The sequence below is a fragment of the Shewanella sp. SW1 genome, assembly GCF_025653545.1.
GTDB classification, from domain to species: domain Bacteria; phylum Pseudomonadota; class Gammaproteobacteria; order Enterobacterales; family Shewanellaceae; genus Shewanella; species Shewanella oncorhynchi.
The window spans coordinates 115,344-173,014 of sequence record NZ_JAKKSG010000002.1; the positions used below are offsets into that span (position 1 = coordinate 115,344).

Here is a 57,671-nt window from a genome sequence, read left to right on the forward strand (position 1 = left end):
ACTCGATAAAATTATTCAAAGCCAGAACTGGCCAAGTGAAATTGCCTATCGAGTCGATGCGAAACTGGCCAATTCTCTTGCGAACATTAATATCGACAAATCAGGCTTTTTCTATCCGCTGGCTGGCTGGGTTTGTCCCTACGAATATGCCGAAGCCGCACTACAAAAAGCGCAGCAGCTTTCTGAGGTCAAACTCCATTTGGAGACTGAGATCCTTGAAATTGAGTATCAAAGTGAAGGTTGGTATTTAATCACCGCGAAGCATCGCTTTGGCCCCTTTGCACAACTTGTGCTCGCCAATGGCGCAGCGCTCACGCAATTTGATGCCAGCAACAAATTACAAATTAGCCCTTTTCGCGGCCAAGTCAGCCATGTACCCGCTCAATTTCAATTGAGTCAACTCGCGACAGTGCTGTGCGCAAACGGTTATTTGACCCCGAGTCACGAAGGACTCCACTGCCTTGGCGCGAGTTACGTTAAAGAACCTAAGCATTTAGATTTTTGCCCGCTGGAGCAGCAAGAAAACCTCGCCAAAATGCACGAGAGTTATCCTAATCAGTCTTGGCTTGAAGATATCGACATGAGTGGCAACAATGCCCGTGTTGGCGTGCGTATGGTCACGCGGGATCATTTCCCTATGATGGGCTGCGCGCCCGATGTGCCAAAAATTATTAAGGATTATGCAGAGCATCAGCTCACGAAAGAAAGTCGCCGCTACTGGCAAACCACGCCAGCACCCGTGCATCAAGGGCTGTATATTCTTGGCGGGTTAGGCTCACGGGGGTTAAGTTCTGGGCCACTAGCCGCCGAATGTCTCGCGGCGCAGCTTTGCGGCGAACCAATACCGCTCGATAAAGCAACCCTGTGTAAACTCAACCCCAATCGTATGTGGCTGCGAAAGTTACTCAAGGGCAAAGCGCTCTAGGCAATCAATCGCTAGAAAAATAACGTTTTTGAGCGCTATAAAAAAGGGATTAAGCCATGACTTAATCCCTTTTTTAAATGTTTTTTGTAAACCACTTAAGCTGCAGTAACAACAATAGTGTTATCACTGCTGCTAGGTTCAAGGCTGCTAGACCCGACACTACTGGATTCAACATGTCGAGGTTTTCGCGGCGCTCTGGGCCCTTTCACCCGAGTACGATTGTTGTTATCACGACTCTGACGGATGAGCGCATCGCCGCTTAAGTTCGAAGGTAGACCAGATGCTAGGCTCGATGTCAGGCTTGCAGCCTCACGGTGGGATTTAGCCAATCTGTCGTATAGCAACACATTGACCGAAGCCGCAAGATTCATACACCCGACCGTAGGCACATACACTACGGCATCGGCTTTATCGATAATCTCTTGGCCAATGGTGCCATCTTCAGGACCAAACACATAAAAGGCTTTCGCGGGATGAACAAAATCCGGCAGTGGCGTTGCGCCCACCACCAAATCGACACAGATAAGCTGAGTGTCCGCCGGAATCGCGGCTAACAATGAAGTGACGCCCGTGAGCGGAATGCGCTCGCCAGCATCTTTAGTATCAACATGGTATTGCACTGCGCCTGAACGCGCGGCTAACTCGTAGCGCCTGCCAGTGTAAAATACGCCATCGACGCCATAACAACCCGATGCGCGCATAATGCCACCGACGTTAACGGGCGTTTTAGGATTCACTAAACCGATAAATACCGCGCTAGCATCGAGCGTTTGCTCACAGGCTAATTCAGCACTCGGCATTTCTACACTCGTTACTTCGGTATTAGTCACTTGCTCGTTGTCAGTCATAGGCATAACGCTAGGCAACATCCAATTCGCCTATAATCTTTGCCTGCAGCTGTGTCCATGCTTGTTCAACCAAGGCATAATCGGCATCATTTAATTCTTGGCGCGCGAGTACTAGACAGTCGGTCATTTTTAGCATTAACGCATCAAGATCCGTTTCACCCTGCGCTTCCAATTGGGACAACACTACGGCCACATGGCCCTGTAAATAGCCACAGGCAAACAAAGCATCGTCATCACCATGGCTAACAACGCTGGCGATCCACTGTTCTAATGCGTCTTCGTAATGCTCTAACATGGGTCTAACTCTCCATTAATACTAGATTGGCCGACACATCTGCTGCGACCAATAAATCTGGATTGGCCACCTGATACATGACGTAATCATGGTAGCCCGTCGTCACTTTATAATAGCCGCCAAGCTCGCTATCTAATTTAGGGTCGCCACTATCCACAATTAGTGGTCGTCCATCAAGTGCTTTTAGCTTAGTTTTTGTGGCAAGGATAATAATATTGTCTTTTCCGATGCGCCGAATGAGCTCGGGCGACAATTGTTGATTACCGCGCCCTAAGATATGGCCTTGACCGCCAATCAGAGTGATCACCAACCTAGTCGGCTTATCTTGGGTCAGTTCGAGTAATTTGTTCGCGGTTAAGTCACTGCCGACTAAACTTTTATTTTGAATAAGATCAACACCGAGCAGGGTATTATCGAGGCCTAACTCTTCCATCACAAAGGCAACCGTACTGCCAGAGCCCATGATGTACAGTTCATCTTCCATTTGATTGATCACATCGGCGGCGATATCGGCCAGCACGAGTTCATCGACTTCCTTACCGCCCATCTTCACCGCTTGCACATAACGCGGCTCGGCGGGCACTAAGAGCTCACCAAAGCGTTTAGCGCGCACTGTGCCTTGGCGAAAAGCCACTTCATCAATATCCATTACATCGGCGGACATCAAACTGACAAGTTCGCCATCGAGTAACATCTTGACCACCATGCCAGACGCATGGGGCGTAATGCCGTAAACGCCGGAATGAATTTTCACCCCAGCAGGCACACCGAGCACAGGGAGTTTGTCGTCGATAGTGGCTTGTTCAAATACGGAGTAAACATCGCGGGCCGTGCCATCGCCACCGGCAAAAAGGAGTAAATCCAGCGGTTCATCCAGCAGCGCACGCACAACGGCCTGCGTATCCAGTGCCTGAGTTTTATCCGGAGTTTGATACACCACTCGCGTGGTAAAACCGAGTGTTTTAGCGGCGTCTTCACCCATGATGCCTGAAGCAGTAATGACTTCAATGTCATCACTATAATCACGGATAACCTCGAGGGCCTGCATCATACGCAAGGCGGCTTTGGGTTCAGCGCCTAAGGCGAGCGCTTCTTCGGCAACGCCATCGCTGCCCTTAAGACCAACACTGCCACCTAAGCCAGCCAACGGATTGACAACTAACCCTAAACGAAACCGAATCACCTTTACCTCACTTAACACAATCTTTTGATTTTTATATTTTTTATCTTAATGGATATGACTAGGCCGTATGGGCTACAACACTCGGTTTATCCTTAGGGATAAAGAATACCGCCAGCATAGCGGCAAAGGCGCATACTGCGGCAAATACCCAAGACCAAACCGCCCCGCTACCATCGCCCCAAATAAAGCCACAAATCCAAGTACCGAGCGCGCCGCCAACCCCAAAACTTAAGCTGGCATACAGGGCTTGACCTTGGCTTCTGTGACTCGCATCGAAATGTTTATGCACAAATTGAATCGATGCGGCGTGGGTTAAACCAAAGGTAAAGGCATGTAATAATTGGCTAAAACCAAGCCACAACACGCTATCTACCCCAAAAGCAACCAATAACCAACGTAGACAAGTCATGCCGATGCTGACAATCAATAAGGTATTCACGCCATAGCGGCCGAGTAAACGCGGCGCGAACATAAACATCACGATCTCGGCCATTGCGCCAAGGGCGACAAATATGCCCGCCGAGGATTCGGAGTAACCCGCTTGCTTTAAATATAAAACGAAGAAGCCGTAGAAAGGTCCCGCGCTCATTTGCAGCAACATCGCCGAGACTAAGAACCAAATAATCGCCCGATTCCATTGCAATGGCGGCCGCACTTGGCTGGTGTCGCGCACTAAACGATTTGCTGGTAATGGCAACGCACTGGCTAACATGCCAATAAATAATGACAAACCAATATAAGGCAACACCTCAGTGCCCCACTGACCAATGGCAAAGCCCGCACCGACAACAAGACAAATATAACCGACACTACCCCAACTGCGAATTTGACCGTAGCGGCTGGCATTCTCGCCTAAGGTTTCTAAGGTGATCACTTCAAGCTGGGCGAGGATTGCATTCCAAAAGAAGGTATATAAGGCCAAACTCAGCGCCATATACACAAAACCACCATGGTAGAAGAAACTCAAATACGCCAGCGCGGCGGCTCCCGCGCCCATTTTGATCAGCTCGGCGCGCATCCCAGTACGGTCAGCCACTTTAGCCCACACATTCGGCGCAACGATGCGCGTCGCCATCAGGATGGCGAGTAAAAAGCCAATTTCTTGAGGATTAAAACCGCGATTTTCGAAGAAGACCCCAAGATAAGGGACCATAGTGCCGAGAATAGAAAAGAAGAAAAAATAGCAGGCACAAAGCCAGCGCAATTGCCGGCTTGTGCTAGAAGAAGTTGACATTAACGCATTCCATTTATCTCATGCTACTCATTGTATCGTTATCGCATACCAGCTATTTCATGCGACTTATCGCATACCAAGCACTGGCGTATGACTACGCACATCCTGATTTTGCGCTCTGTGTCTTAGCAAGTGATCCATCAACACAATGGCAAGCATAGCTTCGGCAATCGGTACCGCGCGGATCCCAACACAAGGATCGTGACGACCTTTAGTGACCACTTCAGCCATTTCACCTTGTGCCGTCATACTTTGACCTGGCACGCTGATGCTGGAGGTGGGTTTTAACGCAATATGGGCAATAATCGGCTGACCCGACGAAATCCCACCGAGCACACCGCCCGCATGGTTAGATTCAAAGCCTTGCGGCGACATTAAGTCACGCCCTTCGGAGCCCTTTTGCGTCACGACACCAAAACCATCACCAATCTCAACACCTTTGACGGCATTAATACCCATCAGCGCGTGGGCGATATCGGCATCGAGTCTATCAAATACTGGCTCACCTAAACCCACTGGCACACCTGTCGCGATAACGGAGATTTTCGCGCCAATCGAGTCACCGGATTTTTTCAGCTCACGCATGTATTCATCGAGCGCTTCAAGCTTGCTTGCATCGGGGAAGAAAAAGGCATTTTGCTCAATTTGGTCAAAATCAATGGTCTGCGCACAAATAGGTCCCAACTGCGACATATAACCGTAGATCTCGATACCGTGAACTTGCTTTAAATACTTTTTCGCCACAGCACCCGCCGCAACCCGCATCGCGGTTTCACGGGCTGATGAGCGGCCACCACCACGGTAGTCACGCATACCGTACTTTTGCTGGTAGGTATAATCGGCATGTCCTGGACGGAATAAATCTTTGATATTAGAGTAATCTTGACTGCGTTGATCGGTATTTTCAATCAAGAGTCCAATCGAGGTACCCGTGGTTTTACCTTCGAAAACGCCGGATAAAATCCGCACTTCATCGGGCTCACGACGGGCCGTGGTATATCGGGATGTCCCTGGGCGACGGCGGTCAAGATCATGCTGCATATCGGCTTCGGTTAATTCAAGCCCAGGAGGGCAACCATCAATAATGCAACCCAGTGCAACACCGTGACTCTCACCAAACGTCGTCACTACAAAATTTTGACCAATACTGTTTCCAGACATCCGCTTTGTACACCTTAGGTTATTTGTTCATCGCTCCGTGTCCAGCGACCACTGGACAATTTATTTTCCCGCTGCAAGCCTAACTGGCAGCGGGAAAAGTCTCAACCTAATTTGCTATCTTAGGCTATTGTGCGTCGCGATAAATACCAAATACCGACTGATTTTCAACCAGTTGATCGCGGGTCAATACGAATACGCCATCGCCACCATTTTCAAAGTTAATCCAAGTGAATGGCACTTCTGGAAACTGCTCAATCAAATGCACCATAGAATTACCGACTTCGACAACGAGTAAACCCGTTGGTGTTAGGTATTGCGCGGCATTGGCCAGTATACGTTTGGTTAAATCTAACCCGTCGCGACCTGAGGCTAAACCAATGGCAGGCTCATGATGATATTCATCAGGCATGTCGCCAATGTCTTCAGCATCCACATAAGGTGGGTTTGAAACAATCAAATCATACTGAGGCCCTTCTGGAATGGCCGAAAACAGATCCGATTGCATCGGGAATACTCTGTCCATCACACCTAAGGTTTCGATATTGATTTGCGCCACATCTAAGGCATCTTCGCTGATATCCAGCGCATCGACTTCGGCGTCTTCAAATTCATAGGCACAGGCAATCGCGATACAAGCGCTGCCAGTACATAAATCTAAAATACGTGTAACTGGCTTGTTATATAACCAAGGGCTAAAACGATTAGCGATCATTTCGGCAATCGGTGAACGTGGCACTAACACGCGCTCATCGACGTAAAATTCAAGCCCAGCAAAACGCGCTTTGTTGGTCAAGTAAGGCACAGGTAAGCGTTCTCTCACCCGACGAATGATCAACTCGACAATTTTATGCTTTTCACTGCTGGTCAAGTTACTTAAAATCACTTGCTGACCGATTTCTTCGGGTAAGTGTAAGGCATGGAAAACTAAGGCGATGGCTTCATCCCACGCATTATCAGTACCATGACCATAATACACATTGGCATCGTTAAAACGGCTCACGGCCCAACGTAACATATCGCCAATAGTACGTAATTCTGTCACAGCTTCATCTACAAAGATCTTATCCAAAACGTGCTCCCGCTAGTTTGTTCGCAAACATTGTAACTGAACTCTATTCAGAAACCATAGGATTCAATAGAATACCCGCCATGAATAAAGACGACGACAAAGAAGGCTTGGCGATGTTCTCAGCGCTTATTGATGGAATTAAACCCATCACGCAAAATAAGCGACACTTTCGCATGCCCTTAAAAACCAAACAGGAAATAGAACTGAAAGAGCAGCAACTGCATGCTAACAGTTATTTCTCAGATACTTATCAGCCACTACTGCCTGTACAAGGGCCGATGCGTTGGTTAGAAGAAGGTGTTGACAGTTTAGAGCTCAAGCGCCTCAGACGTGGGGATTACCAGCCAGATTTGCTGCTGGATTTGCACGGCTATCGCCAATCGGAAGCCAAACTTGAGTTAGCGGCACTGATCCAAGCCTGCGTTAAACAGCAAAGCCTGTGCTGCTGCATTATGCATGGTTACGGCAGTGGCATATTGAAACAACAAGTTCCCATGTGGTTAGTGCAGCATCCTATGGTGAAGGCTTTCCATCAGGCCCCTAAAGAATGGGGCGGCGATGCGGCGTTATTAGTGCTGATTGATATTGGTGAGCAACCGCATAGACGTTAGCTCGCTATCGGCTTAGGCTTTAACATTTACTATTTAGCTGAAAAAAAACGGCCCATTTAATGTGGGCCGTTTGTTTTGTAAATAGAGATATTAACCTAGATTAGCTAATACTATGGGGGGCGTGCTGCCATACAATCGACGCTTGCTCGGCATGTTTATCAATGAGCGTAATGCCTGACGTCGCGAATAATGGCGGCTCAACGCCAGCCACTAACTCACTGACTAAGTAGCCCAGTAACGGCATGTGAGCAATCACGAGTACTTTATCCGCTTTGTATAACTCAGCATAAGCAACAACCAAGGCGGCTACATTGGCGGGATCGCCAGAAGGCACAAGATCATCGGCGACTAGCCACTTACGCGGCTCAGGAAAATGCTGACTCAGTTCCTGCCACGTTTGCTGTGCTCGTAAGTAAGGACTAACTAAAACAAGATCGAAATCAGCCACACTGCGAGCTAGCCAGTTGCTCATCAACACAGTATGGTGCCTTCCAACATCGGTCAGTGTTCTGTCTCTATCAGACTGAGCATTAAATCCGGCGTCACCATGTCTCATCAAAAATAGCTGCATATTCTCTCGCGACTCAAACTTGTTTTTGTTTTATCCCAATTGTAGCCCTAAAATCCGTTTCAACAAACCTCACAAGACTTAATCTTTAGTCGATAAACACAAGAGATATTTGCTAAAAACCATTAAGACTATCAATATATAACAAGCTATCGTTACCGGAGTGTCTCTTTGCAAGCCTCTCAGTCCATATATAAAAGTCCAAATGATCACCGCCAGTATCGTTATCTTGTATTAGATAATGCGCTCAGGGTGTTATTGGTTGAAGATCAAGATGCTAGCCAAGCTGCCGCATCTATGGCTGTTGGCGTGGGTCATTTTGATGATCCCGCAGATAGACCCGGCATGGCGCACTTTTTAGAGCATATGCTCTTTCTAGGTACTGAGAAATTCCCAGACTCAGGCGAGTATCACGCCTTTATCAACCAACATGGCGGCAGCAATAACGCTTGGACGGGCACAGAGCACACTAACTTCTTTTTCACCATCAATGAAGAAGTGTTTGCCGACTCCTTAGACAGATTCAGCCAATTTTTTATCGCCCCCAAATTTGATTTAGATTTAGTCGATAGAGAACGCCAAGCTATTGAATCTGAATTTAGTTTAAAACTGAAAGATGATATCCGTCGAACCTATCAAGTACTCAAAGAGACAGTCAACCCACTGCATCCATTTTCGAAATTTTCCGTAGGTAACTTAGTCACCTTAGGCGGAGAACAGGCACAAGTACGTAGTGAATTACTCGATTTCTATCAAAGCCATTACAGCGCCAATTTAATGACCTTGTGCTTAGTCGCTCCGCTTTCCCTTGATGAATTACAAGATTTAGCCTGCCACTATTTTAGTGGGATCCGAAACTTGAACTTAGTGAAAAACTATCCTCAAGTACCACTATTTTCAGAAAAAGAACTGTTGAGGCAAATCGATATTGTGCCGCTTAAGGAGCAAAAACGCTTAAGCATCAGTTTTAATTTCCCAGGAATTGATCACTACTACAAACGTAAGCCTTTGACTTATATCAGCCATATTTTAGGCAATGAGAGTCATGGCAGTCTGTTGTCGTATCTAAAAGAACAAGGATTAGTGAACAACTTGTCTGCGGGCGGCGGTGTAAATGGCTATAACTTCAAGGATTACAGTATCGGTTTACAGTTAACCGATAAAGGGCTAGGCAATCTCGATGAAATTATCAGCTGCTGTTTTGAGTATATTGAACTTATCAAAACCCAAGGCTTAGATGAATGGCGTTATTTGGAGCGTGCAAACCTGCTCAAAATGGCGTTTCGTTATCAAGAACAAGTTAAATCACTCGATTTAGCCAGCCATCTCAGCATTAATATGCATCACTATGAGGTCGAAGACTTGGTCTTTGGCGATTATCGGATGGATGGGCTAGATATCCCTGAAACCATTGAGCTACTTGAGCTCATGGTGCCACAGAATATGCGTCTGCAGCTTATCGCCCAATCGGTTAAAACGGATCGTAAAGCTAACTGGTATCACACACCGTACAAAGTCCGCCCAATTGCGCCACAGTCCCTCGCTCGTTGGCAAGTGAACAATATTCGCCCTGAATTACAGCTACCGGCTGCAAATCCTTTTATTGTCGCCGACTCGATTGCCCGTCCGGATAAGAGCGATGTTGACGTGCCAGTGATAGTTGCAGAATCAACTGGATACCGCATTTGGCATAAGAAAGATGATGAGTTTAATGTGCCAAAGGGTCACATGTATTTATCGCTGGATTCAGAGCAGGCAAGTAAAACACCAAGGCATGCCGCCCTCACCCGCTTATATGTTGAAATGCTACTCGATTATCTCACCGAGCCAACCTATCAGGCTGAAGTTGCAGGCTTAAGCTATAACATTTATCCGCATCAAGGCGGAATTACACTGCATTTATCGGGCTTTACCGGCAATCAAGAAACGTTATTAGCGCTATTAATCCATAAAGCCAGAGAGCGCAATTTTACCGAAGAGCGCTTTGCCCTCATAAAATCTCAGCTACTGCGCAGTTGGCAGAATCAAACACAGGCTAAACCGATTTCACAATTATTTACTAGCCTGACTGTTACGCTGCAAAAAAGCAGTTATGAACCAGCACGCATGGCTCAAATGTTGGAAGATATTAGCCTAGAAGATTTACATAACCATGTACGCGCCTTCTACGAAAAGATCTATCTTGAAGGGTTAGTCTACGGGGATTGGCTAGTCTCTGAAGCACAAGCTCTCGGCAAACGTTTAGAGCACATTTTATCCTTAGTTTCGACGCCGAGCGCCGAGTCCACCAGAGAATTAGTGAATTTAACAGGCCAAGGCACGTTACTGAGAGAACTCGCGATAGATCATCAAGATAGCGCAATTATTGTGTATTACCAATCTGCCGTGGCAACACCCGAAAAAATGGCGCTATTTAGCTTACTGAATCACACTATGTCGTCCACCTTTTTCCATGAGCTGCGTACTGAAAAACAGTTGGGCTATATGGTAGGCACAGGTTACCTGCCGCTCAATCGTCATCCTGGACTTATTTTCTATATTCAGTCACCCACAACTGGACCACTGCATTTATTAGAGGCCATCGATGAGTTTATTGCCGACTTTAATTATGCAGTGATGCAAATCACCAACGAAGAATGGGAAAGCACAAAGGTAGGTCTGATTAATCAAATCATGGAGCACGACGCGAACCTCAAAACTCGCAGTCAACGTTATTGGGTCAGTGTCGGCAATAGAGATTATCAATTTAACCAAAGAGAACTCGTCGTAGACGAAATCACTAAGCTCACCCGCACTGATTTACTCAAATTCATGATGCGTAAAATGCGTACTAAGCACAGCGATCGCTTAGTGTTATTTAGCACAGGTGAACAACACAGAACCCAAGCCGCGCTGATGTCAGACAAAATGATCACGGATCTTAAAGTTTTTAAGCAAACGGCAGAAAAGTTTAATTTCTAAACAAAAAACACTTTTGCTCACACATTTGTGAGCAAAGTTAGGTAAACAAACAGAACCGCTACAAATCAGTCCAACTATAGTCGTATCTTTCAGTGTTGGACGTAATCCTGATGTAAAACATGGCTAGCCCATGTTCTACCACTTCAGCACCGAACAATTTTACTGCATCTACATGCTGTTAAAAGGATTTTCTGCGGACTCTACTTTGACAAACCGCTCACTTTCTGGAAAAGTGATGTAACACAATTGTTTCATGGCATCCTCGGATAATAAGAACAAACACTATGCCTAAAGCACTCTTGAGAATTTTCTTTCTTCTAGCTATTTTCCTATCGACCGCAGAAGCGCAACAATTACCAATCGCTTTAAAAACTGAGTCTTATGGCGTCCCAGAAGGCCTATCCCAGAGTACAGTTACATCGGTCATTGAAGATAATGATGGTTACATCTGGATTGGTACTTTGAACGGATTAAATCGATTCGACGGTGAAGAATTTAAGCATTTTTTTGCACATGATCACTCTGGTCTATCTAGTTCATTTATTCAAAGCCTATTATTTGACAATAAAACAATGTTAGTTGGAACTGACAATGGTTTAAATGTTTACGACTCAGCACTTGAATCCTTCAAAAAACAGGAACAAATAAATGAAGCCATATGGTCTATAAATGACAATGGTGAAATTTATACTATAGGTACTAAAAACAAGATCATTGATATTAGAAAAGATAATTTAGAAATAATAAAAACATATCAAGATGAAAGCTTTAGCTTCATAAAGAAAGCAATTAAGACTAATAACGGCTACATTGTAAGAAATCATGATGGTAAAACTATTCATTATCACGAAGATTCAACAACTACTATTTTATCCCTACAATCTGTAGACATAGTAAAAGGCAAAAGTGGAGTTTATATTTTAACATCAGATGGTATTTATAAAAAAATATCAGAAGACATACCGAACGCTCTTGCTGGTGAGTATACAGGTTTAGCCGTGATTGATGGTCAAGTAATACAAACAAACCTTGAATCATCAGAGGTAACATCAAAAGGTTATGTATTAGAAAAGAAAGAAATCACCAATCAAGTTCAAGCCTATAGGACGAATAACTATACAATAATTCCTTCATTAAATATGGGGTTTATTCTAATAAGAGATAGTAGCAACATTGTAAAATCATTAATAAACCCCGCAGGAAACATTTGGTCGATAAATATTTTAGATGAAACAAAAATAGTAACATCCGACGACAACAATGAAATTGAAATATACGATTCAAACTTTAATCTTATTCGAAAAGTTGACACTGGAATGACTGGCCCTAAATATGTTTCAAAACATAAAGAGTCCTTGGTTGTCGGAGGGAAAAATGGTTTATACATATTGGGAAATACTAATAGCGAAAAACTGCTGAATGATAATATCGTTGCGTTATATAAGAATCCATCTGATGAAAAAATAGTCGTTGGAAACGATAACTCAACTATATATAAAATAGACCTAAATACAAATGAAAAAATTCAAACCACTCAACTTAAAAATGAGAACCCATTATTTCAAATATTATATACGGTAGACAATAGTATACTTCTTGCTACCCAAGGTGGATTAATAAAAATAAAACCTAGCGGCGAAGAAATAACACTATTCAACAAAGACTTCGTTTACTGTGTTGCGGAAACACCTGAATCTTATATATTTGGAACAAGAACATCCATATACTCTATTAATAAAATAGATTACAAAACCAATGAAATCTACAACACAAATAAACCTTTTTACTCCATCGCGACAGATTCCGAAGGTGAATTCGTTGCATCCTCAATCAACGAACTGATATTAAGTGATAATGGTGCAATATACCGAATCCCCACAAACTATGGTAGCCAAGAGGAATATAACACCCAAAGCGGAATATATTGGCAACAAAATTTTTTATTTGGTGGAATATCGGGGATAAGTCTAATTAGCAAAGGTGAAATTAAATCCCAAATAACAAAACACAAAATAAAAACTAACATAAATGAACTCCTCGTTTTCAATAAAGAAGTTAAAATAAAAAGTGATTTTTTAGAAAAAAGCATTTCTAAATCAGATGTTGTAAAATTGAAATACTCTGACTATCCATTTACCCTAAGATTTAACTCCCCTCATTCAAGCCAAAAAAATATTGAATACTTTTATAACCTTAATGGATTATCAGACTCATGGATTACAGCCAAAGGAACAAACTCGGCAACTTATACAAACCTTTCTCCAGGTAATTATATGTTCAATGTTTATGCCGAAAATCCAATAACAAGAGATAAAGGTCCTATAAAATCTCTCAGTATCTATATATCCCCTCCGTGGTGGCTATCCTATTGGGCAAAATCAATTTACTTCATAACTACATTGCTAATAACTTTTTTTATTATTAAAGCAGTGTTACGGAAAAGAGAAGTGCAACGCCAAATAGCGCTCAGCGAAGAAAGATTAAAACTTTCCCTTTGGGGAAGTGGTGATGAAATGTGGGACTGGGACATAGAAACTGGCAATATTTTTCGCTCAAATATTTGGGGAGCACTTGAATTTCCCCGTGATGGACATCGTTCAGGTAAATCGGATGAAGAAAGTAATATACATCCTATGGATCAAGAACGTGTCCGTGAAGCGCTCAATAAGCATTTTTATGGTGAAACAGATCATTTTGAAGCCGCATATAGGGTAAAAGGCAAAGACGACAATTGGGTATGGATTTTAGACCGCGCCAAGATTGTAGAGCGGGATGACAAAGATAATGCCCTGCGAATGACTGGAACGATTAAAAATATTAGTCAATTTAAACAAAAAGAAGAGCAGCTAAAACTCTTTGAAAAAGCGATTGAAAATATTTCGGAAGGCATGTTTATCCTCGACAACGAATACCGTTTTGTCGAAGTCAACGAAGCTTGTTGTAAAATTTCATTACGTAACAGAACTGATTTTATTGGCAACTTACTCACATTTGATTTATATCCAGAAATCTTCTCCACCCAAATCAGAACCATGTTGAAACAGCAAGGTCGCTGGGCAAATGAAGTCGAAGCTGCCAGAGGAGATAACAGTCACTTCCATATGGAGCTCACTATCGATGCTATCTATGATGAGCTAGGCGAATTGTCACATTATGTTGGTGTTTTTTCTGATATATCAAGACGTAAGCAGCAAGAAGAAGAGCTTAGAAAATTAACCAATAACGATCTCTTAACTGGACTGCCAAATCGCTCCAACTTACAAGTGACCTTAAGTAACCTAGTTAATCGAGAAATAGCTCATGCGCTTATGGTACTTGATCTTGATAATTTTAAACGTATTAATGACTCCTTAGGCCATCAAATTGGGGATGCATTATTAAAGCTCGTTGCTACCCGAATTAAGTCCTTACTTCCTAAAAATACTAACATTTATCGTCTAGGTGGGGATGAATTCGCCATTGTATTAGATAAAGACTCAGATATAAGCGCCAGTGCTGCGATTGCTAACCGTATTATTGAGGGATTAAAACCTGCATTTGACGTTAGCAATGAACAGCTAGTCCTAGGATTAAGTATTGGCATAGTGCTATTCCCAGAAGATGAGCAAAGTGAGCAAGCATTACTGAGGAAGGCTGACATTGCTATGTACCATGCTAAGTCTGCGGGAGGTAATTGCTACCAGTTTTATTCTGAGTCCTTGAACCAACATGCAATTAGGCAATTAGAAATAGAAAATCTTATCCGTGAAGGCTTAAAAGATGATCTATTTGAAGTTTATTATCAACCTAAGGTTGATCTTAAAAGCAGTAAAATTGCAGGTATGGAGGCTTTAGTCAGATTAAATCATCCAATACATGGTTTAATTCCCCCCAATGACTTTATTCCACTTGCTGAAGAAAACGGTTTGATTGTTGAAATTGGTGAAATTGTCTTACGCAAGGCCTGTTTCGCAGCGCAAAAATGGCGTGAACAAGGCATATTCAGCGGCAGAGTCGCCGTCAATTTATCGTCACGTCAATTTGCTCTGCCCGATATTCAACAACGAATAGAGTCAATTTTAAGACTCACCAAACTCCCCGCATGTCATCTTGAATTAGAAATAACGGAGGGCACCGTCATTAAACAGCCTGAAACAGCAATTATTGTCATGCAGCAATTGGCTAAAATGGGCGTCAGTTTAGCACTCGATGATTTCGGCACAGGGTACTCGTCCCTTTCATACTTAAAACGCTTTCCTATTCATACTTTAAAAATTGACAAAGCCTTTGTTGACGATATAGATAAATCTGATCGCGATCTCAAAATGGTCGATTCTATTATCACCATCGCCCATAACATGGGGCTTTCTGTTGTGGGTGAAGGCGTAGAACAAGCAGCACAGTTGAACATTTTACGGGCACTCAACTGTGAAGAAATTCAAGGCTACATCTTCAGTAAAGCGATAAAGGAATCTGATTTTACCTTATTATTGCAAGAAGATATGACCAAGCAGAAGGAAAGAAAAACATAAAGACATCATTTCAACAACTGTCACAGGTGTAATTTTAAACATTGGCACAACAACTGCAATAATTTGTTCAGTGTCAAAAAATTATTATATTAACTTACCCTGAGAGAGAATTTAGAATGATTAAAGGAATATTCACTGTTATTGCATTAACATCGTCATTTGTTGCTGTAAGCACTTTTACGACACCAAACAACATCGATACATTTTCAGCAGCACCTAATGTCCGCTTTAAATCTGTTGAACTAGCAGCAGCACCTAATGTCCGCTTTAAATCTGTTGAACTAGCAGCAGCGCCTAATGTCCGCTTTAAACCTGTTGAACTGGCTGCAGCGCCTAATGTCCGCTTTAAACCTCTTGAACTGGCTGCAGCGCCTAATGTCCGCTTTAAACCTCTTGAGCTAGCTGCAGCGCCTAACGTCCGCTTTAAATCTTTGGATGTAGCTGCAGCACCAAATGTCCGCTTTAAATCTTTAGAAGTGGCTGCAGCACCAAATGTTCGTTTTACCGAAACAACTTTTGCTTAATAAAAATTTTTATTAAGGAGCTAAAATGCTAAATTCAATCAAAAAAGCACTCGGTTTATCCAAGCCAGCGCGTAAAAAAGTTAAGTTGCCTGAAGGCTTGAATCACCTTGAAGTGATTTCTGCAAAAGGTTGGTGGAACTAATTTAAGTTCTGTAGCCATGAGTCTAACTCATGTACAGTGATAGTTAATTAAGTTAGCGCAGCTTAGAAACAATAAAGGGAGCATTGGCTCCCTTTAGTTTTAAGTGAATATAAAAGTACTAAATAGTCATGTAGTCATGTAGTCATGGAAATTACCTAACAAATTAATAAATTAGCTATTTAATATCCCTTCCTCACTACAACGGATTTTCCTCAAGGCTAAATGACTATGTGTCGTAAAGAGTGGATAAGCCAGAGGCCCGAGCACAAAACCCAGCAGCACCCAATGCTTAACAGTAAAACCTGCGGTAAATGCAGCTAAGCCGAAGTACCAAGCCGAGATTAATGCGATAAACATAACCAGCAAAACCACAAACCACCTCTTTAAAAACAACTAAATAAATCATAAATGTAGAGAAATTAATTCCTCATTAAAATGCGGATGCTACTAGCGTAGTCTTGGTGATTGATGCGCATGTTAAATACGTCGTTTTAACGGCAGGATAAAAAGTTCTCCGCACTATGCATAAACGAGCAATACTCATTCCTCGCTGCGCTCTCAGTACAGAACACGTAACACCGAACTCTCGATAAAGGGCTCGGATTATACAAGATCCACATCCCCAACATGAACATTTTTTAGGCAAAAACATGCCTTATGGCAATAAAAAAAGCGGCAATGATCTGCCGCTTTTTTGTTCAATCTTGATTAACTAAGACCTAGATTAACTATGACTTAAATTCACTGAAACTTAGAAAAAGTGCGCGTTTTCTTGAGCCATGGTTTTTAAGCGCTCACAAGGTTCGAATCTGTTACCGAATTGACTTTGATAACCTTCAAGGATCTTCACTAAGTTCGCAGCGCCTAAAGTGTCAATATAATGGAATGGGCCACCGAGGAATGGCGGAAAGCCAATACCGAAAATGGCGCCAATATCGCCATCTCTTGGCGATGCAATAATACCATCATCTAAACAACGCACCGCTTCATTGAGCATTTGTACGACACAACGCTCGGCAACCGCTTTTGCGTCTTTATTGGTGCCAGGCTTAATGCCTAACACGCCATAAACACTCTCATCGACAGCTTTAGCTTTCTTGCTCGATGCGCCGTATTGATAGAAACCTTTGCCATTTTTACGGCCTTTACGATCGTCACCTAAAAGCTTGTCAAATGCCGCTGGCGCTTTAAAACGTTCACCCAATTCTTTCTCGAGGATCGGTGAAATTTTTGCGCCCACGTCGATACCCACTTCGTCGAGCAAAGTAATCGGTCCCACAGGGAAGCCAAATTTCACTAAAGCTTTATCCAAATGCTCAACACTTTGGCCTTCAAGTAGTAATTGCGCGGCCTCATTCATATACAGAGCCAGAATACGGTTCACGTAGAAACCCGCACCATCCTGCACCACTATCGGTGTTTTACCTTGCTTACGGGCAAATGCGACCGTGGTCGCAATGGTTTCTGGTGACGTTTTAGCATGGGCAATCACTTCCACCAGCGGCATTTTTTCCACTGGCGAGAAATAATGCAGACCAATCACATTTTCAGGACGCGTCGCCGCCTCAGCGATTTGGCTAATTGGCAAAGATGAGGTGTTTGACGCAAAAATCGTGTGCTCACCACACTCACGCTCAATGTCTTTCACCATTTGATGCTTAAGCGCTAAGTCTTCAAATACCGCTTCCACAACGATGTCGGCATCTTTAACGCCTTTATACTCAGTGGTTGTCGTCATCAGCGCCATTAAGTTATCACGGGCAGCAGGCGTCATATGGCGGCGCTTTACCCCTTTATCCAACAACTTATAAGCGTAGGCTAATGCATTGCTTAAACCTTTTTCGCTGATGTCTTTGACGCGAACGGGGATTTTAGCCTTAGTGGTAGTCACAGAGGCAATGCCTCCGCCCATTAAACCGCCACCTAAGATCATCGCTTTCTTCACTTTACGCGGCGTAGCACCCTCAGCGCCGGTTTCTTTCTTCATTTCTGTGGTGGCGAAGAAAATACTGCGCAGCGCTTCAGATTCTTTTGATACCACTAATTCGGCAAAGTGACTCGCTTCGACTTCTAGCCCTTTTTGCATCCCCTTCGCAATCCCTTGACGCACGCAGTCAATAATTTTGGCTGGTGCTGGATAATTACCTTGGGTTTTCTTTTCGACTTGTTTAGTCGCTTGATCAAAAATAATGTTACGGCCAAAGCTCGTGCCTTCAAGTACTTGATTAACGAGTGACTTTTTAACAGGTTTCGGTGCACGTTTACCAGCAAGCGCCATCTCAACTGCGGTTTGCAGCAAAATGGTCTGCGGTACAACATCATTCACTAAGCCCATTTTCAAGGCTTGTTTAGGACGGATTTGTTTACCGGTCAACATCATGTCTAAGGCGGTGGTAATGCCGACTAAACGAGGCAAACGTTGAGTCCCACCGCCGCCAGGTAATAAGCCAAGTTGAACTTCCGGTACGCCGAGCATGGTTTTACCATCGTTGCTACATACCCTTTGATGGCAGGCTAAGGCTAACTCTAAACCACCACCTAAACAGGCACCGTGGATTGCCGCCACTACAGGAATTTTTAAGGCTTCTAACTCATTAAAAACCACATGCCCTTGCTGAGATAAGGCTTTGGCATCGGCCGCCGTTTTACAGGCATCGAGCATGGAAATATCAGCGCCCGCAACGAAAGAATCTTTTTTGCCAGAGATCAGCACGAGTCCACGAATATGAGGATCGCTTTTAATTTCAGCCAGGATCTCACTGATTTCAGGGCCAAACTGTGCTTTTAGGGTGTTCATGGTTTCGCCAGGAACATCCATAGTCAAAATGGCAATACCGTCGTCGCGGCGGGTTAAATTAAAGGTCTTTTCCATGCAAATTACTCCACTTCCACTATCATAGCCACGCCCAAACCACCGGCCGCACAGGCCGTCGTTAAGCCAGTTCCACCACCACGGCGCTTAAGCTCACGACACACTTGGGTGATTAAACGGGTTCCCGTTGCCGCAAAAGGATGACCATAAGCGAGCGAGCCACCGAGCACGTTAAACTTGCTCATGTCGATTTCGCCAATCGCGCGGTTGCGGCCGAGTTTTTCTTCGGCAAATTTTTTCGAAGCAAACATCTGCATATTCGCTAATGTCTGTGCCGCAAAGGCTTCGTGCATTTCAATCAGGGTAAGATCTTCTAATTCCATTCCGGCACGTTTTAACGCCAGTGGCGTCGCGTAGGATGGCCCCATCAGCATATCTTGCCACACATCAATGGCGCTAAAGGCGTAACTCTTAATGTAACCAATAGGTTGATAACCTAAGGCTTTGGCTCGACCTTCACTCATCAGGATAATCGCTGAGGCACCGTCAGTCAGTGGCGTACTATTGGCCGCCGTCACAGTACCATGTTGTTTGTCGAATGCAGGACGCAACTTAGCATATGACTCCAATACTGAGTTTTCGCGGATATTGTTATCACGATCGATAAACTGCTTATACGGCGGTATATGCGCGACCATAACTTCGTCACGCAAATGGCCGGAAGCCCAAGTTTCACTCGCTAAGGTATGTGAGCGATGTGCTAAGGCATCTTGATCGGCACGGCTAATATTGTAGGTTTTTGCCATCTGCTCGGCGGTTTGTCCCATAGACAAGCCCGTTGAGTACTCTGCCACCGCAGGCGGCACAGGTAATAAATCCTTTAAACCTAAACGGCGGAAAATTTGTAACTTTTGCCCAAAGCTACGGGCTTTATTCAGATCGACTAACGCATGGGCTAATTTTTTCGATACACCGATAGGCAATACAGAGGAAGAGTCGGCGCCGCCCGCAATACCGATTTCGATATTACCCGTCATGATAGATTCAGCCACGTTTACGGCAGATTGAAAGCTAGTTGCACAGGCGCGAGTGACACTATAGGCATCGGTCGACACATTCATGCCAGTACCGAGTACGATTTCACGGGCAATGTTAGGTGCAGCGGGCATTTGCACCACTTGTCCATATACTAATTGCTCAATCAGCTTAGGATCGAGTTCTGAGCGCGCCAATAATTCATTGACCACCATTTTGCCCATATCGAGCGCCGATACGCCGTGGAATGCCGTGGCTTGCTTTGCAAAGGGCGTTCTTAAACCCGCTACAATGGCGATACGTTCACCCTTGGCGTTCGTAACCTGTTGTCTATCACTCATTTGTCACCCTCTTTATGTGCGCAATCGCTGAGAGATTTCAGGCGGCGCTATCGATTTCCGTGTTTGACCCATTGTTTTACGGCGAAAAACGCCCAATAACAGGTCTGACCATTAAAGTGTGATCTGATTCTAACTTCTTGTCAGCAAGTTTTAAACACCTGTTTGTTTTTTTAACACTAGCCAAACCCTAAGGGAATTCTTTACCATAGCTGTTGTCTATAGCCCACACACGTATTTTCAACATAATAAAACGAGTAGCATCATGCCTTTGAGTCGCTTCCACGCATTACGCACTTACCTAAATAAGGTTGTTTTAGGGCAGCCAGTATTGACCGAAAATCTGCTCATTGCCTTAATTGCCAATGGCCACTTATTAGTTGAAGGACCACCGGGGCTGGCAAAGACCCGTGCAGTGAAAGCCTTATGTGACGGGGTTGAGGGCGATTTTCACCGCATTCAATTTACCCCAGATCTGCTACCCGCCGACTTAACTGGCACAGATATCTATCGCTCGCAAACCGGCACCTTCGAATTTGAAGCCGGACCGATTTTCCACAATTTAATCTTGGCGGACGAAATTAACCGCGCCCCAGCCAAAGTTCAGTCAGCCTTATTAGAAGCCATGGCCGAAGGTCAAGTCACAGTTGGTAAGCACAGCTATAAGCTACCGCCGCTGTTTTTAGTGATGGCCACCCAAAATCCATTAGAGAACGAAGGCACTTACCCGCTGCCCGAAGCACAGCTTGACCGTTTTCTGATGCACTTAAACCTTGATTACCCGAGCGGCGAGACTGAAATCGAAATTCTGCGTCAATCCCGCAAAGAAGCGCTGACCCACGAATTACCAACCACTGAGCCGATTGCACAAGCAGATGTGTTTGCCGCCCGTGACGAAGCCATGGAAATCTATCTCGCAGAGCCACTCGAAAAGTACATAGTCGAAATAGTGATGGCGACCCGTGAGCCTTTACGTTACAGCGAAGACTTAGCTAAGTGGCTTGAGTACGGCGTCAGCCCGCGTGCAACCATTTCATTAGAACGCTGCGCCCGCGCCCGTGCTTGGCTGCACGAGCGAGACTTTGTTTCACCGGAAGACATTCAAGCTGTTGCGCCAAATGTATTACGCCATAGACTCCTACTTAGCTACCAAGCACAGGCCGAAGGTGTCAGCCGCGATCACGTGATCAACCACATCTTAAGTCAAGTTGCAGTACCTTAACGGTGAAGATAAAGGTGAAATAAGATGAGTGACACAGCGCGACTCTCAGCCTCAGTCGATGGCTTGCCGCTTTTTGCCGATGGCTTGCATTTAACCGAGCAAGAGCTGCTGGCGTGCCAAAATATCGCCCGTGCTATGCCTGAGCGTTATAGCCGTGCCCGCGCTAATTTAGCGGGCCATCGCAGCAGCTTAATCAAAGGCCGCGGTATGGAGTTTGCCGAGGTGCGCCACTACCAACAGGGCGACGATGTGCGCACCATTGATTGGCGCGTTACCGCTCGTACAGGCACAACTCACACTAAGTTATTTGTCGAAGAACGTGAGCGCCCTATTTTATTGTTAATCGACTTGAGCCAAAGCCTCTATTTTGGTTCGAGTTTATTGCTGCAATCGGTGCAAGCAGGACACCTTGCGACCACCTTAGGTTGGAATGCGATTAACCATGGCGATCGGCTCGGCGCCTTGATCGCATGCGAGTCTGAGCATTTAGAGCTCAAACCCCGCTGCCGTCGTCAGGGCATATTGCAATTGATCTCAGGCCTGCGCCGTGTACACGAAAATCAGCTCAATCATGTTGGCACTGGCCAGCGCGATCCTGACCAAATCCTGCGTGCCTGTCAGCGATTACAACGTATCGCCAAACCCGGCTCCTTAGTTTGGATAGTGACAGATGGCAGCCATTTTAGTCCCCAATGTATCGCGCCTCTCACCGAGCTTAAGCGTCATTGCGATGTGGGTGCCTATCTTATTACCGATCCTCTGCGTCAAGGTACACTGCCGTTACCACACAACTTTAATTTGCCGGTACGGGATGGGAATGAGAACTTAGTGCTTACCCGCCACAGTTATCAGGCTTGGCTCGACATTCAGTTGCGTCAACAAAACAACTTTATCGCCATGATGCAGCAACTGCGCGTACGTACCCAGCTCATAGATGCGGGTGCTCCCCTAGCCCATCAATTGGAATTATTGCGTTAACTATGGATCCAGCAACAGTGAATTCAGAAATAGCAAATCCACAGGCAACAGTACCTATGCCTTCTACGGCGTCAAACCCAGCCCTTGCACAACTGCAGGATATTATTCATCCCGATCCGATCGGCGCTTGGCCTTGGGCAATCGGTTATTGGCTGGTTTTAGCACTTGTGATTGCCCTCATCACACTCTTAGTTATCTGGCTAAGAAAACGCGACCGTGACTTAGCGCCAAAAAAAGCCGCTAAACAGTTACTCAATCAGCTCGATAGACAAGCGACTTCCTATGCCTCTGACGTCAACAGCCTATTAAAGCGCACCGCCATGACTTACCTCAGCAGAGAAGCGATAGCCTCCTTAGATGGCGAAGCTTGGGCGGCTTGGTTAGACAGCTATTTACCTGAGCATAAACGCCAACGTATCGGCCCCTTATTAGCAAAACGCCATCAGGCAACGCCATTGACCTTAGCTGAAGCCAATGAATTACATCAACTCGCACAGGCTTGGTTGGCATCGAAAGCAAAACTGAGTACGCCTGAGCCGACTCTTGTTTTAGCTAAGGGCTACGTTCAAGCTAGTGGCGACGCTCGAGCTAAAAGCCAAGCGCCAACCCAGCAAACTGACACTGAAAAAGCGGAGGCACAATGTTAACAATTGCATGGCCTTGGCTATTGATATTATTGCCTTTACCTTTGATTTTTTGGCGCCAACACACAGTACAAGTGGATGGTGGCCGGCTGCAATTACCCGGAATAAGCCAAACGGGTAAACAAAGCTTAGCGGCCAATACGCGTCAGAGCCGCAAACGCTACTGGCTGATGTGGTGCCTGTTAGTGCTCGCTATTGCTCGTCCTCAATGGCTTGGTGAACCTATCGAACTGCCAAGCCAAGGCCGTGATTTGATGATGGCGGTGGATTTATCCGGCAGTATGCAGATTGAAGACATGGTGGTGAATGGCAAAACCGTCGATCGTTTCACTTTAATTCAGCACGTCGTCAGTGACTTTATCGAGCGCCGCAAGGGTGATCGTATCGGCTTGATCCTCTTTGCCGATCACGCCTATTTACAGGCGCCGCTCACCCAAGATAGACGTTCAGTGGCGCAATTTTTAAAAGAAGCACAAATTGGCTTAGTCGGTAAGCAAACCGCCATAGGTGAAGCCATCGCGCTAGCGGTAAAACGCTTCGATAAAATGGACGAGAGTAATAGAGTATTGATTTTATTGACCGACGGTTCTAACAATGCGGGCAATATCGAACCAGAGCAAGCAGCGCAAATTGCCGCTAATCGTAAAGTTACCATTTATACGGTTGGTGTGGGCGCAGATGTGATGGAGCGCCGCACACTCTTTGGCCGTGAGCGGGTTAATCCCTCAATGGATCTGGATGAAAACCAACTTAAGCATATCGCCGACGTCACCCACGGCCGTTATTTTCGCGCCCGTAACAGCCAAGAGCTAGACCAGATTTACCAAGAAATCGATAAACTCGAACCTGTGAGTCGCGACCAGTTAAGCTATCGTCCGCAGGCAGATCTGTTCTATTGGCCGCTGGCACTGGCATTACTGACGAGTCTGTGGATTGCCTTAGGTCAATTGCCACTCTTTGCAGCGCGCCGCGTTAAACCCTCTGTCGCAACCACTTCACAGGGGAACATCAAATAATGAGCCTACATTTTATTCGTCCCGAATGGCTACTCGCCCTAGTGCCGCTAGCTTTAGCCTTGTTGAGTTTATGGCGGCAACACGAGAGCCACAGCGCTTGGAATCGTTATATTGCGCCGCACTTAGCCAAGATATTGGTCACCCAAGGCAATAAGAAATCCCGCCGTCCGTTGCATTTATTAGCCTTAACTTGGTTGATTGCGACCTTGGCACTCGCCGGACCTGCCGTGAATAAACAATCCTTACCTGTGTTTGCCGCAGAGCAAGGCCGCGTACTGGTGATGGACATGTCCGTATCTATGTTCGCCACCGATCTTGCGCCGAATCGGTTAACCCAAGCCAAATTTAGGGCAACGGATCTCCTGCGTAATCTCAAAGAAGGTGAAACTGGTTTAGTCGCCTTTGCCGGCGATGCCTTTACTATCAGCCCATTAACCCGTGATACCGGCACATTACTCAATTTACTGCCGACCTTAAGTCCTGAGATCATGCCCGTTCGTGGTTCAAACTTAGCGGCAGGCTTGACCCAAGCCAAAACGCTACTGGCTCAGGGTGGCCATATTCGCGGTGATATTATCCTGATGACAGATGGCATAACCGCTGCCCAGTTTGATGAGGCTAACTCGGCATTAAGTGGCACCCAATATCGCCTCGCCGTCGTCGCTTTTGGCACTAGCCAAGGTGCGCCAATCCGTCTACCCGATGGACAATTACAACGCGACAGCAGCAACGAAGTCGTTGTGGCCAGCACTGATTTCGCTCTGCTGCAAAAACTGGCCGTGAATAACAAAGGCGTTCTGATCCAGAATCGCACCGACGGTAATGATCTCGCCCAATTACAGCAATGGTTAAGCGATGCTGGCGATGCGAAAGCCACAGATCTTGATGGTGAAACTTGGCAGGATCTCGGTCCTTACCTCGCCTTATTATTACTGCTACCCGCCCTTTTCAGCTTTAGACAAGGAATCGTGGCCAGTGTTGGATTTGTCACTCTTGCTGGCAGCTTACTGATCGCGGCTGCGCCTCAGCCTGCCCATGCCAGTATGTGGGACAATGCCTGGGACAATGTGTGGAAAACCACAGATCAACAAGCGATGCAGGCCTATCAATCCCAAGATTACGCAAACGCCGCTAAGCAGTTTGAGTCGCCCCAATGGCGTGGCAGCGCCCAATACAAAGCCGGTGATTTTGCGCAAGCACTGAAAACCTTCGAGCAAGATAGTTCAGCCCAAGGCCTCTACAATCAAGGCAATGCGTTGATGCAACTCGGTAAACCCGATAAGGCCAAGGAGCGCTATCAAGCCGCGCTTGAGAAACAAGCTGATTTCCCTGCGGCCAAGGCCAACCTTGAACTTGCTGAAAAGTTATTGCAGGAACAGCAACAACAGCAAGGTAAAAACGAGCAACAGGATAAGAACCAAGATCAACAAGGTGATCAGCAGTCTGGCGACCAACAATCCGGTGACCAAAAATCGCAGGATAAACAGCAATCTGACCAAGATAGCGCTCAGAAAGATAAGCAAGATCAAGCGGGACAAGAGCCTCAGGATCAACAGGACGATGCCGACGCGGATCCAAGCCCTGAGCAGCAAAAAACGGATGAGCAACAGTCTGAGCAAGATAAGCAAAATGGCAATGCTCAGGATCAGCAGGATGAAGCCAAGCAGCAAAATGGCGAGCAGGATGCGCAGGAAAATGAGCCTGCAGACAATGAAGCTAAGATGCAAGCGCAGGCTAAAGCCGATGCTGAAGAGCAAAAGTCAACTGAGCAAGAAAAGCAAAGCGTTGCCGCCAAAGAAGCTCCTGAGCAAAATGCGCAAGATAAACAAGAGGCTGCTATGAGTGAATCGGTCGAGGCACCGCCAACCAATAGCGAGCCACTGCCCGCAGAAATGCAGCGAGCACTGAGGGGCGTGAGTGAAGACCCGCAAGTGTTACTGCGCAACAAGATGCAGTTGGAATATCAAAAACGCCGTCAAAATGGCCAAATATCAAAGGATAACGAACAGTGGTGACGAGACAATTTTTTATCCTGCTACTCCTTGCCATCGGAGTGGCCCATCCCGCCTTTGCACTTAGCAAAATTGAGGCCTCGGTCGATCGCAACCCTGTGATGGAGGGCGAATACTTTGTGCTCAACATCAGTGTCGATGACGAAGTCGATACCGGAAAGCTTGACACATCCGCACTACTGAAAGATTTTATTGTCGGCCGTACTAGCGTGAGTCGCAGCACGCAAATCATGAACTTCGATGCGGTCAAAGAAACCCGCTGGCAAGTACTGCTCGCGCCAAAACAACAAGGCCAGTTAACCATTCCTGCCTTTAGTATTGACGGCGTCAGCTCATCGCCTATTCCTCTCAAAGTGGTCGAAACCGGTAGCCAGCCCGCGCAAATGAACAATCTGTTCATTGACGCCAAAGTCTCGACCGACGAAGCCTATGTTGGGCAGCTCATTACCTACAAGGTGAAACTCTATCTGGCGGTAGAATTACAAAGGGGCGTATTGAGTGCACCAGTAATCGAAGGCGCACAGATCAAACAAATCGGAGAAGATAGGGATGGTTCAGAGATAGTCGATGGCCGACGTTACCGCGTGATTGAACGCACCTATGGCATCATTCCCGATTTGCCCGGCCAAGTGAATATCAAAGGTGCAACCTTTGCTGGCGATGTGCTGGTAGAATCCCAACGCCGCGGCGGCATGTTTGGCTTTAATGAAAGCCGCCCAATGCAAGCAGGCGCGCCCTCACTGACAGTTCAAGTGAATCCCGCACCAACAAGTTTCCAAGGCCAATGGCTAGTTGCCGATTTAGTGGCGCTAAAAGAAAACTTCCCTGAAGATATTAAAAAGTTTACCGTCGGTAGCCCTATCACCCGCACTATTACGCTGTTGGCTTCCAATGCTGATGAAAATAGTCTGCCTGATATACTGCAAACTCTGCCCGATGAACTCAAGTCATACCCAGAAAAACCCCAGCGGCAGACCTTTGTGCGCGATGCACAAATTGTTTCGCAGTACAGTATTACTTCGGCAATCGTTCCCAGCAAAGCGGGCACCTTTACCTTGCCCGAAATCAAAGTGCCTTGGTGGAATCCGCGCCTTAAACGTCAAGAAACTGCAACGCTGCCCGCACGTACCATCATCGTTGAAGGTGGTGCTGTAAGTGATACGCCAGCTCAACCAACATGGGAAACCAACTCCGCGGCCGATAAAGGCTGGTCTTGGCTAACCACGGTTTTTGCTACGCTATGGCTGGTCACTCTAGTCGCTTGGATTATCACCTTAGTCGCTTGGCGCCGCGCCTTAAAAAATCAAACGACCGCCCCAATTGCAGTAAACTCTTCAATCAGTTCAGCACAATCAGTGACTGCCTCCGGCTTGAAAGGATTAGAGCAAGCCTGCGCCAGTGGCGATGTGAGTCGAATTATGTTGCAATTGCAGCGATATTTCAGTGAGTTACAGCAAACTCCTATGACATTAGATAAGATTGCCGAGCAGTCACCGCAACTGGCTGCAGCGATACAGCAACTGCAAATCAAAGCCTACAGTGCGAAGGCCGATAAGAGCCACCATACTGACAGTGCTAATACGAGCAGTGCGAATTCTAACAATACAAATAGCCACTTAAGCGCCGAATGTACCGCCTTACTTAACGCGGTTAAGACATGTGAGCATAAGAATTCAAACCCAAAATCAGCGCCATTAAGCCCACTGAATCCTAAATAAATGATGATGTTAATGACAAAGAAGCGAGTGCTACCATGCTAAATATTCAGCCAAAAAGCCCAAAGATAAAAAATGTTTGCTAACTGGCGCAAGAAATCCGTCGAGCCCGCGGTCTCTTCTGACATGCTAAGCAAACAACGACGATACAACAGCCTAGTCAAGGCGCTACATGCAGACATTTTCCGCTACGCCTATTGGTTATGCGGCGATAAGCACGTGGCTGAAGACATTACCCAAGAAACCTTCTTGCGGGCGTGGCGCTCTTTGGATTCCCTCAAGGATGATAAAGCGGCGAAAGCTTGGCTGATCACGATTCTTAGGCGTGAAAATGCGCGGCGTTTCGAGCGTAAACAGTTCGATTATTCCGACGTTGAGCAAGATACATTGGAAGACAATATCTCCAATAGCAGTGAAGAGCAGACCGAGCAATATCTGATCCGTCGACAAATTGGCAAGCTGGATATCGAATACCGCGAACCACTCTTACTCCAGCTCATTGGTGGCTTTAGCGGCGATGAAATCGCCGAGCTGATGGAGCTCAATCGCAACACCGTAATGACGCGTTTATTTCGGGCGAGGAGCCAATTGAAAGAATTACTTGAGAAGAATGATGTGAGAGGTCAATCCAATGGATGAGCTTAAATTTAGACGTCAAGCTTATGAAGATCCTCATAATCAAGATGCTGATTTTCTGGCGCAAATTAATGCTAAGCCAGAAAACCAAGCCTTAATCAATGAGCTCAAACACCTTGATGCCAAACTGACAAATGCATTGAAAGTAGAAGTGGCGGACGATCTCGCCGATAAACTGATTTTGCGTCAGCAGTTACAACAACACCATAAACACCGTCGTCAGACGGGCTTTTTAGTGGCGATGGCGGCCTCGGTGGCATTTGTGGTGGGGATCAGTTTTAGTCTATTACGTTTAGGGCCAATCGATTTAGCCGAACATGCACTGGCCCATGTCTACCATGAAGGTGTTGCCTTACAGGTGGATCAAAACGTCAACTTTAATCAGGTCAATGCGCAGCTCGCGTCGATGAAAGACTTTGGCAATGCCAAGTTCACCCAACAACCGGGCAAAGTGTATTACACCTCCTATTGTGATTTTCAAGGGGTGAAAAGCCTGCACTTAGTGCTACAGGGCGAGCAAAGCAAGGTCACACTCTTTATCGTGCCACTCGAAAAACGTATGGTGTTAGACCAAACCTTCGCCGATGGCAAATACCAAGGAATGGGCTTTGAAACACCCGATGCGTTTATTTTGCTTATAGGTGAAGATAAAGCAGACCTTAGCTATATAAAAGACGAAATCAAGAATATATTTATTTAAGTTATTGTTATAAATGATATTTAAAAATCAACCTCCGATATTTTCATGTTATCGGAGGTTAGATTTCAATCACACTTACATCTGCTAATGGGCGCACGTTCAAACATCTGGTAGCATGCTTGCCACTTTTAATAATAACAAGATGGGAAAAGGCAAGATGACGATTGAAACCCCGATTTTAATCACATTTGTTGGTTACTTAGTATTGATGATGGGCATAGGTTTTTGGGCTTACCGTGCTACCGATACTGTTGATGATTATATTTTAGGTGGCCGCAAAATGGGCCCCGCAGTAACCGCTCTCAGCGTGGGTGCATCTGACATGTCAGGTTGGCTGTTACTGGGGTTACCCGGCGCAGTTTACTTAAGCGGCTTAGGTGCAGCCTGGATTGGCGTAGGATTAATTATTGGTGCTTGGCTAAACTGGTTATTTGTTGCCAAACGACTGCGCATTTATACCCAACTCGCCGATAACGCCCTCACTTTACCGGATTTTTTCGAGAAACGTTTCCACGATACCCAAGGCTATCTCAAACTTGTTTCCGCAATCACTATTCTGGTGTTTTTTACTTTCTATGCCTCCTCTGGCATGGTCGGTGGCGCGATTTTGTTTGAGAAAGTCTTTGGGCTTGATTACACCGCAGCCCTCGTGATTGGCTCGGCCATCATAGTCGGTTACACCTTTATTGGCGGTTTCTTTGCCGTGTGTTGGACTGACTTTTTCCAAGGCAGTTTAATGCTCATCGCCCTATTGATTGTCCCTTTCGCCGTTTTCGCTCACCCCGAAAGCCATGCAGGTATTGAAACGATTGATCCCGCAATGCTGGCATTGGTCAATGACAAAACCACTGCCATCGGCATGTTATCTTTGCTCGCATGGGGCCTAGGTTATTTTGGTCAGCCACATATTTTGTCGCGTTTTATGGCGATAGGCAGTGCCGATGCCCTGCCCTTGTCACGCCGTATTGCCATGAGCTGGATGGTGTTATCTCTCATTGGCGCGTTAGCCACAGGTATCGCAGGCTCGCTCTATTTCGCCAAAGAGCCATTAGCCAATTCTGAAACGGTATTTATCCATTTAGCTCAAGCGGCGTTTAACCCATGGATTGGTGGGCTATTAATCGCCGCTATTTTATCGGCAATCATGAGTACTATCGACTCACAACTCTTAGTCTGCTCAAGTGTCATCACCGAAGATTTCTACCGTAAATGGTTGCGCCCAAAAGCTGATGATCGCGAGCTAATGATGGTAGGTCGTTTAGGTGTACTCGCTATCGCTGTGATTGCAGGTGTGATAGCACTCAATCCTGAAAGTAGCGTACTCAGCCTAGTGAGTTATGCTTGGGCAGGCTTTGGTGCGGCCTTTGGTCCCGTAGTCTTGTTATCCTTGTTTTGGAAGCAATATAGCCGTAATGGCGCTATCGCCACTATTATTGTCGGTGCATTAACTGTGGTGATTTGGAAGCAACTCACTGGTGGCATTTTTGAAGTCTACGAAATCCTTCCTGGGTTTATATTCGCGACTATTGCGGGTATTTTAGTCAGTAAATTCTCTGCTCCAAGTGAAAAAATAACGACAGAGTTCGAACAATTTAAGTCTGCACTCTAATCTAGATATGCTTCCATATGTTTAAAAGCGCACAAGTGTGCGCTTTTTACATTTTGTATCCTTTTAAATACCCTACACACCATTACAAACCGTTAACTTCAATTGAAACCCATAGCAGCACCCAAAGCCCTTCATATCAAGCATCTGGCCAGACCATTCAAGCATACTAAAGTATCACTCTTGTTTTAAAGACTTTTAATTAACTGAAAATTAACATATTTCGCTTCTGGTCGGACTTGTTGAGGGTACATTGAATCCATAAGATGCCGGAGACTAATAAATGGATTTAAATACTTTCGGCGGACTAGGACCGAATAAAAATCCAATACTTATAAAAAATAGAGAGAATAATAATGAAAACATTCAACAAGACACTCATTGCCGTTTCTGTCGCATTAGCAAGCACACAAACCTTAGCTTCAGGTTTTCAACTAAACAGCCAATCAGCAACTGGTATGGGCCGTGCATTTGCGGGTGATGCGGTTATTGCCGATAACGCTTCTGTGTTATCACGTAACCCTGCTGCTATGGCATTATTCGATAAAGATGCGATCTCCTTCGGCTTAACTTATGCCGATATTACTGTTGATGTTAAAGATGTTAACTTTGCCGGTGGTGCCGTTGACTTAGGCAGCATCGATGACGCGGGTAGCTCTAAAATTATCCCTAATATTTTCTACATCCACCCCATCGACGATAAGTTCGCCGTAGGTTTTGCCGCTTTCTCTAACTTTGGTACCGGTACCGATGCCAGCTCACTTTCAAAGAGTTTACCAGCAGGCTCACCAGCACCTTATGATCTGCTTGGCGAAACAGAAGTAACAACGGTTAATTTTAACACCAGCCTTTCATACCGTATTAATGACATGTTCAGTATCGGTGCTGGTATTGATGCCATTTACGGTGAAGGCCGTTTAACCCGTAACATGGGCGCGACACCTCTGGTTGACGTCGACGCTGACGGTTGGGCGTTTGGTGGTATTGTGGGTGCCACAATTGAGTTAGATAAAGACAATCGTTTCGGTATCAGCTACCGTTTCAGCCCAACAGTGAATGTTAAAGGTGATGTTAATACCATTACATCAACCAATATACCAAATGTTGGACAAGTGGCTGTTGCCACCAGTTTTGATAGTTTAGATGTACCGCTAGCGGATATCTTCCAAGTTGCAGGTTTTCATCAAATCACCCCTAAGTTTGCTCTGCACTATACAGCACAGCACACCCAATGGGGTAATTTTGAACAAATCACAGCTAAAGATGGTGTTGCAACCATTCCAGCTGTTGGAGTGACTCAAGCCGTAGGTGATGTTGCGCTGAAAGAATACCAATGGAAAGATTCATGGTTATTCAGCCTAGGTGGCACTTACACAATCAACGAACAATTCACCGTGCGCGCGGGTTATATGCATGACCAAGGCGTTGTGGACGAAATCAGCTCTATTTCATTCCCAGACTCTGACCGTAACTGGTATACAGCGGGTATGAGCTACCACATCAACCCACAAAACACGGTTGACTTTGGTATCGCTTATATTAAAGGTGAAGAAGTTCACCTGATCGAAAACAGCGCAATCGCAGGCCCTGTTAATGCGATTACTGAATCAAGTGGTATGTACTACTCAGTTCAATACAGCTACCAGTTCTAAGATAAATTCCTAACACCAAAGCCGCATTTTTTGCGGCTTTTTTGTATCTTAAGCATTTATTGCCTAAAGTTAATTCATACTCCTGTAAATGCAGCTACGGCTATGGCTAAAGTCATTGGACTCGGTGGAATTTTCTTTAAAAGTGTCGATCCCGTTGCCTTGGCAACTTGGTACAAAACCCATCTTCAAGTCCCTATTGAAAACTGGGGAGGCGCCGCGTTTTATCACACAGATAAATCAACTCTTGGCTACCATGTTTGGACTCCTTTCGCCCATAGCACGGACTATTTCGCCCCCTCAGATAAAGGGTTTATGTTCAACTTTGTCGTTGACGATTTAGAGCAAGCACTCCTACAAGTAGAGCAAGGTGGCGGTCAACCGATTGGTGGTATTGAAGATTCAGAATTTGGCCGCTTTGGCTGGTTTATTGACCCTGATGGCAATAAAGTCGAATTATGGCAGCCAAGCGCCATCCCTCCTGAAAAATAAATGCTTTAAACAGATATTTCAAAACTCATCTCTCAACATAATCTCCTCTGCCTTAAGCGGCATCTATTCCGAATAAACCCAGTGCATGACTGAGGTTTATTCGGTATCGTAGACTGAGTTCATCTAATCAAGAGATTCTTTTTATGGAAAAAAGTAACATCCTTCCTGCCCTGCTGTTAGGTGGTTTCCTTTGCGCTGGACTTGTTTATGTAGGCCAGACAGCAAGCTCAGCACTATTGCAAATGAAAGCCATGGAACGCACTGTCACGGTAAAGGGCTTAGCGGAAAAAGAAGTCAAAGCCAATGTGGCAATTTGGCCAATCAATTTCACTGAGGTCGATAACAATCTGCCTAAACTCTATGAGACGGTTCAGCAAAAAACCGATCGTGTTGTGGCGTTTTTAAAGGAACAAGGCTTTAGCGACAGCGAAATTACTGTCTCTTTGCCTTCAATTGAAGATCGCCAAGCCCAAGGTTATGTCGATCCCAACGTCAGATACCGTTACTCGGCAAAAGTGAACCTATCGGTTTATACCCCACAGATTGATCTCATGCTGAATACCCGTAAACAAATGATTAACTTAGTAAAAGAAGGCATAGCGATCGCCAGTCAAGATTATGATAATCGCACTGAGTTTCTGTTTACTGATCTCAACTCAGTCAAACCTGTCATGGTGCAAGAAGCGACTCAAAATGCCCGCGAAGTGGCTGAAAAGTTTGCTAAGGATTCGGATTCTCGGCTCGGAAAAATTAAAAGTGCGAGTCAAGGCCAGTTCACTATTTCAGACCGCGACAGCAGCACGCCTTACATTAAACAAATTCGCATCGTTTCCACACTAACCTATTATTTAAATGACTAAATTTTAGGCTTAATTTGAAGCTCTGAAGCATGAGGAATAAGGCGCTATAGGCCTTATTCCTTATTCCTAAATTAGGTAAAAACACTACATTAAATTTTTCTAATAAATATTGATTGCCTATTGAAAACAACTCCATTAGAATTTTCTCATAAATTACATCTGGGGTGATATAAGTTATGACATCAATTTCTCGTGCTTTTTTCTTACTGCTGGCACTTTCCAGTACTCAAGCTCAGGCTGCCTCAGTCGAAACCATCGAAGTCTTAAATAAACCCTATCCGAATTGGGTCACCTTAGACGCCACCATTGAAGCAGTAAAAGCGGCGACGGTATCGGCGCAAACCTCTGGTCGTATTGTCAAACTCAACTACGATGTTAACGATGTCGTCCCCGAAGGAGCCGCCCTACTGGAAATTACCAGTAAAGAGCAAGGCGCTGAACTGGCAAGCTTTGAGGCTGATCTAGCCAAAGCGAAGGCTTTAAATGTCGAAGCTCAGGCACAATACAAACGTTATAAAGAGCTATTTCCCCAAGGCGCGATTTCTAAGGGCGCGATGGATGAAGCCACCGCCAATGCTAAAGCAACAGAACAAGCCGTCAGTGCAGCACATGCCCGTGTCATCAAAGCCAACGAATCCTTAAGATACACTGTCGTTTCAGCGCCTTTTAGTGGCATAGTCACTGAGCGTTTTGTCGAACTTGGCGAAACCGTAAGCCCAGGACAAGCACTTCTTTCAGGGTTTTCCGCGAGTCAAATGCGCGCCATTACCCAAGTGCCACAGCGTTACATTAACCAACTTAAAAATTCCCCTGAATTTCTCGTCCGTTTAAGTGATGGCCGCGAATTCACCTCAACTGACCTCACGATTTTCAGTTTCGCCGATCCTGTCAGCCACAGTTATCAAGTGCGAATTAATCTGCCAGAAAATGAAGCCAATCTTCAACCCGGTACTTGGGCAAAAGCTTCCTTTAAAAATGGCGATCGGGAAAAAATCCAACTGCCCGCCTCTGCACTGCTCACAATGAACGAACTAAGCAGTGTTTACCTTAAACAAGGCGAAGCCTTTGTGCTGACCCAAGTCCGTGTCACTGAGCCCTTAGATGGCGAGGTAGAAGTGCTTGCGGGCCTTAAGTCGGGTGACAAGGTGGCCGTTGATGCCTACCAAGTGTTGCTCAGCAAGAAGCAATAAATTCCCTAGCGACTTAAGCTTTGTCGAGGTTGTTTTATGAAACATGCTCCAGTACCACAAACCACACTTGGGATTTCCGGACGAATTGCCGCTGCCTTTCAAAATAGCGCCATCACGCCGCTATTAGCACTTCTCGGGCTCTTACTTGGCTTATTCGCCATTTTGGTCACGCCAAAAGAAGAAGAGCCACAAATTGATGTCACCTTTGCCGATGTGTTTATCCCTTTTCCCGGCGCGACACCCACGGAAGTTGAAAACTTAGTCACTCTGCCAGCGGAACAAGTGATCTCCGAAATCAAAGGCATAGATACTCTGTATTCGTTCTCCCAACCCGATGGCGCGCTGATCATCGTCATCTTTAAGGTCGGCGTCGGGCGCAATGATGCCATCGTCAGCCTATACAACCAGATTTATTCCAATATGGATAAATTGCCAAGGGGCGCTGGCGTGGGCGATCCGCTAATTAAACCCCGCGGCATCGATGATGTGCCCATTGTCAGTTTGACCTTGTGGTCTAAGGACAGGCAAGTGTCTGCTGAGCAGCTAACCCATGTCGCCCTTGGATTAGAAACCGAAATTAAGCGTATTCCCGGCACTCGCGAAATCGATACCGTTGGCCAGCACGATATGGTGGCCAACATACGTATCGATCCCGCCAAGATGAACAGCTTTAATCTGACCTACGACAAGTTAAGACAAAGCCTGAATGACAATAATATGGTCTCTATGCCTGCATCCTTAGTGCAAGGCAATCAAGAGATAAAGGTCCAAGCTGGGCAGTTTTTACAATCCATCGACGATCTCAAGCAATTAGTCGTCAGTGTCTATCAAGATAAACAAGGTAAGACTATTCCGATTTATTTGGCGGATATTGCCGAAATCAGCTTAAAAAGTGATATCCCTAAACAGAGCGTTTGGCACGCAGATAAAACCGACATTTATCCCGCCGTCACAATCGCAATTGGTAAACAAGCAGGCCAAAATGCCGTCGATATCGCCGACAGTGTGATTGAGCGGATAGCTAAAGTCGACAATGTGTTGATCCCGGCCAATGTCGAAGTCACAGTGTCACGTAACTATGGCGAAACCGCGGCGGATAAATCTAACACCCTTATTTTAAAACTGATTTTTGCCACCAGCGCCGTAGTCGTGCTGGTCTTTTTAACCATGGGCGCACGCGAATCCTTAGTCGTGGGCGTGGCCATTATTATCACGCTAGCGATCACCCTTTTCGCCTCTTGGGCGTGGGAATTTACCTTAAACCGCGTGTCCTTGTTCGCCTTGATTTTCTCCATCGGCATCTTGGTCGACGATGCCATAGTCGTAGTAGAAAACATCCACCGGCATATGGCGCTCGGCAAAAATTCCTTCAGCGAGCTTATTCCTGTGGCGGTCGATGAAGTCGGTGGCCCGACGATTCTGGCGACATTTACTGTTATCGCAGCCTTGCTGCCGATGGCTTTTGTATCGGGCTTAATGGGGCCTTACATGAGCCCGATCCCCATCAACGCCAGTATGGGCATGTTAATTTCCCTCGTAGTGGCATTTGTGGTCACTCCTTGGCTCAGTCGTAAACTGCTGAAACATAATGACCAACACGATACTGCCCAAGCCTCGCACGAGGATGAAGCTGAAACTAAGATGGTGCGCCTCTTTACTCACTTAATTGGTCCTTTCCTGCTGGGTAAAAATGCCCGTAAGGCAAGAATAGGACTGGCTGCCGGCGTATTTGTGTTGATCGGTATCGCTGTCGCGCTCCCCGTGGGTCAGCTCGTGGTACTGAAAATGCTGCCCTTCGATAATAAGTCCGAGTTTCAAGTGATGGTGGACATGCCAGAAGGCACTCCCGTAGAGCAAACACAAAGAGTATTACAGGATTTGAGTCGCTACCTAACAACCGTCCCTGAGGTCGAGCATCTGCAATTGTATGCGGGCACTAACGCGCCAATGAACTTTAACGGCTTAGTGCGCCACTATTTCCTGCGTCACAGCCAAGAGCTTGGCGACATCCAAGTGAACCTAGTGGATAAGAAACACCGCAAGCGCGACAGCCACAGCATAGCGGTATCGGTGCGAGACGAACTGCAGCAAATTGGCGAGCAATATCAAGCCAATATCAAAGTGGTTGAAGTGCCACCAGGGCCGCCAGTGTGGTCGCCGCTGGTTGCAGAAGTGTATGGCCCAAGTTCCGCTATCCGCGAGCAAGCCGCATATGAGATGCAGGCGCTGTTCCATGAAACCAAAGATGTGGTCGATATCGATATTTTCTTACCCGCCGCCCAGCAAAAATGGCAAGTGATGATCGACCGCAGTAAAGCCAGCCTGATGGCCGTGCCCTACAGCAATATTGTCGACTTGATTGCCACCTCCGTTGGCGGCAAAGATGTGAGTTATTTACATCAAGCCCAGCAAAAACAACCGATACCGATCCGCCTACAATTAAACGAAGGCGCGAAAGTCGATTTAGAGCAAGTACTGAATATGAAGTTACTGAGCCAAACGGGGCAATCTGTGCCAGTCTCTGAGCTGGTAACCATCAAACGTGGCAAAATCGATGCACCGATTATCCATAAGAATATGATCCCTATGATCATGGTCGTCGCCGATATGTCGGGACCACTGGACAGCCCGCTCTACGGCATGTTCGATATGGCGGGCAAAATCGATGGCGCCGATGGCTTAGGGTTTGATCAGCATTATATTCACCAACCCACAGGGTTAGACTCAGTCGCCGTGCTCTGGGATGGCGAATGGAAGATCACCTACGAAACCTTTAGAGACATGGGTATCGCCTATGCAGTCGGTATGATTGCGATTTATTTATTGGTGGTCGCGCAGTTTAGATCGTATCTGGTGCCGCTTATCATCATGGCGCCAATTCCACTGACTGTGATTGGCGTAATGCCTGGACATGCCCTGCTCGGAGCACAATTCACCGCGACGTCCATGATAGGCATGATAGCGCTGGCGGGGATTATTGTGCGTAACTCGATATTATTGGTCGATTTTATTAATCAAGAAACCGCATCCGGCGTGCCCTTTGAGCGGGCAGTGATCCACTCTGGCGCCGTGCGAGCTAAACCTATCATGCTGACTGCATTTGCAGCCATGATAGGGGCATTGTTTATTCTTGATGATCCGATTTTCAATGGCTTAGCGATCAGTCTGATCTTTGGTATTTTTATCTCGACCATACTGACCTTAGTTGTCATCCCAGTGCTGTACTACACGGCCATGAAAAACCGTATGAATACTGTTCAGATATAAACACAAACACAAAATTAACCACAACAAAGGCCATCACCAAGATGGCTTCAAGGAGTAAGGTATGTCATTAGAACGCAGTATTATGGCTTTTGCTGGATTGATGGTGTTACTGTCACTAGTGTTAACCGCCTATGTGCACCACAACTTTCTGTGGTTAACCGCATTTGTTGGCGCTAACCTATTCCAAAGTGCTTTTACCGGTTTTTGTCCTGCCGCCATGGTTTTACGAAAATTGGGTGTAAAATCAGAGGCTGAAATTGCTAAACAAAGCTAAGCCACATACAGTCACTGCTTAAGAGTTAAAATAAGAGATAAGAGTTAGGTGAGCAAGTACACGCTTGGCCTAATACAAGCGTGCCAAAAAGCCGTCAAGGAGAGATAAAGTGACCCACAACCTCGTAACCCGTGGCCAAAGCCTAATGCGCTTAGCCCTATTAAGCTTACAATCACTGGTACTCATGCCACTGCTGCTAATGCCCATGATAGCCAGCGCCGCCGACCAAGATCCTGCAATCGCATGGGATAAAATTGCCGCAGGCGCTATGGTGCTCGATGTTAGAACGCCTGAAGAATTTGCCGAAGGTCATTTAGCGAATGCGGTCAATATTCCCTTTGAGCAAGTGACAGAGGAGTTTGCTAAGCGTGGCATCGCCAAAGATGCTCCCGTCGTCTTGTATTGCCGCAGCGGTCGTCGTAGCAGTATTGCGACCGAAGCCTTAGTCGCTGCCGGATACACCCAAACCTATAATGGTGGCGGCTATTCCACCTTAGTTGAAGCGCAAAAAACGCCCGCTAAGTAATTCAAAACCATCAAATTGGCTCTAGTGTGGGGAAGTAAGGATAAATCACTTAAGTAATGTCACCTCGCTAGGTTTAACGGCTAAAAGCGCCCTAGGGCGCTTTTTTATTGTCTAAATGAATAAGCTTACTTTAAGCAATAGCCTATCAATCAACATTGCTTTATATAAAAAGCTTTTATCCACCCCAACATTAGACGTCTGAGATGGCGGGCGAATAACGAGATATTGAAGTGTCTTATTAGCGTAAATCGATCCAGATAAAAATTAATAATCGTTTTCGCTGCTACACAAGTAACATAAATGATCCGATGTATGGCAAAAAATTAACTATCTAACATGTTCAAAACGTAGATGACCTTCATTAACGCCAGTCTCACTAAAACCATTGGAAATCAAAACCCTTTTTGATGCTTCATTTTCCGCTGAAGTATGAGCAATAATGTTCTTTGTTTTTTCAAAAGAGTAAGCATGGGAAACGAGTGTATTAACGATTTCTGTAGCATAGCCACGACGCTGCCACTCAGGTAGCACTGAATAACCTATTTCAACCATCCCATGACTATCTGGAGGTCCAAAATAACCACCAGAGCCAACTAGTGTTCTCTCTCCTGAAACAGGATTAATATCAACTGCATACCAGCCATACCAACCTTGGGCTGCTTCACCGCCATTTTCATAGCAAGCAAGGAAAAACGCCATTGCATCACAATCATATTCGCCACAAGGCCAAGCATTTGAAACAATTGCATTTAATTTTTCAGCAAGTAACTGTGGTGTTTCAAGCTCTATATGAAGATGATCAGCTGAAGAAGATATCAATACGATCCGCTTAGATGTTATATTTTTTATAATTTTTATTTACTCCAATTTAGGATTTATAGTGCACAGCCTTAAATTCGTGCACTCACTCGCTTAAACCATGCCACAAGAAAAACAACTTACCTCATGAATTAATTTAATTTACCACCCATCCAAGAGATACGCTATTAGGCAAAATGCTTATATGTTAAATTTTGTGAAAATGCGAAAGATTCACACTTATGTATGCAGATTATTAGAAGTAAAGCGTCACACTGATGGGCGTTATAATTATTTAAATGAATATATTTTTTAGACTGTTCTAACGATGAAAAATAAATAAGATTATTTAAAATTTTTAATTGAAAGTTTATCGACATAATTAGCCTCATAAACATAATTGAAGCATGTTCGAGTTCGCAGTGGTAGCTCATATCCTGTACCGCTATTTTGGATGATGTAACACTCAGCATTTTCCTTTATCACACATATTGCATGCTTCCACTTCTCGTTTTGCCGCTCACATTCCCCTTCAAAAACACTTCAACAAATTAGCTCGAATGGCTTAGCCGTCGTCAATCAATTGGCAACTGCCACCCTATTGACAGCCTTTTGCAACAATTTCGCATAATCAATCACTTGAGAAAATATTATCATTATGATGAAAACTTAAAGTTTGTTTTTGTTATTTTTAATTACAAAAAAATATATATATAAATTTCAATGCATTGATAACGGTAAAATCAATCAAAAGCCCTCATATGAAGTCGTAAATTCGTATTCACTTATTCACGTTTATCACATAAAAAAACAAATATTTTAATAAAATTTGGTTACAAATCGTTACAACTTGAATTTATATGCACTATAAATGCCTATTAAATCTAAATACTTACCAACCGCCATACTGTTAACAATTGATTTACAAATTACGTGGTCGCAGATAAATTCACTAACCGAGTAGCATCTGAGTCGTAGTTATTCTTATGAAACATAAAATAATAATGATTAACACTAAATTGACCATGGAAGAAGAACATGACAATCAACAGAACCACTAAAATAGCGTTAAGCCTTTCAAGCTTAGCTATTGCGATCTCAGCCGGTGTACAAGCAGCACCACAAGCCCCAGGTTTTGCCGCAGCATTACAAGCACAAACCTCCCCACTGCCAAAGCGTTACATTGTGAAGTTTAAAAACACTGATGCCGCGGCCATCATGTCAGCCAATAGTGTGCAATCAACGAGTGATCTGCAGTCACTCAATGACGCGACAACAGATACGCTACCAACCACAATGAATTATCAGCCACAAATGGCTGAAATCAGTGCCCAACATACCGCATTAAATAAAGTACAAGCGAAGGAAATGAAGCGTATCGGCCGCAGTAACAGTTACTCGGTGAAACTCGATGCCAAAGGGATCAATGCCTTAAAAACCCGTGCTGATGTGGAATATGTCGAAGAAGATATGCCACGCCGCTTTCTAAGTGAAAGTACGCCTTGGGGCCAAACTTTTGTAGGAGCAACCCAGCTAAGCGACAGCCAAGCTGGCAACCGCACTATTTGTATTATCGACTCAGGCTACGACCGTAGTCACAGCGACTTAGGTGGCAACAATGTCACAGGAACCAATAACTCAGGCACGGGTAACTGGTTTGAGCCGGGCAATAATAACGCCCACGGTACGCACGTTGCGGGGACGATTGCGGCGATTGCCAACAATGATGGCGTGATCGGCGTTATGCCAAATCAAAATGCCAATATTCATGTGATCAAAGTGTTTAATGAATCTGGCTGGGGCTACTCTTCATCCTTAGTCGCTGCCGTAGACACTTGCGTCACCAACGGCGCCAATGTTGTCACTATGAGTTTAGGTGGTTCAGGTTCTAGCACCACTGAGCGTAACGCTCTGGCCGCCCACTATAATAATGGTGTTCTCCTGATTGCTGCTGCGGGTAACGATGGGAATAGCACTCACAGCTACCCAGCATCCTACGATGGCGTCATGTCTGTCGCCTCTGTGGATAGCCATAAAGACCACTCAGCATTCTCCCAATACACCAACCAAGTGGAAATATCTGGCCCTGGTGAAGCCGTTCTATCGACTGTTACCCGTGGCGAAGGCCGTTTAGCCGATATCACTATCGGCAGTCAGTCTTACTTTGACTCAGGTGTCGTGCCACACAATCGCCTGATATCCTCTGGTGGCAGCTATGTCCCCGCACCATTTAACGGTACCAGCACTGCAACTTTGGCAGAATGTACCGTTAGCGGCACAAGCTTCAACTGCGGCAACATGACCAATAAGATTTGTTTAGTGGAACGTGTTGGTAATCAAGGCACTAGCTACCCTGAAATTAACGCAGCTAAAGCCTGTAAGAATGCAGGTGCCAGTGCGACGATTGTTTACAGTAACGCGGTATTACCCGGCTTACAAAACCCCTTCCTTGTCGATGCTAACAACGAAATCAATATGGTTTCTGTATCTGTTGATCGTGCAACAGGCTTAGCATTGCGCAATCAACTGGGCGCGACAGTCACAGTCAGCAACCAAGGCAATAAAGATTACGAGTACTACAATGGTACATCTATGGCGACACCGCATGTGTCAGGTGTTGCGACCTTAGTGTGGAGCTACCACCCAGAGTGTAGTGCGGCGCAAGTCCGTAACGCATTGAAAATGACCGCCGAAGATCTTGGTACTGCGGGTCGTGACAACTACTATGGCTATGGTTTAGTTAATGCAGTTGCAGCAAAAGCCTTCCTAGACGCATCTTGTACTGGTCCAACGGGTCCTGTCGATCCAACCGAACCGGGCGATAGTGTTCTGGTGAACGGTGTGGCGAAAACAGGTTTAGCAGGCGCAACAGGTGAAGAATTACATTTTTCATTTGAAGTTCCAGCAGGTGCAACTAACCTAGGCTTTGTGATGAACGGTGGCACAGGTGATGCAGACTTGTATGTGCAATATGGCGCGGCGCCAACCACCACTAATTACGATTGCCGTCCGTATAAAAGTGGCAATAGTGAGTCTTGTCCAATCACCAACGTACAATCAGGCACTTACTATGCCATGGTGAAAGGCGATTCGGCTTTCACTGGTGTGTCGTTAACGGCGAACTACACAGCGTCTAATGGCGGCGGTACGCCAACGAGCTATACCAATACTGATAACTATAATATTCCTGATAACAAAGCGGCGGGGATCACTAGCCCAATCACGGTTACTCGCACAGGTGATTCAGGTACTGTGACTGCAGTCGTGAACATAGTCCACCCTTACATTGGTGACTTAAAAGTGCAGCTGATCAGCCCTTCAGGAAAAACGGTTACCCTGCATAACAACACCGGTCTTGGTGCAGACAATATCAACAAGAGCTATACCGCAGATATGACAGGTGCTAATTCGAACGGCGTATGGAAGTTAAAAGCAGTAGACAGTGGCCGTGGTGATGTTGGTTATATCGATGGCTGGGAACTGAGCTTCAAATAAATAAAAATCGATACTATTACTGATACTTAAAAGTGATAAACAGAAAGAGCCTGCAATTGCAGGCTCTTTTTTTACAAGACATGTTATTCAATATCTTTGAGAATTTCAGGCTCAATCAACACACTGGTTTCATTATCCGATAACCAAATTTGGCCTTCACTAATCGAAACTTGCAATGCCATATTACGCCCAACAAACGCTTCCATCGCCGTGACGGACTCTTCGGCAATATTCCACACTTTTAAATTCTGATAACGCTCTAACGCTTGCTGATTCTGTTTCCACCAAATCGGTACACTGCGACCACCATAGGTAAAGAGCTGCACGACTTTGGCACGGCCGCTGGCCTTTCGCAGCCATTTTTCATCGGCCTGACCAAACTCAACCCACAGATCAATTTCACCGGATAGGGTTTTGTCCCATAGCTCTGGCTCGTCATCGACGCACAGACCTTTACTAAAACTTAAGGTTTCGCTGGCATTCACAATAAACGCGAGTAAACGCACCATCATGCGGCCATCGGTTTCGGAAGGATGCTGTGCAAGCGTCAATTGATGGTCTTGGTAATAATTCCGATCCATATCGGCTATCTGTAAATTGACTTTAAACACGGTCGCCTTGAGGGCCATAGTCATCCTAAATGCAGAGTGAAATCCTGAAACAGCGAAATCCTAAAATAAGGCTGCCGAGTCTACCTGAGACTCGGCATTAGCTCAAACGAACAATAGAATACGCCCATGAAATCGAACATAAAGTGCAATCGAACAGAAGATTAAATCGAACCCAAGGCTGAATCGGTAAGAAATTAAATCGCACCGGGTCGCAGATGTTTAGCCATGGGGAAATGGGCTTTCAACAAGCTGATTTTTTGCGTATCCGCTACCAGTAGCATGCGCGTACCCAGCTCATACTGTTGACTCAATTCACTGAAAGCGGGTAAAAAACCACGATCTGCGTCGCGGCGAACAAGTTCAGCGAGTTCGACGCTCAAATCCCCTTGGCTGTATATCCAATCGAGGCGCTGTAATAATGGCATGGCGGCGAGCGGCAGTAAGTCCACAGATGTTGCATCATCCAACAAAAGGATTTCACCGCGGCTGACTAAGTTATTAAACGCATTATGGTAATGCTCGGTGGTACGACTATCGAAACGGTCGCCATTGGTATCGAAAAAACGCTCCCAAAATAAGCGGCGTTTCGAGGTTGAATCGAGTTTATCTTGTACTTCGACGCGTCTATCAGCGACAAAATCGAATAACGGTTTGAGTGACTGCGGTAGGCTAGATTCTAAACGCGAGCGAATCGTGCGTGCAAATACCGGTGCTGCGCCCGCAGTGCTGATCGCGACCACTAAACGACCTCGATCCACAATAGAAGGAGTGATAAAGCGGCAAAAGGCGGGATTATCAACGGCATTAACCCAGATACCACGCGCGGTAGCTAAGGTCGCTAACTCGGCATTAAGACTGTCGTTTGCCGTAGCTAAATACACCAAATCATAATTTTGAATGTCGGCATGGACGACTTCACGCTGGGATAACAAAATACGGCCAGCATCTGCATAACGTTGCACTTCAGGGTTCACCTCTGGCGCTACCACGTGGATATTGGCTTCAGTACGTGTCAGCAGTGCTAACTTACGGCTCGCCACATCGCCTGCACCCACCAGTAGAACATTCAAATTAACCGTATCGACAAACAAGGGAAAATATTGCATTAGATGAGATCCTGAACGCTTAGTCCTGCACGACTGGCAGTTGACGCTGTACCCAGCCCTTATAGCCACCAATCATAGAGGCAACGTGGGTGTAACCCATAAGTTGCAGATTATGGGCAGCCAAGGCGGAGCGCGCACCACCCGCGCAGTAGAGTAATATAGGTGTATTTTTATCGGGGAAACGCGCTTCGATATCACGCTCTAAAATACCCCGGCTTAAATGTTTCGCTCGGGGTAAATGATCTTGCAGCCACTCACGATCCTCACGCACATCAACAAGGTGCCAGCGGTCATCGGCCTGATAAGCTTCGATTGTCACTTCGGTGATATTAGGCAGAATAGCGTCAACAAGGGCGGAAAATGCATTGGGATGTTGCATCACTAACTCCTAGATAAGATATTGAATGGCATGATGAATGTCAGCTTATCAGCAAAGTGTAATCTTCTCATCCTGCAGACGCAATCTTTCAGCCTCACCGCAAAGCTGAGAAAGTTGCCAGTGAAAGACTAGTTGTGGCTCTCGCTGCGCTCTGAGCTACATTGCCAGCAAAGCTCAAAACTGCCTTCATTAGTCTCATGGCATTGCACACACTGCCATTGCGGACTTTCAACATCCAACGCATTCAATTGAACTTGTGCCGACGCGTATTGGGACTCACCTACCCATAACTCGACGTTTTGTATCCCAGTAGGGAGTTCACCAATGCCGCCTAATAACGCTTCACCTCTGAGTTCAACATGAATGCCACAGGCTTCCAATAAACCTTTCCATGTATGGGCCTGCAATAAATTACCACCAGCAACTAACACTTTACGTTCTTCCATGCGACATCCTACGGCTACAACTCTCTAGAATATGGGTTGCCGACATCCTACTGCTAAATAGCCGAGGCTGTCGAGCGCTGATTTTTACATCAGTTGTTAAATAAATTAACATTCACTTTTTACAACATAACTGACTATAACTTTGTGAGTTTGCTAGCAGAATGTCAGATACGCCTCAAAATCGATGCAAAAAAAAGCCACCTCGTCGGTGGCTTTTTAACTCCAAATTAACCTTTAAGGCATCATAGGAGGTTGGTCTGCGCCTTCTTTCTCAATCTCAACTGGCATCATGTGTTCACGATTGATACCCAGTTTAACGGCCAAGAAGCTCGCCACATAGATAGAGGAATAAGTACCCACAAAAATCCCCAACAGCAATGCAGTCGCAAAGCCATGGATCATAGTGCCGCCCTTAAGGAACAAGGCCACAACAGTCACCAAAGTCGTGCCCGTTGTAATAATGGTACGGCTCATAGTTTGAGTGATTGAAATGTTAACTATTTCTTCAGGATCGCTCTTACGCAGCTTAAGGAAGTTCTCACGGATACGGTCAAATACCACAATAGTATCGTTAAGTGAGTAACCCACCACAGTCAACAAGCCCGCCAATACGGTCAAGTCAAATTCCAATTGAAATAACGAAAACACCCCTAATGTCACGATGACATCGTGCGCCAGTGCCGCTACAGAACCAAACGCTAAGCGCCATTCGAAACGAAACGACACATAGATCATGATACAAATCAGCGCGACTAATACCGCCAATGCACCTTGCTCTGCCAGTTCTTTACCCACTTGTGGGCCAACAAACTCAACACGCTTCTGCTGCACTTGTGGGTCAACTTTCTGCGCGGCTTCCATGACAGACTTAACCTGCACATCGCTCTTAACGCCTTCTTTCACCTGTAAACGTACAAGTACGTCACGGCTAGAACCGAAGTTTTGCACGATCGCACCTTCGGAATCTGGCGTCGTCAGTTGCACACGCAGTGCATTCAAATCAACCGGCTGAGTAAACTCCATTTCAACAACAGTACCGCCAGTGAAATCAAGACCCCAGTTAACGCCATTAGTTGCGAGTGATACCAGCGAGCCCAGCACTAACACTGCCGACATAACGCTAATAGGCAGTGCATGGCGGAGGAAGTTTACTGTATGTTTTAAGGATAAAACTTCAATCATTGTCACTTCCCCTTAGATAGACAGAGTCTTCACGCGCTTACCACCCCAAATCGCGTTAACGATTGAGCGAGTACCCACGATGGCGGTAAACATAGAAGTCGCAATACCTATCATTAAGGTCACAGCGAAGCCTTTAATCGCACCAGTACCTACGGCAAACAAAATGAGCGCAGTGATGAAGGTGGTGATGTTCGCATCGGCGATAGTTGAGAAAGCATTACCATAACCTTCATGGATAGCCTGCTGTACGCTACGTCCGGCACGAAGCTCTTCACGAATACGCTCATAAATCAGCACGTTGCCGTCAACCGCCATACCGACCGTCAATACCATACCGGCAATACCGGGTAGGGTTAACACAGCGCCAGGGATCATAGACATAACGCCCACAACCATGACTAAGTTTGCGGTTAAAGCCAGGTTAGCAATAAGCCCAAAGCTACGGTAGTAAACCAACATAAAGAGTAAGACAACTGCCATACCCCATACCATAGCTTGTACACCGCTTTGAATGTTTTCAGCACCTAAGCTTGGACCAATGGTACGTTCTTCAACAATTGATACAGGAGCAATCAAGGCACCCGCACGCAGTAATAGCGCAAGGTTTTGTGCTTCACCATGACTTAAGCCAGTGATCACAAAGTTACGGCCTAAACGGGCTTGAATGGTCGCGACAGAAATCACTTCTTGGATTTTCTGCATCTTAACGCTGCCATCGGCATTGCGATCACCACTGTCTTTATATTCGATGAACAAAGTCGCCATAGGCTTGCCTATGTTGTCTTTGGTCACGTCAGAGAAAATGGTACCGCCTTTAGCGTCGAGGTTGATACTGACCTGAGGACGACTGTACTGGTCAAAGCTAGGTTGCGCGCCAGTGATATGGTCACCCGTCAACATCACTTCTTTCTTCAATATCACAGTGCCACCTTCGCGGCGCTGATACACTTCAGAACCTGCAGGTACACGGCCTGATTGCGCAGCATTCGGATCGGCTTTGTCATCCACCATGTGGAATTCAATTGATGCGGTTGCACCTAAGATTTCCTTAGCGCGAGCCGTATCTTGCACACCTGGCAGCTCAACGATAATGCGCTCAGCGCCTTGACGTTGTACTACAGGCTCAGCCACACCTAACTCGTTAACACGGTTACGAATGGTAGTAATGTTTTGTTGAAGTGCTTCTTCTTTAATCTGCTTTAGATAAGCTTCACTCATCACAGCTTGCAGCGCGAAATCTTCGCCACGGCTAGCGTCGGTGAACACCATATCTTTATTGCGAGTCTTAAGGAAACGCTCGGCAGTCGCTAAGTTTTCAGCATCACGGAACTTGATTTCAATTCCAGTAGCATTAACACGAATACCAGCATAACGAATGGTTTCTTCACGTAATTGTGAACGGAAATCAGCAACTTTAGCTTCTTCCATCTTACGAATCGCTTCGCCCATGTCCACTTCCATGAGGAAATGCACACCACCGCGAAGATCAAGACCGAGCTTCATTGGGCTGCCGCCCATGGACTCGAGCCACTTAGGCGTCGCAGGCGCTAAGTTAAGTGCCACAGTAAACTTGTCACCTAAGCTGTCAGCAATCAGTTCTTTAGCCAGTAGCTGTTGATCCGCATTTTGCAAACGGACCAACAACTGACCTTTTTCAAGCTCAGAGCGCTTTACCGCAATGCTCTTACTGGCTAACAGCTCGTTCACACTGGCTTGGGTAGATGCTGTTACTTCAGCACCTCGAGTCGCCACCACTTGCACCGCATGATCTTCACCAAAAAGGTTAGGTACGGCATAGAAACAACCTATGGCGATGACGAGCATCACCATAATGTTTTTCCACATTGGGTATTTATTTAACACGCCTGAGCCCTCTTGGCTTACAACGACTGGATAGAGCCCTTAGGCAATACAGCTGCAATATAGTCTTTTTTGATCGTGATTTGTGTTGTGTCGTTCAAGCTCAGTAACACGTAATCGCTTTCGTCGCTGATTTTTGCAATCTTGCCTAAAATCCCACCACTGGTTAACACTTCATCGCCTTTGCCTAATGAAGACATCAGATTTTTGTGCTCTTTAACGCGTTTTGATTGCGGACGGAAAATCATGAAATAGAAAATCAGGCCGAAAATCGCCAGCATGAAAATCAGTTCCATCGTGCCGCCACCTTGTGGTGCGCCGGCAGCGCTTGCATATGCATTTGAAATAAACATAGTTTTTCTCTTCTTATTAGCAAAAAATCAATCGACTAACTCTGGTACTTCGCGACCTTGACTGGTATAGAAGTCCGCCACAAAGGCGTCTAATGTACCCGTCTCAATCGCACCGCGCAAACCTTCCATTAACATTTGATAGTATCTCAAGTTGTGAATGGTGTTTAAACGCGCACCCAGAATCTCATTACAACGATCTAAGTGGTAAAGATACGCCCGTGAATAATTTTTACAGGTATAACAATCACACTTAGTATCAAGTGGTGACGTGTCATCTCTATGACGCGCATTGCGTATTTTGATCACACCTTCACTTGTAAACAGATGACCGTTGCGGGCATTACGGGTTGGCATCACACAGTCAAACATGTCAACACCACGACGTACACCTTCAACTAAATCTTCTGGTTTACCGACCCCCATCAGATAGCGAGGTTTGTCTGCAGGAATTTGCGGGCAAATATGCTCAAGAATGCGATGCATATCTGCTTTAGGCTCACCGACAGCCAAACCACCGACGGCATAACCGTCGAAACCAATATCGACTAAGCCTTTTAAGCTTTCGTCGCGTAAATCTTCATACACACCGCCCTGAATAATACCGAAGAGTGAGTTAGGGTTCTCTAAACGGTCAAATTCATCACGCGAACGTCTTGCCCAACGTAAAGACATCTGCATTGACTTGCGCGCTTCATCTTCGGTGGCAGGATACGGGGTACATTCGTCAAAAATCATCACCACATCACTGCCCAATGCATCTTGAATTTGCATTGATTTTTCAGGATCTAAGAATATTTTTTCACCATTAATGGGCGAACGGAAATGCACACCTTCTTCGGTGATCTTACGGATATCGCCAAGACTAAACACTTGGAAACCGCCCGAGTCCGTTAAAATAGGACGCTGCCAGTTCATAAAGTCATGCAAGTCACCGTGCTTACGCATAATTTCTTCGCCTGGGCGCAACCATAAATGGAAAGTGTTACCGAGCAAAATATCCGCGCCAGTGGCACGGACTTCTTCCGGTGTCATGCCTTTCACTGTGCCGTAGGTTCCTACAGGCATAAAAGCGGGGGTTTCTACTGTGCCACGATCAAAAATTAACCGACCACGGCGCGCACGCCCGTCGGTAGTGTCTAATTCAAATTTCATAATTCACCTCGCCAGATAAACAGTCTGACTACATTTTTAATGGCTAATGCCATTTTGATTAACAATAGAGATGGGGACAGCCTTAAAAGGTTCAATCTTTTAACGAAAAAAATTGCCGCACAATCTCACTTTGGGCGGCTATTTTAAAACAAAATCTTGGTCTAGTGGGCTTTTTTCGTCACAAACATCGCATCGCCATAGCTAAAGAAGCGATATTTTTGCGTGATAGCATGTTGATACGCCGCCATAACATGATCAAAACCAGCAAAAGCACTCACTAACATGATCAAAGTTGATTCAGGTAGATGAAAATTTGTCACCATAGCATCGACCACTTGGAATTGATAACCTGGGTAAATAAAGATATCGGTATCGCCGCTAAAAGCTTTGAGCTCGCCAAGGCTTGCGCGTGCCGCACTTTCTAAGGAGCGCACTGACGTCGTCCCTACGGCCACCACACGTTTACCCGCAGCTTTGGTTTGCGCGATTAAATCCACGACATCCTGCGGCACATTCGCCCACTCGGAATGCATCTTGTGTTCAAGAATAGTATCGACACGCACTGGCTGAAATGTTCCCGCGCCCACATGCAAGGTCACAAACGCGACATTCACGCCCTTGGCTTTTAATGCATCAAGCATGGCATCGTCAAAATGCAAACCCGCCGTTGGCGCAGCAACTGCACCAGGGTTTTGGTTATACACGGTTTGATAGCGCTCTTTGTCGGCATCTTCATCGGGTCTATCGATATAAGGAGGCAAAGGCATGTGCCCTACTGCTTCAAGCACTTCTAAGATGGTTAACTCTGATAACAACTCAAGTTCAAACAAAGTATCGTGGCGGGCGACCATCTTCATTTGATAGCCACCGTCGAGATGGATTAACGAATCCACTTTCGGGGATTTAGAGCTGCGAACATGGGCGAGGATGCGCTTATCATCAAGCATACGCTCAACTAAAATTTCTAACTTACCGCCACTGGCCTTTTGACCAAACATGCGCGCGGGGATCACTCGGGTATTGTTGAACACCATTAAATCACCGGGATTAATCATCCCCAGCAAATCGGTAAACTGTTTGTCGCCTAACGCGCCAGAGTTGCCGTCTAAGGTTAACAGACGGGATGCATTACGCTGCGCCATAGGATAACGAGCGATCAGCTCATCGGGGAGATCGAAAGAAAAGTCTGCAACGCGCATATTGGCCTCTAGATAGCTTAGAACGGCGGCTAGTCTATGGTTAGAGGCCAATAAGATCAAGATTACTTATTGCTAGTGTCCACTTCTTGCTCGGGTTCCACTGGATTGATGCCATCTTGGGGCAGGTCATCGGCATCGAATTTTAGCCGCGAGCGACTAAAGTCATCCATGCTGAAACGGTGTTGTTCAAAGGGGATTTCTATTAGCACTTTTTTGCGCTTCTGCTGCTCGTCTTTACCAAGCATTTTGGTGAACCAGTTCCACATCATCCATGATCCTAAAAAAGGTTATTGATTTTATTTCACTTTTCCCATATCGATTATTATATCAACGTTTAAGTCAGCCATAATTATTCACGGCGAATCAAATGTCATTATCAATAAAAAGCGAAAAAATACTGCATTTTTAGCTTCGGCGCTTTCCTAAGCGCGCTTGTGCATGATACCGTGAACCGACGTGGTTAACCAAGCACAAATAATGAACTTTCTTACACACTTACATCTCGCCGACATCAGTAAAACCCACCTTGCTGCCAACGTAGCAGGTAACTATATTCAAGCGCCAATTGCGCAAGCCCCAATGGAGTTACGCCAAGCCTTATGGCTAAACCAAGAGATTAATACCCTTTGCGCCAGCCATGAATTGACGATTGAATTAATGGAAGCTTTCCCTGCGCCCTTAAGAAGCATAGCAGCAGAACTCATGGCGGTGAGTTTCGATCACTATTTAGCTTACTATTGGGAAGAATATCACCACCAACCCTTGGATGAATTCAGCAGCAAGGCCTATGACGCGCTAGATTCTTTCGCCACGCAAGGCGTTGATCCATACCATCCAGAGGCATTATTTACACTCTTGCCCACAATGCGCAGCGCCGATTGGCTAGGCAGCTACACCACTGAAAAAGGATTACAACAAGCCTTAGCACAAGTAGCCAAACAGCATCCGCAAGCCGCACTGTTTAAAGATACCCATAAAGTCGTCAATAAAATGCAGATAGAAATCGAAACCGCGTTCCGCACTTTTTATCCGCAGCTGATGGCTTATGCCCGTATTTGGAGCCGTAAGACGCCTGCAGAATATTTGCCCTCCCCCCTCTAAGAATAAGCAAGCATGAGATTATGCTGTGTGCCTGCGTAAATTTTGCTAGTATGGCCGCGCAAAAATGAGGACAAGATGCAGATATTTGATTACCAGCCCCCAGCAGTTCCTTGGCTAGACATACGCTATAAAGATAGAGATCTGATTATCATCAATAAACCTTCGGGATTATTATCTAATCCGGGTCGAGCGGCTCACACCTTTGATTGCGCGTTAACCCGCTTACAAGCCCTTTATCCAGAAACAATTTTAGTGCATAGGCTCGACTGCGCGACCTCGGGCATTATGGTGTTCGCCCGTAATAAAAAAGCGGAGTCGCATTTAAAAACACAGTTTCAAGATAGACAGAGTAAGAAAATCTATATCGCCGAAGTGATGGGACATGTGCTGCAAGATCAGGGGATTATTGACCTCGCGATAGTGCCAGACACTGAACATCCGCCCTATCAAAAAACGCTACAGGTGGGAGAGACTGGCGGCAAAAGCGCCCTCACCCACTATCGAGTTTTAGAGCGCCGAGAAAACAGCACCTTAGTCGAGCTTTCGCCAGAAACCGGCCGTACTCATCAATTGCGTGTGCATATGCTCGCCCTAGGCCATGCAATTTTAGGCGATGAATTTTACGGTGATGCCGAGGTTATCAAGGCCAAACCGCGTTTATGTTTACATGCACAAAGCTTAAGTTTGACCCATCCCTATTCGGGTAAACCGCTGTTTTTTAGCAGCAAACATCCCTTTTCGTTATAATGTTAAAAGTCATTTAGATTCTTCAAAATTCAGCGTACTGAGCCAAAATATAAAATTATCTCAAATTAGATCACGTCTTTAAATGGAATGTTATTACTGATATCCCCTTGTCTGCATAGCGTTTATTCATAACACTGTGCACCATCTCGTTCACCAGTTTTGTGTCATGTACATTCGCTGGGGTCACTTTGGCTGCCACTATTCCGCCTTGATGATTCACAATCAAATGCAGCTTAAAACCATAGAACCACCCCATGGTGCCTTTACCTCTGCACGCCAGTCCCGCCAAGGTTTTATGGCGATAAATACGTAGGTTATGACACACTTTGATGCTAGTTGAATCAACAAATTCAATGCCAGTGGGGTCACTCTTGAGGCTGGCAAAGTAGCTGCAAAGCGGCACTAAAGCTTTGGGCATCACCTCAAGAAAGCGGGTATAGCTGAGTAAATTAGGAAAAGCAGATTTGTAGAAATGAGCCAGATAGCCGATGTAGAAGTTCTTGAAATCACGGTGGTGAGACATCTGAAAAAGTATGATGATGGTCATCACTTCGCTCATCGTCATACGGCCAGCGCGTTGACGCTTGCGTGTACCATCGGTTAACAGCGTTTTTTCCCATTCTGGAATGAAAACAGCGCAAAAATCATCGACATCGCAAAACACTTCCACTAATTTATGCATAGGCCCTCCGGTGTGATGGGGTTTCTCTTGGTCGAAAGATCCGATCACTTGGAGGGCTATTAGTTCAACATTTCTTATCCCATATATGGACTCCACCTCTGTTTAGCAAAAGTTTCGACAAAAAGATTAGATACGCACGTATATACGGTTTTTTATTGAAGAAGCTATCTTCTAACCCATGATCTATTCGCACCCTCTGTCCTTATCGAGATTGTAGCGTTATTAACGCTGTCGGGATAAACAGGTTTTCAGAAGGTTGGTCTTACATATTTGTTAATGCATTTTGCTGAACTTTTTATAAAACTTTTTCTAAAACAATATTCTATATGGTCTGACTGTTATATTCGGTTCTGTAATTGAGTAATGCCCATGCGGTGCGAACGGTTTTATTGATTAACGCGACACAAGCACGTTTTATACCCACTCGCCTGACTAAATTGATAAGCCATGGCTGTTTATAGGTTTTTCCCTCTGCTGGCAGCCTTGATATAACAGAGAGTGCGCCTTGGTAGAGGATTGAACGCAGGTATTTATCGCCACCATGCTTATCTATTCCAATCATAACAACCTTACCTCCACTGCTGTGTTATTTAGGGGTAACACCAACGAAGACAGCCGCATGCCGGCCATTCTTAAAACCTTGACCGTCACCTAAGCAAGCCAGCTGCACCAATATGACTAACGCCTTCGAGTTTCATCAAGCGTTTACAAGGTTCTGATTGAGTGACCCACTGCTTTAACTGTAACGTTACCGCTTTGTAGTGCTCTTCTGTTGTTTGATATTGTTGCCATAAAATCATGAACAATGGTTTGATTTGCTCAGGTAAGTCTGTTGATTCTGGCGAAATAAAGTGAGTGATGGCTTGCCCTAATGACTTTTTACCTAACGTGATGATAGCGCCATATTCAAAACACAACGCTCGTATGTGGTTACCCAGTGATGTGATTGTTCGGTCGAACCATTTTCTGCTGATTTGAATCGCTTGAATATTCTGTTGTGATAGGTCTTTAACCTGGCAGAAAGTCATTCCTAACTGTGTTGATGCGATGGCAATGCCGATAGCATCATTAGCATCTGTTTTTTGATTGCTGATATAGAGTTTTACTTTTTTAGGTGCCATCCCTTTGACTTCATACCCAAATGATTGTGCGACTCGAGCCCAGTAGTGAAAGCTAGCACAGCCTTCCATAGCAACGACATAAGGAGGAGAGTTGGCAAGAAGGTCTTTCGTTTTTTGTGGTGACATGGCTTTATTGAATAACAACTCACCATATGGATTCACTTTACAAACTTGAATGACTTTTTTGCAAGGTCGAGAGATATTATTGTAGGCTTACTCATGTATGGACTCCTTTTGTTTTGGTCGACACCAACTTACGACTGTAGGTTGTTGGAGTCCATACATCGAGTTCAGCTAAACTAAGGTTCCAACACATCAGCTAAGCAGGTGAATTCGGTTAGGCAGGTAATATGAGTGAGTGCGAGCGAGTACTTATGAGCGTTGCATAAAAAAACCGATGACATGGGCATCGGTTTTTGATCTTTTCAGCGAGATAGGCATTAGAGCTAGGCTCGATTTTTATATATATTATACACTCGAGCAACCTCAAGGACTTCATCTTGAGGTTGTTTGCTATGTAATGTTACAGCCGGATACCACCATCGATTTCAAACACACGACCGTTAACATAATCGTTTTCAATAATAAAACGTACGGTAGAAGCTATCTCATCGGCATGACCTAAGCGGCCAACAGGCACGAGTTTCTCTAAACGCTCCAACGCTTCTGGCTTCATTGCCGCAGTCATCTCGGTCGCAATCACACCAGGTGCCACGGCTGCACTACGGATATTGTAGCGCGCTAACTCCTTCGCCCAGCCGACGGACATAGCCGCAACACCCGCTTTTGAGGCCGCGTAATTTGATTGGCCCATATTGCCCGCCTTAGCAAGGCTAGAGATGTTAACAATCACCCCCGCTTGACCCGATTCAATCATGGCCGCTGCGGCCTCACGGCCACAGAGGAAACTGCCGGTCAGGTTCACATTGATCACCGATTGGAATTGCTCGTAAGACATACGATCAGTGACCTTACCGTCTTTGGCTTTGACTAACATGCCATCACGCAGAATACCGGCGTTGTTCACTAACACGTTCACTTGACCAAAATCTTCGAGAATATAGGCAAAACCCGCGACGACATCTTCTTCGTCGGTAATGTCTAAGGCATAACCTTGGACTTCAGTGTCCGATCCAAGCTCAGCGCAGGCTCGCTCGAGTTTTTCTTGGTCCACATCGATAAGCGCTATCTTAGCACCCGCCTGCGCAAAATTTTGCGCCATTGCTAAGCCTAAGCCACCCGCGCCGCCAGTAATGACGACAACCTTATCTTTTAAATCCATCTGGTGATCCCTTGTTATCTGTGTCTATTTTTTAAGTGGTGCAAATTGTTCAAATATACTGGAAAAATCTCGGCGACCATTGCCTTGTCTTGCATGATTAACATACAAGCTGCGGGCTAAAGCGCCCATTGGCGTGCTAGAGTTGCTCAATAATGCAGCTTCTTGTGACAGACCGAGATCTTTGACCATCAAATCTACCATAAAGCCACCCTGATAGCCCTTAGAAGAAGGCACTGTTTCCATCACGCCTGGGCAGGGATTGTACTTCTCTAGCGTCCAGTTTCCGCCACTGCTGACCTTCATAATGTCGGATAACACTTTGGGATCGAGGCCATGATCGACGCCCATTTGCAGCGCTTCGGAAGTACCGACCATCAACACAGATAACAGCATGTTATTGCAGATTTTCGCGACTTGCCCCGCACCTGGACCGCCTGCGTGGAAGATATTCACACCCATAGCCTTAAGTACGGGCTGCGCACGTTCAAAAGCGTTATCCGAGCCACCACAAATAAAAGTTAACGTACCCGCTGCCGCACCTGCCGTGCCGCCAGAAACTGGTGCATCCATAAACTCGATGCCACTTTTAGCCGCTTCGGCCGCCACTAATTGTGCGCTTTGTGCATCGATGGTTGAACAATCGATGAGCAAGGTATCACCTGCAACTACTTCTAGGAGCCCTTTGTCTGTTCCATTGCCTAAATATAAACTTTTCACATGCTTGCCCGCAGGCAACATTGTAATCACCACAGTTGCACCCGCTGCAGCGCCGCAGGCGGTACTTGATACTAAGGCGCCTTTTTCGGCCAATTGCTGCATAGCCTCGGGGACTAAATCAAAGACGCGAACCGTCATGCCTGCTTTTAATAAATTGGCCGCCATTGGGCCGCCCATATTACCTAAACCGATAAAGGCTACTGTACTCATGCCATCACTCCTGTGTTGTTCTTTTTAGTGTTGTGATAATGCTATCAAATTGATTATGCTGTCATTATCACAGAGTAAAGCGAGCTTAGCTAAGCCGATAAATACAGCGCTTAGCCAACTCGGCCCTTAAACGCTTAACTCAGTTGGTTAAAGGGATGCGCCTCGCCCCATGGGGAAGCCAATATTTGCTCAAGTACCGCTGTGGGTACTGAGTTAACATCCTTAA

The 57,671-nt window shown here is 45.6% G+C and carries 49 protein-coding genes and 2 pseudogenes (2 of these 51 cut by a window edge); 24 read left to right on the top strand and 27 right to left on the bottom strand.

Annotated elements, in window-relative coordinates; translation table 11 throughout:
- On the top strand, positions 1–925 hold the end of the coding sequence (gene mnmC / locus L5M71_RS02380) for an FAD-dependent 5-carboxymethylaminomethyl-2-thiouridine(34) oxidoreductase MnmC (RefSeq protein ID WP_263196527.1). 1,118 nt of this gene lie to the left of the window's left edge; the window shows 925 of its 2,043 coding nt (coding positions 1,119–2,043); its start codon lies off the left edge, out of view; it ends in the stop codon at positions 923–925.
- Positions 926–1,020: 95 nt separating this feature from the next.
- Here the strand turns inward: mnmC and L5M71_RS02385 are convergent, their stop codons facing one another.
- From L5M71_RS02385 to prmB, 6 genes are all read right to left on the bottom strand, one after another.
- Positions 1,021–1,794 carry an RNA methyltransferase gene (locus L5M71_RS02385; RefSeq protein WP_263196529.1) on the bottom strand — a complete coding sequence of 258 codons (774 nt, stop codon included), beginning with the start codon at positions 1,792–1,794 and terminating at the stop codon, positions 1,021–1,023.
- A complete protein-coding gene (locus L5M71_RS02390) occupies positions 1,784–2,068 on the bottom strand; it encodes a YfcL family protein (protein ID WP_263206243.1) in 285 nt (94 codons plus the stop codon). The genes L5M71_RS02385 and L5M71_RS02390 overlap by 11 nt, the downstream gene beginning before the upstream one ends.
- A 4-nt stretch (positions 2,069–2,072) precedes the next feature.
- Positions 2,073–3,251 carry an ATP-NAD kinase family protein gene (locus L5M71_RS02395; RefSeq protein WP_263196531.1) on the bottom strand — a complete coding sequence of 393 codons (1,179 nt, stop codon included), beginning with the start codon at positions 3,249–3,251 and terminating at the stop codon, positions 2,073–2,075.
- Positions 3,252–3,309: 58 nt separating this feature from the next.
- Positions 3,310–4,485 carry an MFS transporter gene (locus L5M71_RS02400; RefSeq protein WP_263146205.1) on the bottom strand — a complete coding sequence of 392 codons (1,176 nt, stop codon included), beginning with the start codon at positions 4,483–4,485 and terminating at the stop codon, positions 3,310–3,312.
- A 66-nt stretch (positions 4,486–4,551) separates the two neighbouring features.
- Positions 4,552–5,646: a chorismate synthase gene (aroC, locus tag L5M71_RS02405; RefSeq protein WP_263196533.1), complete on the bottom strand. Its 1,095-nt coding sequence runs from the start codon at positions 5,644–5,646 to the stop codon at positions 4,552–4,554.
- Positions 5,647–5,770: 124 nt separating this feature from the next.
- Positions 5,771–6,715, bottom strand: coding sequence for a 50S ribosomal protein L3 N(5)-glutamine methyltransferase (gene prmB / locus L5M71_RS02410; RefSeq protein ID WP_011788895.1), 945 nt, complete (start codon positions 6,713–6,715; stop codon positions 5,771–5,773).
- Between the two features lie 80 nt (positions 6,716–6,795).
- Here prmB and smrB point away from each other — a divergent pair, with 80 nt between their 5' ends.
- Positions 6,796–7,326 carry an endonuclease SmrB gene (gene smrB / locus L5M71_RS02415; protein WP_105252090.1) on the top strand — a complete coding sequence of 177 codons (531 nt, stop codon included), beginning with the start codon at positions 6,796–6,798 and terminating at the stop codon, positions 7,324–7,326.
- Positions 7,327–7,426: 100 nt separating this feature from the next.
- On the opposite strand, the gene sixA is transcribed toward smrB, so the two are convergent.
- Positions 7,427–7,897 (bottom strand): phosphohistidine phosphatase SixA, encoded by a 471-nt coding sequence (sixA, locus tag L5M71_RS02420; RefSeq protein WP_028761045.1) that lies wholly within the window; start codon positions 7,895–7,897, stop codon positions 7,427–7,429.
- A gap of 168 nt (positions 7,898–8,065) precedes the next feature.
- Between sixA and L5M71_RS02425 the strand changes: the two genes are divergently transcribed.
- The 3 genes from L5M71_RS02425 to L5M71_RS02435 all read left to right on the top strand — a co-directional run bounded on the left by L5M71_RS02425 (position 8,066) and on the right by L5M71_RS02435 (position 15,890).
- Entirely contained in the window at positions 8,066–10,855 is a 2,790-nt protein-coding gene (locus L5M71_RS02425) for an insulinase family protein (RefSeq protein ID WP_263184860.1), read from the top strand.
- Positions 10,856–11,139: 284 nt separating this feature from the next.
- Positions 11,140–15,366 (top strand): EAL domain-containing protein, encoded by a 4,227-nt coding sequence (locus tag L5M71_RS02430; protein ID WP_263206245.1) that lies wholly within the window; start codon positions 11,140–11,142, stop codon positions 15,364–15,366.
- Positions 15,367–15,482: 116 nt separating this feature from the next.
- On the top strand, positions 15,483–15,890 hold the full coding sequence (locus L5M71_RS02435; RefSeq protein WP_263206247.1) for a hypothetical protein: 408 nt from the start codon (positions 15,483–15,485) through the stop codon (positions 15,888–15,890).
- Positions 15,891–16,203: 313 nt separating this feature from the next.
- Here L5M71_RS02435 and L5M71_RS02440 read toward each other — a convergent pair whose 3' ends face one another.
- From L5M71_RS02440 to fadI, 3 genes are all read right to left on the bottom strand, one after another.
- Positions 16,204–16,404, bottom strand: coding sequence for a hypothetical protein (locus L5M71_RS02440; RefSeq protein WP_263202309.1), 201 nt, complete (start codon positions 16,402–16,404; stop codon positions 16,204–16,206).
- A gap of 379 nt (positions 16,405–16,783) precedes the next feature.
- Complete coding sequence (fadJ, locus tag L5M71_RS02445; protein WP_263206250.1) at positions 16,784–18,904, bottom strand: fatty acid oxidation complex subunit alpha FadJ; 2,121 nt, start codon at positions 18,902–18,904, stop codon at positions 16,784–16,786.
- A 5-nt stretch (positions 18,905–18,909) separates the two neighbouring features.
- Positions 18,910–20,220: an acetyl-CoA C-acyltransferase FadI gene (gene fadI / locus L5M71_RS02450; protein WP_014610833.1), complete on the bottom strand. Its 1,311-nt coding sequence runs from the start codon at positions 20,218–20,220 to the stop codon at positions 18,910–18,912.
- Between the two features lie 262 nt (positions 20,221–20,482).
- Here fadI and L5M71_RS02455 point away from each other — a divergent pair, with 262 nt between their 5' ends.
- The 16 genes from L5M71_RS02455 to L5M71_RS02530 all read left to right on the top strand — a co-directional run bounded on the left by L5M71_RS02455 (position 20,483) and on the right by L5M71_RS02530 (position 39,004).
- Entirely contained in the window at positions 20,483–21,439 is a 957-nt protein-coding gene (locus L5M71_RS02455) for an AAA family ATPase (RefSeq protein ID WP_028761051.1), read from the top strand.
- A 24-nt stretch (positions 21,440–21,463) separates the two neighbouring features.
- A complete protein-coding gene (locus L5M71_RS02460; RefSeq protein WP_263206252.1) occupies positions 21,464–22,417 on the top strand; it encodes a DUF58 domain-containing protein in 954 nt (317 codons plus the stop codon).
- A 2-nt stretch (positions 22,418–22,419) separates the two neighbouring features.
- Positions 22,420–23,064 (top strand): DUF4381 domain-containing protein, encoded by a 645-nt coding sequence (locus L5M71_RS02465; protein WP_263206255.1) that lies wholly within the window; start codon positions 22,420–22,422, stop codon positions 23,062–23,064.
- Positions 23,058–24,077, top strand: coding sequence for a vWA domain-containing protein (locus tag L5M71_RS02470; RefSeq protein ID WP_131525283.1), 1,020 nt, complete (start codon positions 23,058–23,060; stop codon positions 24,075–24,077). Before L5M71_RS02465 ends, L5M71_RS02470 begins: the two co-directional genes overlap by 7 nt.
- Positions 24,077–26,092 (top strand): VWA domain-containing protein, encoded by a 2,016-nt coding sequence (locus L5M71_RS02475; RefSeq protein WP_263206257.1) that lies wholly within the window; start codon positions 24,077–24,079, stop codon positions 26,090–26,092. The genes L5M71_RS02470 and L5M71_RS02475 overlap by 1 nt, the downstream gene beginning before the upstream one ends.
- Entirely contained in the window at positions 26,086–27,807 is a 1,722-nt protein-coding gene (locus L5M71_RS02480; RefSeq protein WP_263206259.1) for a BatD family protein, read from the top strand. Before L5M71_RS02475 ends, L5M71_RS02480 begins: the two co-directional genes overlap by 7 nt.
- Positions 27,808–27,879: 72 nt before the next feature.
- Positions 27,880–28,443 carry a sigma-70 family RNA polymerase sigma factor gene (locus tag L5M71_RS02485; RefSeq protein WP_006085483.1) on the top strand — a complete coding sequence of 188 codons (564 nt, stop codon included), beginning with the start codon at positions 27,880–27,882 and terminating at the stop codon, positions 28,441–28,443.
- Complete coding sequence (locus tag L5M71_RS02490) at positions 28,436–29,140, top strand: DUF3379 domain-containing protein (RefSeq protein WP_263206261.1); 705 nt, start codon at positions 28,436–28,438, stop codon at positions 29,138–29,140. The genes L5M71_RS02485 and L5M71_RS02490 overlap by 8 nt, the downstream gene beginning before the upstream one ends.
- Before the next feature lie 157 nt (positions 29,141–29,297).
- On the top strand, positions 29,298–30,749 hold the full coding sequence (gene putP / locus L5M71_RS02495) for a sodium/proline symporter PutP (RefSeq protein ID WP_263139137.1): 1,452 nt from the start codon (positions 29,298–29,300) through the stop codon (positions 30,747–30,749).
- Between the two features lie 353 nt (positions 30,750–31,102).
- Entirely contained in the window at positions 31,103–32,398 is a 1,296-nt protein-coding gene (locus L5M71_RS02500; RefSeq protein ID WP_173244015.1) for an OmpP1/FadL family transporter, read from the top strand.
- Between the two features lie 102 nt (positions 32,399–32,500).
- The gene (locus L5M71_RS02505) at positions 32,501–32,887 is read left to right on the top strand and encodes a VOC family protein (RefSeq protein ID WP_173244012.1); all 387 of its coding nucleotides are present in this window, start codon (positions 32,501–32,503) and stop codon (positions 32,885–32,887) included.
- A 143-nt stretch (positions 32,888–33,030) separates the two neighbouring features.
- On the top strand, positions 33,031–33,747 hold the full coding sequence (locus L5M71_RS02510; RefSeq protein ID WP_113940700.1) for an SIMPL domain-containing protein: 717 nt from the start codon (positions 33,031–33,033) through the stop codon (positions 33,745–33,747).
- 176 nt (positions 33,748–33,923) lie between these two features.
- The gene (locus L5M71_RS02515; protein WP_263206263.1) at positions 33,924–34,937 is read left to right on the top strand and encodes an efflux RND transporter periplasmic adaptor subunit; all 1,014 of its coding nucleotides are present in this window, start codon (positions 33,924–33,926) and stop codon (positions 34,935–34,937) included.
- Positions 34,938–34,973: 36 nt separating this feature from the next.
- Entirely contained in the window at positions 34,974–38,204 is a 3,231-nt protein-coding gene (locus L5M71_RS02520; RefSeq protein WP_263206265.1) for an efflux RND transporter permease subunit, read from the top strand.
- Between the two features lie 61 nt (positions 38,205–38,265).
- On the top strand, positions 38,266–38,478 hold the full coding sequence (locus tag L5M71_RS02525; protein WP_105252075.1) for a DUF2892 domain-containing protein: 213 nt from the start codon (positions 38,266–38,268) through the stop codon (positions 38,476–38,478).
- A gap of 109 nt (positions 38,479–38,587) precedes the next feature.
- On the top strand, positions 38,588–39,004 hold the full coding sequence (locus tag L5M71_RS02530; RefSeq protein WP_198572759.1) for a rhodanese-like domain-containing protein: 417 nt from the start codon (positions 38,588–38,590) through the stop codon (positions 39,002–39,004).
- Between the two features lie 327 nt (positions 39,005–39,331).
- Here L5M71_RS02530 and L5M71_RS02535 read toward each other — a convergent pair whose 3' ends face one another.
- Complete coding sequence (locus L5M71_RS02535; protein WP_219253877.1) at positions 39,332–39,823, bottom strand: GNAT family N-acetyltransferase; 492 nt, start codon at positions 39,821–39,823, stop codon at positions 39,332–39,334.
- Positions 39,824–40,840: 1,017 nt separating this feature from the next.
- On the opposite strand from L5M71_RS02535, the gene L5M71_RS02540 reads away from it, so the two are divergent.
- Positions 40,841–43,297, top strand: coding sequence for a S8 family serine peptidase (locus L5M71_RS02540; RefSeq protein WP_263206267.1), 2,457 nt, complete (start codon positions 40,841–40,843; stop codon positions 43,295–43,297).
- Positions 43,298–43,380: 83 nt separating this feature from the next.
- Here L5M71_RS02540 and L5M71_RS02545 read toward each other — a convergent pair whose 3' ends face one another.
- The 10 genes from L5M71_RS02545 to L5M71_RS02590 form a co-directional block, all read right to left on the bottom strand.
- Positions 43,381–43,926, bottom strand: a complete 546-nt coding sequence (locus tag L5M71_RS02545; RefSeq protein ID WP_113941666.1) for a YaeQ family protein — start codon at positions 43,924–43,926, stop codon at positions 43,381–43,383.
- A 176-nt stretch (positions 43,927–44,102) separates the two neighbouring features.
- Positions 44,103–45,014 (bottom strand): bifunctional precorrin-2 dehydrogenase/sirohydrochlorin ferrochelatase, encoded by a 912-nt coding sequence (locus tag L5M71_RS02550; RefSeq protein WP_168824282.1) that lies wholly within the window; start codon positions 45,012–45,014, stop codon positions 44,103–44,105.
- 19 nt (positions 45,015–45,033) lie between these two features.
- Positions 45,034–45,393: a rhodanese-like domain-containing protein gene (locus tag L5M71_RS02555; protein WP_113941668.1), complete on the bottom strand. Its 360-nt coding sequence runs from the start codon at positions 45,391–45,393 to the stop codon at positions 45,034–45,036.
- Between the two features lie 128 nt (positions 45,394–45,521).
- Positions 45,522–45,839, bottom strand: coding sequence for a DUF2007 domain-containing protein (locus tag L5M71_RS02560; protein ID WP_263206271.1), 318 nt, complete (start codon positions 45,837–45,839; stop codon positions 45,522–45,524).
- Positions 45,840–46,073: 234 nt separating this feature from the next.
- Positions 46,074–47,021 carry a protein translocase subunit SecF gene (secF, locus tag L5M71_RS02565; protein WP_263206273.1) on the bottom strand — a complete coding sequence of 316 codons (948 nt, stop codon included), beginning with the start codon at positions 47,019–47,021 and terminating at the stop codon, positions 46,074–46,076.
- A 12-nt stretch (positions 47,022–47,033) separates the two neighbouring features.
- Positions 47,034–48,884, bottom strand: a complete 1,851-nt coding sequence (gene secD / locus L5M71_RS02570) for a protein translocase subunit SecD (RefSeq protein ID WP_173496405.1) — start codon at positions 48,882–48,884, stop codon at positions 47,034–47,036.
- Positions 48,885–48,901: 17 nt separating this feature from the next.
- Positions 48,902–49,234: a preprotein translocase subunit YajC gene (gene yajC, locus L5M71_RS02575; protein ID WP_007649452.1), complete on the bottom strand. Its 333-nt coding sequence runs from the start codon at positions 49,232–49,234 to the stop codon at positions 48,902–48,904.
- A gap of 27 nt (positions 49,235–49,261) precedes the next feature.
- A complete protein-coding gene (tgt, locus tag L5M71_RS02580) occupies positions 49,262–50,386 on the bottom strand; it encodes a tRNA guanosine(34) transglycosylase Tgt (RefSeq protein WP_006082277.1) in 1,125 nt (374 codons plus the stop codon).
- A 161-nt stretch (positions 50,387–50,547) separates the two neighbouring features.
- Positions 50,548–51,585, bottom strand: a complete 1,038-nt coding sequence (queA, locus tag L5M71_RS02585; protein WP_263206275.1) for a tRNA preQ1(34) S-adenosylmethionine ribosyltransferase-isomerase QueA — start codon at positions 51,583–51,585, stop codon at positions 50,548–50,550.
- Between the two features lie 62 nt (positions 51,586–51,647).
- Positions 51,648–51,854: a hypothetical protein gene (locus L5M71_RS02590; protein ID WP_263206277.1), complete on the bottom strand. Its 207-nt coding sequence runs from the start codon at positions 51,852–51,854 to the stop codon at positions 51,648–51,650.
- 208 nt (positions 51,855–52,062) lie between these two features.
- Here L5M71_RS02590 and L5M71_RS02595 point away from each other — a divergent pair, with 208 nt between their 5' ends.
- The gene (locus L5M71_RS02595; RefSeq protein WP_263206279.1) at positions 52,063–52,686 is read left to right on the top strand and encodes an acyl carrier protein phosphodiesterase; all 624 of its coding nucleotides are present in this window, start codon (positions 52,063–52,065) and stop codon (positions 52,684–52,686) included.
- 75 nt (positions 52,687–52,761) lie between these two features.
- A complete protein-coding gene (locus L5M71_RS02600; protein ID WP_263206281.1) occupies positions 52,762–53,433 on the top strand; it encodes an RluA family pseudouridine synthase in 672 nt (223 codons plus the stop codon).
- A gap of 103 nt (positions 53,434–53,536) precedes the next feature.
- On the opposite strand, the pseudogene L5M71_RS02605 reads toward L5M71_RS02600, so the two are convergent.
- The 6 genes and pseudogenes from L5M71_RS02605 to L5M71_RS02630 form a co-directional block, all read right to left on the bottom strand.
- Positions 53,537–54,115 (bottom strand): annotated as a pseudogene (locus L5M71_RS02605) (IS982 family transposase); the annotation flags it as partial.
- A gap of 322 nt (positions 54,116–54,437) precedes the next feature.
- Positions 54,438–54,689: pseudogene (locus L5M71_RS02610) on the bottom strand (IS110 family transposase); the annotation flags it as partial.
- A 73-nt stretch (positions 54,690–54,762) separates the two neighbouring features.
- Positions 54,763–55,398: a hypothetical protein gene (locus L5M71_RS02615; RefSeq protein ID WP_263206285.1), complete on the bottom strand. Its 636-nt coding sequence runs from the start codon at positions 55,396–55,398 to the stop codon at positions 54,763–54,765.
- A gap of 361 nt (positions 55,399–55,759) precedes the next feature.
- Positions 55,760–56,518, bottom strand: a complete 759-nt coding sequence (locus L5M71_RS02620; protein WP_011846385.1) for an SDR family oxidoreductase — start codon at positions 56,516–56,518, stop codon at positions 55,760–55,762.
- Between the two features lie 24 nt (positions 56,519–56,542).
- The gene (mmsB, locus tag L5M71_RS02625) at positions 56,543–57,445 is read right to left on the bottom strand and encodes a 3-hydroxyisobutyrate dehydrogenase (protein WP_173245769.1); all 903 of its coding nucleotides are present in this window, start codon (positions 57,443–57,445) and stop codon (positions 56,543–56,545) included.
- A 134-nt stretch (positions 57,446–57,579) separates the two neighbouring features.
- Positions 57,580–57,671: the 3' portion of an enoyl-CoA hydratase/isomerase family protein gene (locus L5M71_RS02630; RefSeq protein WP_028760562.1), read on the bottom strand. Its footprint extends 1,078 nt past the window's final position; only the last 92 of its 1,170 coding nucleotides appear in the window; the start codon falls outside the window, past its right edge — the gene reads right to left on this strand; the stop codon is at positions 57,580–57,582.

Coding starts and splice junctions, on each gene's coding strand:
- L5M71_RS02385 (WP_263196529.1), bottom strand. CDS start 1,794: ATGTTGCCTAGCGTTATGCCTATGACTGACAACGAGCAAGTGACTAAT.
- L5M71_RS02550 (WP_168824282.1), bottom strand. CDS start 45,014: ATGCAATATTTTCCCTTGTTTGTCGATACGGTTAATTTGAATGTTCTA.
- tgt (WP_006082277.1), bottom strand. CDS start 50,386: ATGAAATTTGAATTAGACACTACCGACGGGCGTGCGCGCCGTGGTCGG.
- L5M71_RS02515 (WP_263206263.1), top strand. CDS start 33,924: ATGACATCAATTTCTCGTGCTTTTTTCTTACTGCTGGCACTTTCCAGT.
- L5M71_RS02475 (WP_263206257.1), top strand. CDS start 24,077: ATGAGCCTACATTTTATTCGTCCCGAATGGCTACTCGCCCTAGTGCCG.
- L5M71_RS02505 (WP_173244012.1), top strand. CDS start 32,501: ATGGCTAAAGTCATTGGACTCGGTGGAATTTTCTTTAAAAGTGTCGAT.
- L5M71_RS02525 (WP_105252075.1), top strand. CDS start 38,266: ATGTCATTAGAACGCAGTATTATGGCTTTTGCTGGATTGATGGTGTTA.
- L5M71_RS02600 (WP_263206281.1), top strand. CDS start 52,762: ATGCAGATATTTGATTACCAGCCCCCAGCAGTTCCTTGGCTAGACATA.
- L5M71_RS02490 (WP_263206261.1), top strand. CDS start 28,436: ATGGATGAGCTTAAATTTAGACGTCAAGCTTATGAAGATCCTCATAAT.
- L5M71_RS02400 (WP_263146205.1), bottom strand. CDS start 4,485: ATGTCAACTTCTTCTAGCACAAGCCGGCAATTGCGCTGGCTTTGTGCC.
- fadI (WP_014610833.1), bottom strand. CDS start 20,220: ATGAGTGATAGACAACAGGTTACGAACGCCAAGGGTGAACGTATCGCC.
- L5M71_RS02595 (WP_263206279.1), top strand. CDS start 52,063: ATGAACTTTCTTACACACTTACATCTCGCCGACATCAGTAAAACCCAC.
- L5M71_RS02390 (WP_263206243.1), bottom strand. CDS start 2,068: ATGTTAGAGCATTACGAAGACGCATTAGAACAGTGGATCGCCAGCGTT.
- mmsB (WP_173245769.1), bottom strand. CDS start 57,445: ATGAGTACAGTAGCCTTTATCGGTTTAGGTAATATGGGCGGCCCAATG.
- putP (WP_263139137.1), top strand. CDS start 29,298: ATGACGATTGAAACCCCGATTTTAATCACATTTGTTGGTTACTTAGTA.
- L5M71_RS02485 (WP_006085483.1), top strand. CDS start 27,880: ATGTTTGCTAACTGGCGCAAGAAATCCGTCGAGCCCGCGGTCTCTTCT.
- L5M71_RS02545 (WP_113941666.1), bottom strand. CDS start 43,926: ATGGCCCTCAAGGCGACCGTGTTTAAAGTCAATTTACAGATAGCCGAT.
- sixA (WP_028761045.1), bottom strand. CDS start 7,897: ATGCAGCTATTTTTGATGAGACATGGTGACGCCGGATTTAATGCTCAG.
- L5M71_RS02590 (WP_263206277.1), bottom strand. CDS start 51,854: ATGATGTGGAACTGGTTCACCAAAATGCTTGGTAAAGACGAGCAGCAG.
- L5M71_RS02470 (WP_131525283.1), top strand. CDS start 23,058: ATGTTAACAATTGCATGGCCTTGGCTATTGATATTATTGCCTTTACCT.
- L5M71_RS02455 (WP_028761051.1), top strand. CDS start 20,483: ATGCCTTTGAGTCGCTTCCACGCATTACGCACTTACCTAAATAAGGTT.
- L5M71_RS02500 (WP_173244015.1), top strand. CDS start 31,103: ATGAAAACATTCAACAAGACACTCATTGCCGTTTCTGTCGCATTAGCA.
- smrB (WP_105252090.1), top strand. CDS start 6,796: ATGAATAAAGACGACGACAAAGAAGGCTTGGCGATGTTCTCAGCGCTT.
- L5M71_RS02520 (WP_263206265.1), top strand. CDS start 34,974: ATGAAACATGCTCCAGTACCACAAACCACACTTGGGATTTCCGGACGA.
- L5M71_RS02555 (WP_113941668.1), bottom strand. CDS start 45,393: ATGCAACATCCCAATGCATTTTCCGCCCTTGTTGACGCTATTCTGCCT.
- L5M71_RS02560 (WP_263206271.1), bottom strand. CDS start 45,839: ATGGAAGAACGTAAAGTGTTAGTTGCTGGTGGTAATTTATTGCAGGCC.
- aroC (WP_263196533.1), bottom strand. CDS start 5,646: ATGTCTGGAAACAGTATTGGTCAAAATTTTGTAGTGACGACGTTTGGT.
- L5M71_RS02510 (WP_113940700.1), top strand. CDS start 33,031: ATGGAAAAAAGTAACATCCTTCCTGCCCTGCTGTTAGGTGGTTTCCTT.
- L5M71_RS02540 (WP_263206267.1), top strand. CDS start 40,841: ATGACAATCAACAGAACCACTAAAATAGCGTTAAGCCTTTCAAGCTTA.
- L5M71_RS02620 (WP_011846385.1), bottom strand. CDS start 56,518: ATGGATTTAAAAGATAAGGTTGTCGTCATTACTGGCGGCGCGGGTGGC.
- yajC (WP_007649452.1), bottom strand. CDS start 49,234: ATGTTTATTTCAAATGCATATGCAAGCGCTGCCGGCGCACCACAAGGT.
- L5M71_RS02465 (WP_263206255.1), top strand. CDS start 22,420: ATGGATCCAGCAACAGTGAATTCAGAAATAGCAAATCCACAGGCAACA.
- secF (WP_263206273.1), bottom strand. CDS start 47,021: ATGATTGAAGTTTTATCCTTAAAACATACAGTAAACTTCCTCCGCCAT.
- fadJ (WP_263206250.1), bottom strand. CDS start 18,904: ATGGAAAAGACCTTTAATTTAACCCGCCGCGACGACGGTATTGCCATT.
- queA (WP_263206275.1), bottom strand. CDS start 51,585: ATGCGCGTTGCAGACTTTTCTTTCGATCTCCCCGATGAGCTGATCGCT.
- L5M71_RS02430 (WP_263206245.1), top strand. CDS start 11,140: ATGCCTAAAGCACTCTTGAGAATTTTCTTTCTTCTAGCTATTTTCCTA.
- L5M71_RS02435 (WP_263206247.1), top strand. CDS start 15,483: ATGATTAAAGGAATATTCACTGTTATTGCATTAACATCGTCATTTGTT.
- L5M71_RS02460 (WP_263206252.1), top strand. CDS start 21,464: ATGAGTGACACAGCGCGACTCTCAGCCTCAGTCGATGGCTTGCCGCTT.